Source organism: Anaeromyxobacter sp. Fw109-5, from assembly GCF_000017505.1.
In the GTDB taxonomy this organism is placed as follows: Bacteria; Myxococcota; Myxococcia; order Myxococcales; family Anaeromyxobacteraceae; genus Anaeromyxobacter.
Window position 1 is genome coordinate 1,353,619 of the sequence record NC_009675.1, and the last position, 56,774, is coordinate 1,410,392.

Below are 56,774 nucleotides of genomic sequence, written 5' to 3' on the forward strand. Positions count from 1 at the left end.
CAGCGCCGCCCGCAGCTCGGGGAGGGGCAGCGCGCCGGGCAGATCGCGCTTGTTGTACTGGTGCACGTGCGGGAACTCGGCGAGCGGGATGCCCAGCTCGGCGAGGTTCGCCTCCAGGTTCGCGAAGGACTCCGCGTTGGAGTCCCGGGCGGCCGGCTGCGAGTCCGCGACGAACACCACGCCGTCCGCGCCGTTCAGGACGAGCTTGCGGGTGGCGTCGTAGAACACCTGGCCCGGCACCGTGTAGAGCTGGAGCCGCAGGGTGAGCCCGCGCACGTGCGCGATCTCCAGCGGCAGGAAGTCGAAGAACAGGGTGCGATCGCCCTCGGTCGCGAGCGACACCAGCTGGCCGCGCGTCTCCGGACGCACGCTCGCGTGGATCTGCTGGAGGCTCGTGGTCTTGCCGGAGAGGCCAGGGCCGTAATAGACGATCTTGGCCGAGATCTCCCGGGCGAGCGGGTTCACCGTGGACACGGCGGCATCATAGCCGCGCGCGATCGGGCAGGCGACTTCGCCGAGCGCCGCGCTCGCGCGGGCCGCGCGAACGCGAGCCGTTCACCGTGCGAGGAGCGCGTCCACCACCGCGACGAGGTCCGGGCCCTGCGCGTCGGGCGGGCCCATCGCCGGGTGGAAGCGCCGCTCGAGCCGCGCGCTCCAGCCGCCCACGAGCCCCGCGCGGCGCGCGCCCTCGACGTCCCAGGCGTGCACCGCGACGAGGGCGAGCCGCGCCGGAGGGTGGCCGAGCGACCGCGCCGCGTGCAGGTAGATCTCGCGCGCCGGCTTGTAGCGCCGGATCTCGTCGACGCCCATGACGCGCGCGACCTGCCCGAGGAGGCCGGCGCGCTCCAGCAGCCCGCGGGTCGCCTCCACGCCGCCGTTCGAGAGCGTCGCGATGGGCACGCCGGCGTCGGCGAGCCGGCGGAACGCGGGCGCGACGTCCGGCGCGGGATCGAGGGTCTCGAAGCCGTCGAGCACCGCCTCGACGGCGGGACGCTCGATCGGCCGGCTCCGCTGCGCGAGCAGCACCTCGAGCGCGCCGCCGGCGATCTCGCGGAAGGGGCGGAAGGTCCCGCTCGCGTCCAGGGCGAAGGCGTCGCGCAGGATGCGCGTGAACCAGGTGTCGAGGTCGATGGGCGCGAGCCCGAGGGCGGCGAGCCGCGGGCGCAGGGGATCGAGCGGGAACAGCGTCTCGATGACGTCGAAGATCACGGCGGCGGGGCGGGCCATGGCCGGTCCCTACGCTCCGCCCCCCGCCGGCGCAAGGCGCCCGCGGGGGCCGGCGAACGAGGCCGGCCGGAGCGGATCGCGGCACGTTGACGCCGCGCCGCGGAACGGCGAAAAGGCGGGCCATGCCGTCCACCTCGCTCACCTTCGCGAGCCGCGCCGAGCACCGCGCCTGGCTCGAGGCGCAGTCTGCCCTGCCCGCGGGCTTCTGCATCGGGACCACGAGCTTCGAGTTCGTCCCGCTCGAGGTCTCGAAGCCCGGCCGGATGAAGCTCACGCTCATCGCGCTCGACCGTCCGACCTCGGCCTTCGCCGCGAAGTTCACCCGGAACGCCTTCCCGGGCGCGCCGGTGATCGTCGGCAAGCGGCGCCTCGAAGGGCCGACGCTGGGCGGCATCGTGGTGAACACCAAGATCGCCAACGTCTGCGCGGCGGGTGGGGTCGAGGCGGCGGAGCGCCTCAGCGCCGAGGCGGCGCGGCTCATCGGGATCGCGCCGGAGGAGATCCTCCCTTCGTCCACCGGCGTCATCGGCTGGCGGCTCCCGGTGGAGCGCATGATCGCGGCGCTCCCCGAGGCCGCGTCCTCGCTCCAGTCGCGCACCATCCTGCCCGCCGCCGAGGCGATCACGACGACCGACCTCTACCCCAAGGTGCGCCGCGCGCCGCTGGGGGAGGGGACGCTCGTCGGCATCGCCAAGGGCGCGGGCATGATCGAGCCGAACCTCGCGACCATGCTCGTATACCTCCTCACCGACGCGGACGTGACGCGCGAGGCGCTGCGCGACGCGCTCGACGCGGCCGTGGAGGTGAGCTTCAACTGCATCTCCGTGGACACGGACACGAGCACCTCCGACTCCGTCGTGCTCGTCTCCTCGCGGCGCAGGCCCGCGCCGCCGCCCGGCGCGCTCGCCGCGGCGCTCGCCCAGGTGTGCGGCGACCTCGCCGAGGACGTGGTGCGGAACGGCGAGGGCGTTCACCACGTGATGCGCGCGAGCGTCACCGGCGCCCGCTCGTTCGAGGAAGCGCGCGCCTTCGGCAAGGCGGTCGTGAACTCCCCGCTCCTCAAGGCGGCGGTCAACGGCAACGACCCGAACGTCGGGCGGCTGCTCTGCGCGGTCGGCAAGCTCGCCGGCGCGGAGGGGATCCCCCTCGACCCGGCGCGCGTCACGATGCGGGTCGGCGACGACGTCGTGCTCGAGGGCGGAGAGATGCGGCTCGATCCCGCCAAGGAGCAGCGCCTCGTCGCCCATCTGAAGTCGGCCGAGATGTACGCGAGCGTGCCGTCGGCCGACGGGCTCTTCCGGCCGCCCGTCGACTACCCGCCGCACGAGCGACGGGTGGAGATCGCGATCGATCTCGCGATGGGCGGCGCTGCGTGCGCGGTCCTCGGCGCGGACCTCACGCACGAGTACGTGACGGAGAACGCGGACTACCGGAGCTGAGCCTCGCGACCGGCCGCCGCGAGGCCCCACCGGACGCGCGACGCCCCGTCGATCTCGCGGTCCTCTCCGCCGTTCGGGCCTCCCGCCGCGGCACCGTGCGTGCACGAGGCCCCGCGCGCGAGCGCGCGCGGGAGGCGACGATGAAGGTGACGGAGAGCTCCGAGACGGCCCGGAACGCGCGCCGCATGGGTGAGGGCCGCTTCGGCGAGGCGCTTCGCGGCGCGCGACACGGCCCCGGCCGGCGCTCGCCAGGAGCGGCGGCGGGCCGTGGCGCCGCCGCTTCGCCCGTCCAGGCGCTGGGGAGCCGCCGGGCGATGGCGGACCGGGCCTCCGGCGTCCTGCGCGAGCGGCGCGGCCTCTTCGGCGACGCCGAGCGCCGAGCGCAGCCGCCGGTCCCGGCCCCGCCTGCTTCGCCGCCGTCCACCGCGCGCGTCGACTCCGCCCCGGAGCTGCGCGCCCTGGTCCGCACCCTCCCGCTCGCCATCGAGGCGGCGCGGGTGCGGGAGGGGGCGCCGCTGTCCCTGGCCCTCGGGCGCGCGCTCTCGGTGGATCTGCGCCGCGGCGCGGAGGGGCTCGAGGTGGTGCTCCGTCCCGACGCCGCGCTCGGGCGCGCAGCGGACGCCGAGCTCCCCGCGCTCGTCGCCGCGCTGCGCGAGCGCGGCATCGCCGTGGCGCGCGCCGAGGTCCGAGCCCAGCCGAACGGCAACCCGCCCGCCAGGCGCCCCCCGCGTTGACGCCGTCCCGGGCCTCCGCTACAAAGGCGCGTCGTCACGGCACCGTCGCCAAGTGGTAAGGCCCGGGTCTGCAAAACCCGTATTCGGCGGTTCGAATCCGCCCGGTGCCTCTCTCGTTTTCGGTGATTACACGCGGCCCTGCGGGACGCGGCAGCGGGTCTCGGGCTCCGAGGCCGACGCCGCTCGATGATTCGTCGCGCAGCGCCTCGGCGGCGTCACGCAGGCTGCGACCGCCGGCGATCTCGCACCGGCTCCGCCGACTCCGCCCCTGGACGTAGAGGGAAGGGCGACGCGAAGGGCCCGACCGGGACTCGCGCGCTCGCCCCACGGGGCGCCACCCGAGCGGCGCATCCACCCGCCATCGGCGCCGGAGCGTAATCTTGCTCGCATGAGCCTCGCTGCCACGGCAAGAGTCGCCGCGAAGTGGTCGACGCTGGAGCCGGACGTCACGAAGACGTACTTCGGGTTTCCTCCACTTCGTCGCCATCTCATCAGCCTCGGATTCGGCGATACGGTCGCGGAGCGGCACAAGGACAACCGGAACTGGGCCGAGGACATCTTCGTCGAGACGTACGCGCCGAGCAGGCCGGTGAAGAGCATCCTGAGCCTGTGCTGCGGGTTTGGAGCGGTCGAGCAGTACTTCGTGCGGCGGCTCGGAACCGTGACTCGCGCGGTGGGGATCGACGTCGCCGTGGGCGCTCTCGAGACCGCCCGGGCACGCGCTGCCGCCGCGGGACTCCAGGACGTCATCACGTACGAGCAGGCCGACCTCAACCGTTACGAGTTTGGCGAGCGCCAGTTCGACCTCGTCATCGCGAACGGAGCGCTCCACCACCTGGTGAACCTCGAGCACGTCCTCACCGGCATCCGGCGGGCTCTCGCGCCAGGCGGGATCCTCTACGCGAACGAGACGGTCGGCCCCTCGTACCAGGATCACCCTCCACGTCAGCTCGAGCTCATCAACGCCGTCGCCTACCTCGTGCCGCCCGATCTTCGCGCGCGAAGACCGTTCATGGCGCACGCGACGTACTCCGCGATCGCGGCGCACCTGATGTTGGACCTCGCCCGAGGTCGAGCGCGGGTCGACGAGACGCATTTCGAGGGGTGGAAACGTCGCGTCGCCGCGATCGTGCGGCGCGTGTCTCCGATGGCATCCACCTTCGACTTTGCGCCGTTGCACAGGTCTCAGAAGAAGCGCCTCGTACGGAAGGACCCCTCGGAAGGAGTGCGCTCGGGCGAGATCATCGATGTGATGCGCCACGTCTTCGGGGAGATCCAGGTGCACCCCTATGGAGGCGCGATCCTCACGTACGCGCTCGACGTCGGCTTCTTCACGCGGTTCGACGCGACGAACGCGGCTCACCGCGAGCTGCTGGACCTTCTGTGCCGGATCGAGGCGACGCTGATGTCGATCGATGCGGTCGGGACGGAGCACGCGATCCTCGTCGCGCGCACGTAACCGCCACGCCCGCGGCGGCTCACCCGGCGATGGGCTTCACCGCCACCACGCACACGCCCGGCGAGACGTTGATCCAGCCGGCGGTGATCCGATCGAGCCATCCCGCCGCCCCGTACACGAGCCGGGAGTAGAGCGGATACCCGCTGCTCGGCGCGGTGGTCGCGCCCGACCGGACCTCCGCCACGCGAAAGCCGATCCGCGTCAGGACGCGCGCGAGCGTGTGCACCGTCATCGAGTGGAACTGGTCCTGCAGCACGTGCGACAGCGCGCGATCCCGGCGCGGCCCCGGCGGCGTGATCGCGCGCAGGATCCCCTCGAGGCGACGCTTGTTGGTGGTGCGTATGGCCAGCGCTCCGCCCGGGTGGAGCAGCTCGAAGGCGCGCTGCAGGTGCCGGAACGGGTGCCACACGTAGTAGAGCACGTCGTTGGAGGCGATCGCGTCGAGTGAGCCAGCGGGCAGGTCCAGCGTCTCGAGCTCCCACCCGAGGTGGGTGACGAAGCCCTTGGCGCGGGTCAGCTCGACGGCGGTCCTGAACGCGTCCGCCCCGACGGCGTTCCACCCGCGGGCGCGCGCCATCTCGAGGAACGTCCCGAAGTTCGATCCGTAGTCGAGCAGCGCCCCCTTGCGCGCCGCGTGCGTCGCGAGCGCGTCGAGCAACGCCTCCTGCGAGGCGACCTTGCGGCGAGCGTAGTCCGCGGCGTGACGGGGATCGTTGTAGCTCGTCGTCTCCCAGTTGCGCGCGATCTGCGCCGGCGTCGGGTGCGGCCAGCCGAACCAGCTCCGGCAGCTGCCGCACTCCCACCACTCGACCTCGACGGCGGCGGCTCCGTGCTGGCGATAACGTTGAGTGAACCCGGCGCTCCTCACGGGGCCGCTCGCGTTGCACACGTGGCAGTCGCGCGAGAGGAGGCGGGTGCTCTCGCGCGATCGGCGCGCGCGCGGCGCGCCACGAAGGGCGTCTCGCCCGGCGACGAGAGGGGCCGACACCGGGATGCGATTGTCCACCCAAGTCTCCCGCATGGACGACAGCCGGCGCCAAATCTAACCGAGGGCCCTCGCCCGCGGAACCCGACTCCTACGGAGCCCTGAAGGCGAGGCCTACCCTTCTCGGACCACGCCGCGGCGACGATTGAGAGTCCGTCCCATGAGAAGGCGGCGCGGGACCGTGGTGCCCGGACGAGGCGATCGGCGGACCGCCAGGCTCACCCCCCCCGTTCACCCGCGGCGGAGGCTCGCGCGCGCAGCGACCGGGATCGCGGCCGCTCGGAGGAGGAGGCCTCGGCCGCTCGGTCGCCGTCGTTGCGGCGCCGCTCTCCCGTTCGCCGCCGACGCCCCCCGGTGCGGGGACGAGCGGATCAGCCGGCGTGGGCGGAGGAGCGTCGCGGCGCCGCGGCGGCGGCCTGCGGTCCGATGGTGCCCCACGTCCCGCCGGCGAGGTGAACTCCGGTGATCAGCTGCTCGATCCGGAACCCCAGCCCGAAGTACGAGTTGAGCGAGGCGACGTTGTCCTTGCTGACGTACGCCTTGCAGATCTGGAACCCCTCCCGCATGGCGACGCTGATCGTCGCGTGATTGACCGTGGGGAAGAGCCCGAGTCCCCTGAAGGCGGGAAAGATGAAGATGTTCTCGATCATCACCTGATGCTCGCTCAGGAGATAGCGCCGGCGCCGGAGGTACTTCTCGAGCAGCGGATTGTCCGCGGGCCGGATCAGCCACTGCAGCGAGACGATCTGCCTCGCCCTGTTCCTCCCGACGTGGCAGCTCGAGAACCCGTGGCGATAGAACAGGAGCCGGGCGACGAGCTCCGTGCGCGAGCGAGCGTCTTGCGCGGGGAGGCCCTGCAGGATCTCCTCGAAGTCGCCCTCCGTCGCCAGCGCGAAGTCGATGTCGGTCCGGATCCGTGGGAAGCGAAGACGGTTCATCGGCACCGTCAGGTAATAGACGTGCTCCACGGAGAGGAGCTTCCTCAGGAGGTGCAGCGCGGGCAGCCTGAGCCCCAGGGTGGAGGCCACGAGCCGGTATTCGTCGAGTGAACGGAGCGGCATGGCAGCACGGCAGCGCGACGTCTCAGCGGCGCCTCTCCGCCCACCTGGAGGTTCCTGAGATCGCGACTACCAGGCTATGGCGGGATCGTGCGCGGGTCGCAATCCAGGCTCGCGATCCCGTCCGGAGCCCGGCCGGATCACCCGACGGCCGCCTGTCGCTTGCGCGCGACGAACGCGGCGATCCTGCCGATCGACTCGAGGTTCTCGGGGGTCATCTCCTCGTCGTCGATGCGGATGGCGAACTCCGTCTCGACGAACGCGATCATCTCGAGCATGCCGGTGGAGTCGATGACGCCGCTGGTCACCAGCAGGCTGTCGTCCGCGAGCTCCGACGGGTCGCTCACGTAGAAGTTCTCGACGATGAACTGCCTCACCCGCTCCCTGACCGTCATCTCGACCTCGTGCGTCCCGCGTCCACGGAAGGGCGCCCTGGGCGACGTTCGGGTCGAGGGACGGAACCGCCCGGGCCTCGGACCGAACTGAGCCACAAGTATCCGTCCCCTTGCGAGTAGGAGGTATCCGGAGAGGAGGGTCGGCGCCAGAAGTGGTCCGGAGCGAAGCTCCGGCGGGGAGGTGGTCACCGGGTCGAGCCCGTCCGGTGCCCCTCTCGAAGCCAGGCTCTCGAGCGGGCACGGTAAACTCATGGGGAGAGCCCAGCGGAGGGGGGGCGGGGACGTCCGTCGCCCAGGCAGGCGATCATCGCGGGTGGAGGTCGGATCCAGGTGCTCCCGAGAGCCGAGCGCGAACGAGTCGCGGGGTCAGGCGATGCCAGCGCGCCGCGCCTCCGGATCGCGGCCGCTGGCCGGCCGTTCGAGGATGCGGGGTGCGCCGGCTGCCGCCACCTCGCGCTGCTGCGCGCGCTACGGCGCGCGGGGCTGGTGCTGCAGGGCGGCCTCGGGTGCGCTCCCCGCGTCGCTCCCGATCCGCAGACGCCGCCCGGGCGAGCCGTGCGCGTCGCGGGTGCGGTCGAGGTACTCGTCCGGGCCGAGGCGCTGGCGGTCGAAGGCCGCGCCGTGGCGCTGCTCGCCGTCGTGGATCGCGGCCCGCATCGCGCTCCGGCCGTGGAGCGCGCGCTGGCGGCGGCAGGAGCACGCGTGCTGCGCGTACCCTCGGATGCGAGCGCGGCGGAAGCCGAGCGGGTCGTGTCCGAGGCCCTCGCGCACTCCCCCGCGGCGCTGGTCGCGCTCGCCGAGTGCGCTCGGCGCGAGCCCCGACGGCCCCCGTTCGCGATCCTCTCCGCTCGCTGCAATCGCTGCGGGCGCTGCCTGGATCTGGGCTGCGCCGCGATCTCCGACCCGGGCGGCGAGGCGCTCGAGGTCGATCGCGCGAGCTGCATCGGCTGCGGCCGGTGCGTCGCGCTCTGCCGTGGCGGCGCCATCCGGCGGCCGGGGTGAATCAGCCGCGCGGCGGAAGCAGGGTCGGCTGGTTCCTGCCACCGTCCCCGAGCGGGGTCCGCTCCTGCTCCGGCTCCGGCCGCGGCTCCTCGCCGGTGCGGCGCTTCTCCGGGTCCGGCGGCGCGCCGGGGTGCTTGTCGGTCTCGGGGGCGTTCGGCTCGGGGTCGACGGGCACGGCTCCCTCCTCGAGGCAAACCTGCGGCCGGCCAGGAAGGGAGGCCAGCCCGGCCGGGCGCAGGGGCGCAGGCGGTGCGGCTTGTCGCGCGACGCCCGGCCGGTTAGGCGAGGAGCGTGGCGACCGAGATCTGCCAGTACTGCGGCGTCGACCTCGACGAGCTCGAGCCGCGGCGCGAGACGGGCTGGGTCTACGGGGTGGAGTGCAGCCGCTGCCCGCCGGAGCTCCGGCGCTCGCAGGTGCTCGCGCGACACGAGCGGACGTCCGAGCTCGCCTGCCCGCAGTGCGGCGCGCGGCTCGCGCCGGCGGAGCAGCACCCTGACGTGCTGGTGGTGAAGGAGCTCACCTACGAGGTGTGCGCCGCGTGCGGCGAGCGCTGCGGCGTCGCGTCGGTGCGCAAGGTGCGGGACGTGTCCGGCGGGACGATGTAGCGGGCGTCAGCGCTCGCCGTCGCGGGGGGCCGGCGCGCCGGCGAGCTCGGCGACCGTCCGGGGCCGGCCGCGCGCGCGGACGTGCTCCTCGAGCCAGCGCACCGTGTCGAACAGCGTCTCCTGCGCGTCGCGGGCGGTGAAGCCGAGCTCGGCCTCCGCCTTCGAGGAGGCGCAGTACCAGAAGTGCTCGCCCATCTCGACGGAGCGCGGGTCGAGCGGCGTCTCGCTGCCGCGCCACGCGTGGAGCCTCTCGAGGAGGCGGGCGCCGACGACGTTCACGTCGGTCGGGAGCCGCACGCGCGGCGCCGAGACGCCCGTGAGCCGCTCGAGCCGGCCGAAGAAGTCGCGGAACGTCATGTTCGCGCCGCCGAGCAGGTAGCGCTCCCCTGGCCGGCCGCGCGAGAGCGCCGCCGCGAACGCGCGCGCGGCGTCGCGCACGTCCACGAACGAGAGGCCGCCCGACGGCATCGCGGGGATGCGGCGCTCCAGGAACTTGAAGACGACGTCGGTCGAGGAGAGGCGCGCGTCGCCCGGTCCGAGGAGGAGCGACGGGTTCAGCACCACGACCGGGAGGCCGGCCTCGGCGTGGAACCGCAGGGCCGCCTTCTCCTGGTAGATCTTCGACAGGTAGTACGGCCAGCCCGCGACCAGCGCGATGGGGTGGTGGTCCGCCTCGGTCGCGACGCGCTCCTCGCGCGAGACGGCGACCGTGCCGGAGGACGAGGCGAGCACCACCCGCTTCGTCCCGGCGGCCACGCACGCCTCGAGGAGGCGTCGGGTCCCCTGCACGTGCAGCTCGTAGAGCGCGCGGGGCTCCGCGGGATCGAAGTCCACCTGGCCCGCGAGGTGGTACACCGCGTCGACGCCGCGGACCGCCTCCCGCACCGCGCCCTCGTCGGCGAGCGAGGCCCGCACGACCTCCGCGCCCAGCCGCTCGGCGCCGGGTGCGGCGGAGCGCTGCAGGAGCCGGAGGCGGTGGCCCTCCGCGGCGAGGAGGGGGACGAGCGTCGCGCCGAGGAAGCCGGTCGCGCCGGTGACGAGGACGTTCACGGTTCCTCCTTTCGGCGCTTCGTGCGGGGTCGCGTGGTCGTGGCGGTCCCTCGACTCCGCGTCTCCGCTGGCGCGAAGACGCTACGCTCGGGATGACCGGCCTCGGGAGATCCAGCCCTTTGACTTCGCGCCGCGGCTGACGCCGAGTCGCTACGCTCGCCGGCCTCAGGAGATTGGGTCGAGGTCGAGGTCGGCGTCGGCGTCGAGCTCGAGGTCGCGCGCGCCCCCCTCGACGCCGCGCGGAGCGCCCGAACGGCGTCCTCGATGACCTGCGTCGCGGCCTTGTAGCCCTCGCTGCGCGCCAGGCCGGCGACGCGGCCCCGCAGCTCCGCGACCGGGATGGGGGGGCCGAAGCGCACCTCCAGATCCGCCGCGCGCGGCACGTTGCGGCCGGGGGGGAGGGCGTCGAAGGTGCCGGCGAGGTGCACCGGGAGCACGTCCACGTTGCACTGGAGGGCGAGGTAGCCCGCGGTCGGGAAGAACGGCTGCAGCTCGCCGTCGCGGCTGCGCGTGCCCTCGGGGAAGATGAGCAGGTGGTAGCCGCGGCGCAGCGCCTCGGCGGCCGCCTTGAGGCTCGCCTTCAGGGACCCCTCCCGCTCCATCGGGATGAGGTTCGTGAAGTTCTCGAAGTAGGCGCGCTTCACGCGCGTGTCGAAGAAGTAGTCGCGCGCGGCGAGCGCGGCGAGGCGGCGTCCCTCCTCGCCGAGCGCCACCTTCACGAGCCCCATGTCCAGGTGGCTCGCGTGGTTCGCGACGACGAGCACGTTCCGGTCGTGCGGGACGTTGGCGGCGCCGACCACCTTCGCGTCGTACAGCCCGTGGTACAGCGCCCGCTGCCCCAGCCCGAGCAGCCGCCGCCCGAGCTTCGCGATCGTCGCGGGGACCGGGATCTCCTCGTCGCTTGCGGGCTGCGCGGCCGGCGCTCGCTCCGGCTCCGGCGCGTGGCGGCGCGCCGCCGAGGCGACCACGCGCGCCAGCTCGCCGACGGTCTGCACGTCCTGCAGGTGCTCGGCCGTGGACGCCGGGACGCCGGTCTCCTCGAGGGCGGCGGCGAGCTCGGTGAGCATCAGGCTGTCGAAGCCGAGGTCCGTCGCCAGGCGCGACTCGTGGGTCACCTCCGACCGCGGGCGGCGCGACACCTCGGCGAGGAGGTCGAGCAGCCAGCCGTCGCCCGCGCCGCGCTCCATCGCCGCCTCGCGCGCGCGCCGCCCCTTCTGCGCGGCGGCCTCGAGCCGGAGCAGCTCCTCGCGCACGAGGCCGCGCTTCACCTTGCGCGTCGCGGTCTTCGGCAGCTCGGCGTCCACGACGTGCCAGACCTTGACGCGCTTCGCGAAGGGGAGCGTCGCCGACACCGCCCGGACGTGCGCCTCGAGGCGGGCGCGCACCTCCTCGCGATCGTCCTCCCCGTACTCGGGCACGAGGATCATGGCGACCTTCTCGCCGGTGCCGTCGGGGAGGCCCACGACGCAGAGCTCCTTCACGAGCTCCGGCTCGCGGTACGCCTCCTCGATCTCGTCGGGATAGACGTTCTTCCCGTTGGCGTCGATGATGACGTCCTTCTTGCGGCCGACGAGGGTGAGGTTCCCCTTCTCGTCCAGCTTCCCGAGGTCGCCGGTCCGGAGCCACCCGCCGTCGAGCACCTGCCCGGTCTGCTCCGGGTCCACCCCCGCGTTCGCGCCGCCGCGCCAGTAGCCGAGCATGACGTTGGGCCCGCGGGCGAGCACCTCGCCGACTCCGTCCGCGTCCGGCTCGGCGATGCGAAGCTCCACCCCAGGCAGGGCCGGGCCGACGCTCCCCTCCGGCGACTCCTCGTGCGGCTGCGACACCGCGAGCACGGGGGCCGCCTCGGTGAGGCCGTAGCCCTCGTAGAGATCGAAGCCCAGCTCGCGGAACGCCTTCTGGACCTCCGGATCGAGCGCGGAGCCGCCGGAGACGAGCAGGCGCAGCCGGCCGCCGAAGCGGCGGTGCACCGGCCAGAAGAGGAGCTTGCCGAGGTTCAGCCCCAGCTCGGAGTCGCGCAGCGCCGCGTTCCCCTTCATGAGCGCGCGGAACGCGCCCTCGACGACGCCGGGCTTCGCCGCCAGCTCCTGCGTGATGCGACGGTGGAGCAGCGACCAGAGCGCCGGCACGCCGATCATCGCGGTGACGCGCCCGGAGGAGAGCGCCTCGGAGATGCGGTCCGAGGTGAGCTCGTCGAGGTACTCGATCTCCGCGCCGCGCGAGAGCGGCACGAGCAGCCCGCAGGTGAACTCGAACGTGTGGTGCAGCGGCAGCACCGACAGCATGCCGTCGCCGGGCCCGAGCTCGAACGTGCCGACGAGCTTCGCGACGAGGCTCGCGAAGTTCCGGTGCGAGAGCATGACGCCCTTGGGCGTGCCCGTCGTCCCGCTCGTGAAGATGAGCGAGGCGAGATCGTCCGGGCCGACCTTCGCGGCGGGGGCGCCCGCGGGCGCCGGTCCCCCCGCGAGGGCCTCGGCGAGCAGCGCCGCGCGCGCGCCCGGGACCGCGGCCGCCGCGAGCGCGGCGAGGCCCGGGCTGCGCTCCGCGGCGTCGTCGGAGAGGAGGGCCAGCCGCGCGCCGGCGGTGCGCCAGAGGTTCGCGAGCTCGCGCTCGGTGAGCTGCGGATCGACCGGCACCGCCGCCGCGCCGGCGCGGAGGATCCCGAAGTAGGCGACCGCCCACTCGGGCCGGTTCTCGCTCGCGAGCAGCACGCGATCGCCCCTGGCGACCCCGGCCGCGCGCAGGAACGCGGCGACCGCGCCGGCGCCGCGGCGCAGCTCGCCGTAGGTGAGCCGCGACTTCGCGGCGCCTTGCATCCGGAGCGCGACGCGGTCTTCCCAGCGCTCGCAGGCGGCGTCGAGGAGCTCGAGCAGATCGCGGTGGGCCTTCGGGGCGTGGACGCGCCTGTCGGACTCCTCCTCGAGTCCGGGGAACACCCACTCCTCCATGCCCTTCATGTGGACGTCGAGCCAGTACCGGCGCCAGTCGAGCGCCTCGGGGTCCCAGGGGATGCGCGCGCGGTCGGCGTCGCCGAGGCGCGCGTACAGCGCCCGGATGGCGGCGCAGCGGAACACGTACCGGTTGTCGCAGACGAACGGCAGGTAGAGCTCCCAGAGGTCCTTCGTCTGCTCGAGCCGGGCCTCGAGCTCGTCGAGGCTGTCGGAGAGCCCCTCGGCCAGGGCGGAGAGCCTCGGCGCGCCCCAGCGCGGCGAGGTCTCGCGCAGGAGCCGCTTCGCGCCGCGCGCGAGCGCGGAGAGGGCGGGGGTGCTCGCCGCCTCGTAGTGCGCGCGAGAGACGGAGTAGGGCTCGAGCCTGGAGAGGAGCCGGTTCCAGGTGCGGTTGCCCTCCTCTCGCTCGCGGAAGAAGCGACGCCGGTAGAGCGCGGTGAGCTCGACCGCCCGCCGCGCCCAGAGCGGGTTCACGTCGCCCGAGGCGAGGTGGTACACGCGGCCCGGGGGGCGCTCCGCGGCGGGGCGGGCCCGCACGGCGTCGCGCCGCTCCACGAGCTCGGCGGTCGCCGCGATCATCGCCGCCGCCACGAGATCGACCGGCACGACGTCGAGGATCGCCTTCTCGGCCGCGGGGAAGCTGCGGTGCCCCTTGAGCGCCATGAAGGCGAGCGGTGCGCTCGTCGTGAAGCCCTCGTTCCAGCCGGGGAACGGGAAGCGCAGCGCGCTCTCCACGATCGACGGGCGGACGATCGACCAGACCACGTCGCTGCCGGCGATGACCTGCTCGCCGAGCGACTTCGTGTACGTGTACGTGTTGGGCCAGCCCCAGTGGCGGGCGCGCGTCATCCCCGCCTCGACGAGCTGACCGGAGAGCCACAGCCGCCGCTCGCGGCCGATGGCGAGCCGGAGCGCCTTCTCGTCGCCCGCGCGGCCCTCGGCGCGGAGCCGCTCGACCGCGCGATCCCGGAACTGGGACTGGAGCACGCGATCGTCGGCGCGGGCCCGGAGCTCCTCGACGCGGCGGGTGGCGTCGGCGAGCTCGCTCTCGACGCCGAAGTCGGCCGCGTCGAGCGTGCCCGCCTTCGGGCGACCCTCCACGCCCTCGCGGCGCGGGAAGTAGCCGACCAGCTCCTCGTCCTCGTGCACGACGCCGTCGCGGTTGCCCGCGACGAAGCAGGTGGACACGTGCAGGAGCGCCGCGCCGGTGCAGCGGCAGAGCTCCACCGCGCCCCGCGGCCCGTGCACGTTCACCGCGAGCGCGAGCTCGAGCGAAGGGTCGAAGTCCACGAGGCCGGCGCTGTTGACGATCGCGTCGAGCCCTTCGAGGCGCGCGAGATCCGCCTCGGAGAGGCCGAGGAGCGGGTCCGTCACGTCGCCGGCGAGGGGGACGCACTTCTCGCGGAGGAACGCGTCGAACCCCGCGCCGTGACGTGCGCGGAGCGTGTCGAACGGCCGGCTCGGCGCCACCTTGTCGAAGAAGCGGGCCTCGGCGGTGCCGCCGGTGCCCGGACGGACCACCACGAACACCCGCCCGACGTCGGGGTAGCGGTCGAGCAGCATCGAGAGCGCGACCTTCCCGACGAAGCCGGTCGTGCCCGTGAGGAGGAGCTTGCGCCCCGCGAGCGCGCGGCCGACCTCGAGGGGAGGGGCGCCCGGCGAGGCGCGCCCGGGGGCGGGCGCGGGCGCGTGGCGGGCGGGGCTGTCGCGGCGCTCGGTCATCCGAGGTTCTGCGTCATGACGATGGGCGGGTGGTGGAGCAGCGCGATCTGCGCGCTGCGGCCGTGGATGGCGCGGGCCATGTCGATCGCCTCGGAGAGCGACTCCGCGTGATCCCAGCCCATCATCCGCGGGACGTGCGCGTTGTCCGCGCCGGCGGCGATCACCTTGCCGACGTGCTGGCGGCCGTTCTCGCCCCAGTACCACATGAAGAACGGGTGCGCGCCGTGGTACGCGTGGCCGGTCCGGTACATGTGCACGTACGTCGGGTTCTCGGCGAGCTCGCGCTCGTAGCGGGCCTCGAGCACCTGCGCGTCACGGGTCTCCGGCAGCAGCCGATGGAAGAACTCGATGTAGCTCGGGTGGTGCTCGGGATCGAACACGTCGGAGCACGGGTGCGTCACGATGAGCGTGCCGCCCTTCTTCACGAGCGGCTTGCCCCGGTAGAAGTTGAAGAAGTACCCGCAGGCCATCACCTGGACGAGCAGCGGGTTCAGGATGGAGTTCACGTTGTACGGCGAGACGTACGGGATCCCGTAGATGAGCACGTCGGCCTGGAAGTCCACGTCGACCGCGTACTGGGCCCAGCTCTTCTCGAGGATCTTCGCGTGCGTGGGCTCGGTCCTCCCCGCGTGCACCGCGATGACGTCGTACGGCGCCGGCACCGCCTGGAAGAGCTTGCGCTTCGCGACGGGCGGCAGCCGCTTGAGGGCCGCGCGCATCCCCGCGAGCTTGAGCCGATCGAGCTCGGTGTAGTCCTCCTCCCGCTTCATGAGGAACTCGAGCGGCCCGTCGAACATCCGGTTGTTGATGGTCGTCTCGATGTGGAAGACGTTCAGGTTCGCGTCGACGTAGCGGCCGATCCGGTCCACCGAGCGGTGCATCTCCGACCGCTCGGGATCCATGTACGAGTGGCTCTTGCGGATGTGGTGCGGCGTGTGGTGCGCCTTCACCCCCTCGTAGTTCGTGAGCCCGGTCGAGACCGACTTGTGGCCGCCGTCCATGGGGACGAGGTTCAGGTTCACGTAGATGAGGAGATCGGACTCCGCGGCGCGGCGGTTCACGATGACCTTCTCGCCGTGGGCGGTGGTGCCGAGGACCACGCAGCCCTCCGGGTCCTCCGCGTCGTGGTTGTAGTAGCGGTCGGGGTAGTAGGCGTCGAAGATGCGATCGCCCACCATGCGCCGCATCTCGTCCTCCGTCATGCGGCGGTGGAGCGCGATGGCGATGACGAGGTGCACGTCGTCGACGCCCGACTCCTCGAGCAGGGGCAGGATGACCTCGAGCACCTGCTGGCGCACGTCCGGCGTCCGCATGGGGGGCAGCGGCAGCGAGATGTCGTCGATGGCGACGGTGACGCGCATGCCGGGCTTCAGGAGGGCGTGGAGCGGGTCGCAGCCCTCCGGACGGTTGATGGCGCTGCGGATCGCCGCCTTCACGTTGGGCAGCCCCTCGAGCGGAGGCTTGGGATAGATGACGCGCGTGCCGACGGGGAGGTCCTCGAGCAGCAGGTCCTCCCCCGAGAAGAGCACCCGCGGCGGCGAGTCCGCGTCGATGGTGACGATCTGCTCGGTGGTCTCGTAGAAGCGCGCGAGGCTCTTCGGGTCACGCATGCTCACGTCTCCGTGGTCCTGAGGACGGGCCACTCGTACGCCCGGGCCACGCGGGCGAGCCGCGCGTCCGGGTTCACCGCGGCCGGATGGCCCACCACCGCGAGCATGGGGTAGTCGGAGAACGAGTCCGAGTAGGCGAAGCTCTTCTCGAGCGCGAGCCCCTCGCGCACGCAGTAGTCGCGGATCGCCAGCGCCTTGTGCGCCCCCTCGATGATGGGGGGGATCACCCGGCCCGTCGCGACGCCCTGCACGAAGCGCATGCGGTTCGCGATGAGGTCGTCGGCGCCGAGGTGCTCGGCCAGCCGCCGCACCGTGAAGTCGAGCGCGCCAGTCACCAGCACGACGCGGCACCCGGCGCGGCGGGTCTCGTCGACGAGGCGCGGCGTGCCCGGGTAGATGGCCGGCCTCAGCACGTCCTCGAAGAGCTCCTCCGCGAGGGTCTCGAGGCGGTCCTCGCTCTGTCCGGTGTAGTACCGGTAGAAGAGCTCGTTGAAGACCTTCCGGTTGACCTTGTCCGCGGCGGCGAAGAGCGGGACCGACAGCACCGTGCGCGCGGTCTGAAAGGCCGTGCCGAGGATCGACCCCTGGTTCATCGCGTAGAACGCGAACGCGTGCACGATGTTCGTGCGCACGAGCGTTCCGTCCACGTCGAAGAACGCGGCCCGCCCCGGTTCCGCCATAGGTCCCGCCTCTGTAGACCGCCACGGTGCGCCTTGGCAAGGCCGACGAGGGGTGGACCGATCGTTCCCCCGCGTCGCGGGTCTCCCCTCAGAGCCAGCCGCGCGCGCGATACCAGGCGACGGCGCGCGCGATCGACTCGGCGAGCGGCGTGGGCGCCTCGAAGCCGAGCCGCTCGCGCGCCTTGCCGGGATCGCACACCCACCCCGGCGCGAGCACCTGCGCCGCGAGCTTGCGGTTGAGCGGGAGGCGGCGCCCCGTGAGGTGGGTGACGAGCTCCGCGACGGCGGCGGCGCCACGGACGGCGAGCGGCGGCAAGTGCACCGCCCGGACCCGCGCGCCGAGCGCGCGGGCGGCCTCCAGCTGGATCGAGAGCGCGTCGGTGGTCTCCGGCGAGGCGAGGAAGAAGGCCTGGCCCACCGCCTCGGGTCGCTGCGCGAGCGCGACGAGCCCGCGCGCGCAGTCGTCCACGTCGATCCAGGAGAGCGGGCGTGGAGCGCCGCGGAACCCGATCGCCACGCCGGCGCGCGCGAGCCGGAAGAAGAACAGGTTCTCGCGGTCGCCCGGGCCCATGATGCGCGGCGGTCGCGCGACGCTCACGGGGAGTCGATCGGCGAACGAGAAGGCGATCCGCTCCGCCTCCGCCTTCGACGCGCCGTACGGCTCGATCGGCTCGAGCGGCTCGTCCTCCCGGCGCGGCGTCCGCGACGGGCCGGCCGCGGCGATCGAGCCAGCGAGCACGAACCGGCCGAGGCCGGGGGCCTCGGCGAGGCAAGCGTCGAGGGCGAGGCGGGTCGAGCCGGCATTCACTCGCAGGAACTCGGCCGGGTCGGTCGCGCGCCGGACGCCCGCCAGGTGGAACACGACCGCGCAACCTCGCACCGCCGCGCGGAGCGAGGCGGCGCTGGTCACGTCGCCGGAGACCACGTCGACGTGGGGCAGCGCCTCGAGCGCGGGCGCGGGGCCGCGGACCAGCGCCCGCACGCGGTCGCCGCGCGCGGACAGGTGGCGCACCAGCGCGGTCCCGAGGAACCCTGCCGCTCCGGTGACGAGGGCGCGCATGGCGGCGGACGGAAGCATGCAGGCAGGCCTCCGTCAACCCCTCCCACCGCAGGGCGCCCCCGGCGCGTGCGACCGTGCGGTGGGATCCCTTGTCCCTCTCGCATGGGAGTCCTTACCGTTTTTTACGAGGACGGGCCGGGTAGGCCCGTAGGGACGGGCCGGACGGCCCGGGGACCGAAGGGGGGAACGGGATGCGGATGGCGAAGGCACTGATGGTGGCGGCGACGCTGCTCGGCTTCGGCGCGGCGAGCGCGGACGAGGTCGTGGCCGTCGAGCGGGAGCACCGCAGCACCGCGGGCATCATCCTGAAGGACACGGTGGCCGGCGGGCTCGTCGGCTCGGCCGTCGCGGGCGGCGTGATCCTCTACAACATGGGGATCGACGGGAACGACGACTACAACTGGGAGCGGACGCTGGCGTGGGGCGCGGTCGCCGGCCTCGGCGCGGGCCTCCTGTTCGGCGTGATCGACGCCGCCTCGGGGCCGGACCACTACGCGGCCGCGCGCGCGCCGGTGCGCGACGGCTACTCGCTCACGATGAACCGGAAGGATCAGAGCAACAAGACGATGATGCCGCTCCTGTCGCGCCGGTTCTAGCGGCGGCGCGGGCGGCGGAAAGGGCGGGGTCGGCCAGGTGCCGGCTCCGCCCTTTTGCTATCTTCCCCCTCGATGACCGCGCTGCGCTCCGTCTGCCCCTTCGACTGTCCCGACGCCTGCGGCCTGCTCGTGGAGGTCGAGGATGGCCGGGCGGTGAAGGTGCGCGGGGACCCCGAGCACCCGTACAGCCAGGGCACCCTCTGCCCGAAGATGAACGCCTACGAGCGGAGCGTGGGATCGCCCGACCGGCTGCTCCACCCGCTCGTGCGGACCGGCGCGAAGGGGGCGGGCGCGTGGCGGCGCGCGAGCTGGGAGGAGGCGATCGCGCTCGTCGCCGACCGCTGGAGGCGGATCGTCCGCGAGGACGGGGCCGAGGCGATCCTGCCGTACTCGTACGCGGGGACGATGGGCGTGGTGCAGCGCAACGCGGGCCACGCCTTCTTCCACCGGCTCGGCGCGTCGCGGCTGGACCGGACGATCTGCTCACCGGCGAAGGGCGCGGGGTGGAGCCAGGTGATGGGGGCCACGCCGGGGCCGGATCCCGACGAGGCGCTCGACTCCGATCTCGTCGTCCTGTGGGGCATCCACGCCGTCGCGACCAACCTGCACTTCGTCCAGCGCGTGAAGGAGGCGCGGCGGCGAGGAGCGAAGGTGCTGCTCCTCGAGGTCTGGCCCAACGAGACGGCCGCGGTCGCGGACCGGACGATCCTGGTCCGGCCGGGGAGCGATGGCGCGCTCGCGCTCGGGCTCGTGCACGTGCTCGCGCGCGACGGGCTCGCCGACGAGGCGTTCCTCGCGGCCGAGACGATCGGGTGGCCGGAGCTGCGGGCGCGGGCGCTCGCCGAGTATCCGCCCGAGGTGGTGAGCCGGCTGACCGGCGTCGCGCCCGCCGACATCGAGGACCTCGCCCGCACGCTCGCGCGGGCGCGCGCCCCCTTCCTCCGGCTCGGCAGCGGGATGTCCCGCTACGCCAACGGCGCCATGACGGTCCGCTGCATCGTCGCGCTGGCGGCGGCGCTGGGCGCGTTCGGCAGGAAGGGCGGGGGCTGCTTCTGCGACGCGAGCTCCGCCCAGGCGTTCGACCTCTCCCCCATCACGCGCGAGGACCTGCAGCCCCGGCCGGCGCGCCTCGTGAACATGAACCAGCTCGGCCGCGCGCTGGCCGAGCTGCGGGATCCGCCCCTCCGCTCCATGATGGTCTACGCGGCGAACCCCGCGGCGGTGGCGCCGGACCAGAACGCGGTGCTCGCCGGCCTCGCCCGGGAGGACCTCTTCCTCGTGGTTCACGAGCGGTTCATGACCGACACCGCGCGTCTGGCGGACGTCGTGCTGCCCGCGACCTACTCGCTCGAGCACGCCGACCTGTACCGCTCCTACGGGCAGTACTGCGTGCAGCGGGTCCGGCCGGTGGTGCCGCCGCCCGGCGAGGCGAAGCCGAACTGGGAGGTGTTCCGCCTGCTCGCGGCGGCGATGGGCTTCGAGGAGCCGGTCTTCCGCCTGACCGAGGACGCGCTCATCGACGCCGTGGTCGAGCGGCTCGCGCCGGGGTGGCGCGACGGGGTGGAGCTGGGGCGGCTCTCCGCGGGGGAAGCGGTGAGGCTCCGGCCGCCCGCAGGTCCGCGCTGGCGCACGCGCTCGGGGAAGATCGAGCTCAGGAACGACGCCCTCGCCGAGCCGCTGCCGCGCCACCTGCCCACGCACGCGGAGCGCGGACCGCCGCTGCGGCTCGTGACCGCGCCCGCGCTCCACACGCTCAACTCCACCTTCATGGAGCGGCCGGAGCTCAGGGAGCGGAACGGGGGCATGTGCCTCCGCCTGTCTCCCGCCGAGGCGACGGCGCGCGGCCTCGCCGACGGCGCGCGCGTGGTCGCCTGGAACGAGCTCGGCGAGGCGACGTTCGCGCTGCGCGTGACGCCGGGCTTGCCGGACGGGGTCGCGGTCGCCGAGGGCGTCTGGTGGCTCGCGCACGCGCCGGGTGCGCGCAACGTGAACGCGCTCACCGCGCAGCGGCTCACCGACTCGGCGGGCGGATCGACGTTCTACGACAACCGGATCGACGTCCGGCCGGAGTAGAGCGGCCCGGACGTCCCCCGGAATCCGGCGCGTGCCGCACCCGTTCGACGCGGGTGTGTGCCCTGATCCCCGTCAGCCGTCCACCCCTCTGCGGTTTTTTACCGCGCCCATCGCCCCACGCGGGACTGAGTGGGTTTTCCAGAGGTTCTCGGTGGTTGCGCTGCCGAGGCCCCGCCCGAGGGGGGGCTGAACGAGCCACTACACTGCGCGGCGCTGGTCCTGTATTCTTGCGCGCGATCAACCCACAGGGGACGTGCAAATGAACGAGTATCGCTACGACCACCAGACGGTCCAGGGGTTCGTCCTCTCGGCCCTTTTCTGGGGCGTCGTGGGCATCGTGATCGGGCTGCTCATCTCGGTCCAGATGTGGCTGCCGGCGGCGAACTTCCCGCCCTACCTCACCTTCGGCCGGCTCCGCCCCGTGCACACGAACGGCCTCGCCTTCGGGCTCGGCGTCGGGGCGATCTTCGGGCTGAGCTACTGGATCGTGATGCGGCTGTGCCGGCGGCCGCTCCTGTTCCCGCGGCTCGCGCGGGTCCAGCTCTGGCTGTTCAACGCCGGCATCGCCCTCGCGGCGGTGACGCTCATGGCGGGCCACACCCAGTCGCTCGAGTACGCCGAGCTCGAGTGGCCGCTCGACCTCGCCATCGTCGTCCTGTGGGTGATGTTCGCGGTGAACGTCTTCGGGACGGTCCTGAAGCGGCGCGAGCAGCAGATGTACGTGTCGCTCTGGTACGTCATCGCGACCGTCATCGCCGTCGCCGTCCTCTACATCGTGAACAACCTCGCGCTGCCGGTGAGCCTCACGAAGAGCTACCCGGTGTTCGCGGGGGTGAACTCGGCGAACGTGCAGTGGTGGTACGGGCACAACGCGGTCGGGTTCGTGTTCACGACCCCGATCCTGGCGATGTTCTACTACTTCCTCCCCAAGGCGACCGGCCTGCCGATCTGGAGCCACCGCCTGTCGATCGTCGCCTTCTGGTCGCTCGTCTTCGCGTACCTGTGGACCGGCGCCCACCACCTCGTCTACACGCCGCTGCCGGACTGGATCCAGACGCTCGCCATCGTGTTCACGCTGTTCCTCATCGCGCCGAGCTGGGGCTCGGTGGTGAACGGCTACTACACGGTGGGCCAGGACTGGTCGAAGATGCGGACGAACTACCTGACCAAGTTCTTCGTCCTCGGGATCACGTTCTACGGCCTGCAGACGGTGCAGGGTCCGACGCAGGCGCTCCGCGTCGTCTCGCAGCTCATCCACTTCACCGACTGGACCCCGGGCCACGTGCACATGGGGACGATGGGCTGGGTGACGCTCGTCATCGCAGGCTCGGTCTACTACGTCATCCCCAAGATCTACGGGATCGAGCTCCACTCCGTGAGGCTCGCGAACGTGCACTTCTGGCTGGCGCTCGTCGGGCAGCTGATCTTCTCGATCACGATGTGGATCACCGGCATCCGGCAGGGCTGGATGTGGAAGGCCACCGACGCCGAGGGCAAGCTCGTCTACCGCAACTTCGTGGACACGGTGGCCGGGAACTATCCCTACTGGCACACGCGCACGCTCGGCGGGATCATCTTCACCGTCGGCATGGGCGTGTTCGTCTACAACGTCCTCATGACCATCCGTAAGGGCAGGGCCCTCGAGCGGCAGGCCGCGCCCGCGGCGCCGGCGGCCAGCGTCACGGCGGCGTAGGAGCGACCATGGCCGGAAAGATCTACTCGAAGCCGATCGTCTTCTCGGTCGCCGTCACGCTGACGGTGCTCGCGGGCTCGATCGCGATGATGGCGTATCCGATGTTCCGCTCCGACATGCACCCCAAGGTGGAGGGGCTCGTGCCGCTCACCGCGCTCGAGCTCGCCGGGCGCCACGTGTACCAGCGCGAGGGCTGCGTGAACTGCCACACGCAGACCGTCCGCCCGCTGCAGAGCGAGGTGGTCCGCTACAAGGGCAACCGCGCGGCGGAGCCGTCGGGCCGGTACTCGCTCGCCGGCGAGTTCGCCTACGACCACCCGTTCCTGTGGGGCTCGAAGCGCACCGGCCCGGACCTCGCCTTCGAGGGATGGCTGAAGAGCGCCGCCTGGCAGTACGCGCACTTCGAGAACCCGCAGGCGGTGGTGCCGAGGTCGAACATGCCGGCCTACGCGTTCCTGAAGGCCCGGTCCGTGGACGCCGAGGAGATGCGCGGCCACATGCGCGCGCTCCGCGGCCTCGGCGTGCCGTACACCGAGGCCGATCTCGCCGGCGCGGAGGAGCAGCTCCGGGGCAAGACGGAGATGGACGCCATCGTCGCGTACATGCTGTCGCTGGGGAAGGCGGTGGACCGCGGCGGGAAGGGCGGCGCCGAGATCGATCTCGAGGAGCAGAACCCCGTCGCGACCGACGTCGCCGCGATCGCCAAGGGCCGCCAGCTCTTCGACGCGCAGGGCTGCGGCGCCTGCCACGGCGACGAGGCGCAGGGCCAGGAGGGCGTCGCGCCGAGCCTCATCGACGACGAGTTCCTCGGCGCGAAGGGCGATCTGCCCGACGCGGCGTACTTCGGGATGATCAAGGGCGGCAGCGACGTGAAGCAGCAGCTCGGGCGGCCCGGGCTCGCGGACGGCGGCATGCAGCCGTTCGGGAGCGACCTGTCGGACGAGGACATCTGGTCGATCGTCGCCTGGCTCCGGAACCAGAAGGGCCACGAGGCCTCCGAGGGGCACCACGACGAGGCGGCGGAGCACGGGAACCGGTAGGGAGGGCGCCATGGCCGAACGGCAGCACATCGATGCGCAGCTCGAGGACGACCTCCACGCGTTCGAGTCTCCGGAGGAGACCGCGCACAAGCTCCCCGTGGGCTGGCTCGTCCTCTTCTTCGGGCTCATCGCCTGGGGCGTCTGGTACCTCTGGGCGTTCACCCCGAGTCTCGGGGGCTGGTCGCAGGCGAAGGAGCTCGAGGGCGGCGCCACGCCGATGAGCGTGAACGTGCTCGTCACGATCGCTTTCACCGCCATCCCGGCGACCGCGGCCGTCCTCCTCATCCTCGCGCAGCGGCGGAAGGGCAAGAAGCAGGCGCCATGAGCCCCCAGACCGCCTACTTCGTCTTCGGGCTCACGCTCACCCTCACGCTCGCCGCGATCGCGGTCTACTACTACGCGCGCAAGCGAAAGCACACGGTGGAGCGCGCCAAGTATCGGATGCTGGAGGATGACGACGAGCGGTAGCTTCCAGCGCTGGCGGAGGCTGGCCGGGGCAGCCCAGGGTCTCCTCTGGCTCGGGCTGCCCTTCGTGTACGTCGGGGGCGAGAGCGCGCTCCGCCTCGACGTGCCGGCCGGGCGGCTGCACGCGCTCGGCGCGTCGTTCGCGATCGACGAGGCGTTCGTGGTGCTCGCCGCGACGCTCCTCCTCACGGCGGCGTTCCTGCTCGTGACGCTGCTCTACGGACGCGTGTGGTGCGGGTGGTCTTGCCCGCAGACGGTGCTCGGGGATCTCACGCGGCTGGTGGAGCGCGCGCGCGGGAGGCGCGGGCGCTGGCGGCGGCCGGCGGGCTTCGCGGTGGTCGCGCTCGTCTCCGCCGTCGCGGCGGCCAGCCTGCTCTGGTACTTCGTCTCGCCGTACGAGTTCTTCCGTCGGCTCGCGGCGGGGACGCTCGGGCCGGTGCTCGGGGGGGGCTGGCTCGCGCTCGCGGCCGTGCTGTTCGCCGACCTGGCCTTCGTGCGCGAGACGTTCTGCGCCACGGTCTGCCCGTACGCGAAGCTGCAGGGGGTGCTCTTCGACCGGCACACGCTGGTCGTCGCGTACGATCGGCGCCGTGCGGCCGACTGCGTGGACTGCGGCGCCTGCGTGCGCGTGTGCCCCACGGGCATCGACATCCGGGCGGGCCCGCAGATGGAGTGCATCGCCTGCGCGGCCTGCGTGGACGCGTGCGCGCCCATCATGGCGAAGCTGCAGCGGGGACCGAACCTCGTCGGCTACTTCTTCGGCGAGCCCGGCACGCCGCGACGCCTCGCGCGCCCGGGCGTGCTCGCGCTCGCCGGCGCGACGGCCGCCGCGCTCGCGGTCCTGGTCGCGGTCGTGGCGGGGCGCGCCGTGGTGGACGTGAACGCGCTCGCCGAGCCGGCGTTCGCGCCGCGCCGCGCCTCCGACGGGCGAGTGGTGAACGCGTACAGCGTCGCGCTCGAGAACCACGGCCGCGCGCCGGTCACGGTGGGCCTCGCGCTGCGCGCCGGCGCGGCGCTCGTCGCCGTCCGGCCCGAGGTGGTGGAGCTCGGCGCGGGCGAGCGGCGTCAGGTCCGGCTCGTCGCCACGGCGCAGGGGCTCGACGCGCCGGGGCGGGTCGCTGGCGAGCTCGTGGCGGAGGTGCGCCGCGGCGACGACGTCCTCGAGCGCCGCGCGCAGGAGCTCTCGATGGTGGTCCCGGAGGACAGGTGAAGAGGCACGCGACGAAGGTGGCGTTCGCGGCGGTGGTCGCCGCCGGGCTGGGCGCGGTCGTCGGGACGATCTGGATCGGCTCCCAGGTGAAGGAGCAGACGATCGTCGCCGATCCGTACGAGGAGGGGCTCCGCTACGACGCCGAGCGGCACGCGCGCGCCGCCCTCGGCTGGGACGTGCGGCTGCCCCCGCCGCCCGCCGAGCCAGGGGACGTGGCGCTCGCGTTCGCGATCGCCGACGCGCAGGGCGGCCCCGTCGACGGCGCGGCCGTCGCGGTGAGCGTCGGCCGCCCGGACACGAGCCGGGGCGTCACCACCGTCGCCGCGCGGCCGGACGGCCGGGGGCGCTACGCCGCCGAGGTGGAGCTGCCCGCCGCGGGGCCGTGGCTCCTCCGGTTCGACGTACGTCGCGGCGAGGACCGCGTGCGCATCGAGAAGGTCGTGCAGGTGGCCGCGGCGAGCGCGGGCGCCGCGTCCGCGCGGGAGGCCGCCGCGCCGTGCGATCTCGGCCGGGGACCGTGCACGCGCCCGCTCGACGGCGGCGGTGAGCTGGTCGTGGAGCTCCTCCCGAGGCCGCTGCGCACGATGCGCGAGCTCGCCGTCACGGCGGAGCTGCGCGGCGCCGCGGCGCCGGAGGGCGCGGAGGTGAAGGTCTCCTTCGCCATGAAGGGGATGGACATGGGGGACAACACCGCCGCGCTCGCGCCGGTCGGCCCGAGCCGCTGGGCCGGGAAGGCGGTGCTGGTGCGCTGCCCGAGCGGCCGGAAGGACTGGACCGCGGCCGTGACCGTGGCGGCGCCGGGCGCCGCGCCGCGCACGGCGCGCTTCGAGCTCGCGGTGGCCGAGTGACGGACGCGGTCGCGATGGCCTTCGTGACGGGCCTGCTCGGAGGGTTCGGGCACTGCATCGGCATGTGCGGCCCGCTCGTCGGCTCGTTCGCGCTCGCGACCGGCGCCCTCGGCCCGCGCCGCTCGCTCGCGGGGCAGCTCGCCTATCACGGCGGGAGGATCACGACCTACGCCATGCTCGGCGCGGTGATGGGGCTCACCGGCTCCTTCGTGAACGTGGCCGGACGGCTCGCTGGCCTGCAGGACGTCGTCGCGGTGATCGCCGGCGCGCTCATGATCCTGCTCGGCCTGGGCGCCGCGGGCGTCTCGGGGGCGCTGACGCGGCTCGAGGCGCGCGCGTCCGCCCGCGTGGTGCGCTTCGTCCGAGGCGTCCTCTCCGGCGGCGGCCCCGGGCGGCTGTACCCGACCGGCCTCGCCCTCGGCCTGCTCCCCTGCGGCCTCTCCTGGACGATGTTCCTCGGCGCCGCCGGCACGGGGAGCCTGCCGGAGGGGCTCCTCCTCGCGCTCGCCTTCGGGCTCGGGACGGTCCCCGCGCTCCTCGTCGCCGGCGCGGCCGGGACGCTCGTCGGCGCCCGGGCCCGCGGCCTGCTCTACCGCGCGGGCGGGCTCCTCGTGGCCGTCCTCGGCGGCGTGTTCGTCGCGCGCGGGCTCCACCTCTGATCATGCCCGTCTGCGATCACTGCCTGCTCGAGTTCCCCGCGCGCGAGGCGGTCGAGGCGGAGATCGGCGGCGAGCCGCGCCTGTTCTGCTGCGCCGGCTGCCGCGGCGTGTTCGAGCTCGTGCACGGGGAGGGGCTCGGCGCCTACTACGAGACGCGGCGCTGGGACGGCCCGGGCGCGCCGGTGAAGCCCGACGCCTTCGGGCCTGACCTGTCCGCGTTCCGCGAGGCGGTGCGCCACGGCGAGGGGGGCGACGAGGTCGAGGTCTACGTCGACGGCATCCGCTGCGCCTCCTGCGTGTGGCTCAACGAGCGGCTCCTCTCGCGCACGCCCGGCGTCACCTTCGCGCGCGTGAACTACGCGACGCACCGGGCCCGGGTGCGCTGGGATCCCGCCCGCGCGGACCTCGAGACGGTGCTCGGCCGCATCCGCTCCGCGGGCTACGCGCCGAAGCCGTGGTCCGACAGCGAGCAGGCCGCGGCGCGCCGGGCGGAGGAGAAGGACCTCCTCGTCCGGCTGGGGACCGCTGGGTTCCTGGCCTCGCAGCTCATGATCTACCAGGCGGCGCTCTACGCCGGGTACTTCCAGGGGATCGACGCGGGGACGCGCCGGCTCATGGAGTGGATCTCGCTCGGCCTCACGCTGCCGGTCTTCTTCTACGCGGGGGCGTCCTTCCTCCGCGCGACGGCGAGCGGGCTGCGGCACCTGCGCTTCAACATGGACTCGCTCGTCGTGTTCGGGTCCGGCGCGGCGCTCGCCTACTCCGTCTACCAGATGTCCCGAGGCGGCGAGGTGTACTTCGACACCGCGGCCATGATCCCGACGCTCGTCCTCGTCGGGCGCTTCGTCGAGGCGGGCGCGAAGGGGCGGGCCTCGGAGGCGGTGGCGCGGCTCGCCCGCCTCGCGCCGCGCGAGGCGCGCAGGCTCGAGCGTCGCGGCGACGGGCGCGAGGAGCCGCGCAGCGTGCCGGTCGCGGAGCTGCGAGCCGGAGATCGCGTCTCGATCGTGCCGGGCGAGCGCGTCCCCGTCGACGGCTCGGTCCTCGACGGCACCTCCGACGTGGACGAGTCGCTCGTCACGGGGGAGTCGCGGCCGGTCGCGAAGGGGGCGGGCGCGTCGGTCATCGGGGGGACCGTGAACGGCACCGGCTCGCTCGTCGTGGAGGTGACGCGGACCGGGAAGGACACCGTCCTCGCGGGCATCGTCCGCGCCGTCGAGGAGGCCCAGACCGCGAAGCCGCGCATCCAGGCGGTCGCGGACCGGGTGGTGGGAGTCTTCGTGCCGGCCATGCTCGTCCTGGCGGCGGCGACGCTCGCCTACTGGCTGGCGCGCGGCGCGCCCCTGGACCGGGCGATCATGACCGGCATCTCGGTGGTGGTGATCGCCTGCCCCTGCGCGCTCGGGCTCGCCACGCCGATCGCGGTGATCGTCTCCACCGGGCTCGCGACGCAGCGGGGACTCCTCGTGAAGGGCGGCGACGTGGTCGAGCGCGCCGGGCGCGCCACGGACGTGCTGCTCGACAAGACCGGCACCGTCACGCGAGGGCGGCCGGTCCTGCGAGAGGTGGCCGTGCTCGACGCGGCGCTCGCGTCGGAGGACGCGCTGGCGCTCGCGGCGGCGGTGGAGTCGCGGAGCGAGCACCACGTGGGCCGCGCCATCGCCGAGGCCGCCCGGGCGCTGCCCGAGGCGGCCGCCGTGGAGGTGGAGGGGTTCCGGGCGGTGCCGGGGAGGGGAGTGGTCGCGACGGTCCGAGCGACCCCGACCCCGACCCCGACCGCGACCCCGACCGCGACGCCGACCCCGACCCCGACCCCGACCCCGACCCCGACCCCGACCCCGACCCCGACCCCGACCTCGACCTCGACCCCGACCCCGACCCCGACCCCGACCCCGACCGCGACGCCGACCCCGACCCCGACCCCGACCCCGACCCCGACCCCGACCCCGACCCCGACCCCGACCCCGACCCCGACCTCGACCTCGACCTCGACCTCGACCCCGACCCCGACCCCGACCCCGACCTCGACCCCGACCTCGACCCCGACCTCGACCTCGACCTCGACCTCGACCTCGACCTCGACCGCGACCTCGACCTCGACCCCGACCTCGACCTCGACCTCGACCTCGACCGCGACCTCGACCTCGACCTCGCGAGCGGTTCTCATCGGCAACCGCGCCCTCCTCGCGGATCACGGGATCGCCCTGCCGCCGGACGCCGACGCCGCCGGCCGCGCGATCGAGGCGCGCGGCGAGACGGTCGCGTTCCTCGCGATCGACGGCGCGCCCGCCGCGCTCTTCGCGATCGCGGACGTGGTGCGCGACGAGGCGCCGGAGGCGATCGCGCGCCTGCGCGCGCTCGGGCTCCGCGTCGCCATCGTGAGCGGCGACACGCGGGTGACGACCGAGGCCGTGGCGGAGGGGCTCGGCGTCGAGTCCGTCGCAGAGGCCAGCCCCGTGGAGAAGCGCGCGGTCGTGGCGCGGCTCCAGGCGGAGGGTCGCCGCGTGCTCTTCGCCGGCGATGGGATCAACGACGCCCCGGCGCTCACGCAGGCCGACGTGGGCGCGGCGATGGGGCGCGGGACCGACGTGACGATGGAGAGCGCCGACGCGGTGCTGGTCCGCGACGACCTCCGGCTCGTCCCCGATCTCGTCCGGCTCTCGCGCCGGACCTACGCCGTCATCCGGCAGAACGTCTTCTGGGCGTTCTTCTACAACGTGGTGGCGATCCCGCTCGCGATGGCCGGCGTCCTCCACCCCATCGTGGCGGCCGGCGCGATGGCGGCGAGCTCCTTGTTCGTGGTGCTGAACTCGGTGCGCCTGCGCGGGGCGCTGGGCTAGAGGATCGGCGTGTCGATCGGCTTCCTCATCGTCCTCTCGCTCGCCCTCGGCCTCGCCGCGTGGCTCTTCTTCATGTGGACGGTGAAGAGCGGCCAGTACGACGATCCGGAGGGCCCGAAGTACCGGATGCTGGACGACGACGAGGGCGAGGCGCCCCCCGCCGGCAAGCGCGCTCCGGACCGCAAGCCGCCGCGCCCGCGGTGAACGATCTCGGCGGGCACGGACGCGCGCGCTCGCTGCAGGTCCGCCGCCGGCGAGTCGGGTACGATCTCGGGGAGACGTCGTGGGCGACGGCTCGGGCGGCTTCAATCGTGGCCGGCTGCGACGCTCGAGCGAGCGGCGCCGGCCTTCGGCGCGAGCTCCACGAACACGGGCCTGTGGTCGGAGCCCCCGGAGTCGTCGAGGGTTCCTGCCCGCACCGCGACGAAGTGGTCCGAGAAGAACAGATGATCGATCCGGACGAGGGGTACGGTGGGGACCGGGCCGAACGGTGATCGGACGAGCGCGGGATACGTGAAGCCGAACCCGAGTCCACGCTGCGCGTGTGCGTTCGCGAGCGCGCTCGACACCCGCTCGTACAGCTGCGACCGATCGGGCGCGTTGAAGTCTCCCCCCAGGATCACCGGCCCGTCCTCTCGCAGCACGTCCTCGTCCACGAGCGCGGAGATCTGCGTGTAGCGGTGGCGCCATCCGCCGCTCCGCGGCGGGTGGACGTTGAAGACGGTGACGCGAGCCCCCGGCGCGCACAGCACCACCTTCTGGACGTTCCCCTTGCGCGCGAGGCTGGCGGCCGGCTCGATCGCGTACCGGCTCACGATCGCCTGCTCGAGGTCGGGGTCGTAGACGAGGTGGAGCGGCGCGCCGGCGTAGAGCCCGCTCGCCGCTTCGGTGAACCGGCTCAGGACGTCCCCCCGGATCTCCTGGAGGAGGAGGACGTCCGGCCGGTACCGCAGGACCACGCTCGCGATCCTCGTCGCGTCCAGGTTCGTCGCCCACGTGTTGTAGCTCATGACCCTCAGCGCGATCGCCCCGTGGGCCGGCGCGGAGGGACGTGGACGGAACAGGTGAGCTTGAAGCGACACGATCGTCGCAGCGGAGGCGCCCAGGACGGCGGCGAGCGCCCACCGGCGTCTCAGGCACGCCCACGCTGCACCGGGCACGAGCCCGAGGAGCAGCCAGGGCATGAGGTAGCCGGTGTAACGCGTGACGTGGAGCTCGTCGCCTGCCCACGGACGCAGGACGACTCCGGCGAGGACGGTCGAGCCGAACAGCCACCAGGTCGCGGCGAGCACGCGGGGCATCGCGACGAGATTATCCACGGCGTGGAGCGGCAGGCCCCAAGCGCTCAGGAGCGGGGCATGGCTCCCGGCGCATGTACGGGCCCGGCGGCGCTGCGACTCGCCCCCTCCTCGGGATACCACCGGACACCCGGAGGGCGGCTGTCCCGACCCGCACCCAGGGCGCCGCGCCCAGCGGGGCGCGCGCGCACGGATTTCTGGCGGCGAGCCGCTCGAAACCTTGGGGCACCTCGCGCTGAGCGGTTGTGAGATCGCCGTTCGCCTCGCAGGATGCTGAGGTCGCGGAGAAGCGCCGATGAGCCCTTACGTTCGTGCCGCCCTGGTGGGTGCGCTCCTGGCGGGCGCCCCCGCGTTCGCGGAGAACGGGCCGTCCCTGGAGGGTTTCTCGGGGCAGCTCATGACGCCCTCGGCGTGGGTGCAGACCGACGGCACCGCGCAGCTCCTGTTCACGAACGCGCCACGACTCGAGCCGAGCACGACACGCACGTTCGTCGCGAGCTTCGGCTTCCTTCGGTACCTCGAGCTCGCGGGTCGGGTCACCGACGTGTCTTCGCCCAAGGGGCCGCGGGATCTCTCGTTCAACGCGAAGCTGCAGCTGCCCCTCGAGCTGCTCTCGCCCGGGCTGCCGCTGGCGCTCGCGATCGGGACGCAGGACGAGGGCGGCGCGTCGTCGTACTTCCAGACTCGCTACGCCGTCGCGAGCGCCCGCGTCGGGCCCGCGACGTTGTCTGCGGGGTGGGGTACCGGTCCGGATCGAATGGAGGGCGCCTTCGCCGGGGGTGCGCTGCGGTTGCTCCCTGGAGTCGAGGCGCTCGCGGAGTGGGACACGGAGAACGTGAACGCCGGCCTTCGGGTGTCGGTCTCGCTCCGGCGGATCGGGGTTCCCATCCGAGTCGGTGGCATCGGCATGTCCGCGCTCGACAGGGAGCCGCGCACGTTCGAGTGGGGCGCGACGCTGGAGCTGCCGCTCTGGCTCAACGCCGGCCCGGACGGGCGCACGCCGGTGCCGGCGGCCGCCCCGCGAGGAAACGGGGCCGCGCCCGCGAGCGACGCCAAGCTTTCGGCTTCGCCCGGGGCCCGAGACACGGCTCGACCCTCCTCGGTGGGACTCTCCGCAGAGCCCTCGACGGCGCTCCAGGTATCACCTTCCGTGAATGCAGCGCCAGGGGCGGTGGACGCGACCGGGGCGCTTCGCGAGCTCGAGGGCAGGCTGGTCGACCTCGGGTTCGAGGAGGTGCGCGTCGGGCTGGATGGCGAGGCGGTCGTCGTCGAGTACGAGAACACCGTCTTCAACCACGCGGAGGCGGATGGCCTGGAGGTCGTCGCGCGGGAGATCGCGCAGGCCGGACTCGGGGACCGTGACGTGGCCATCGTCCTCAAGCAGAACGGCCTCCGTCTCGCCGAGCTCCGAGCGCCCTCGGGGGAGCCGCGCACGTCCGCGCGGTGGACGCTCGCCCCGTCCGGGCGCCACGCCGCCTGGATCTCCGGCCGGCCGCGCAATCGAAAGACGCTCCACACCGCTCTCGTGCTCGCCCCCGCCCTGCGGACGTTCGTCGCGACCCCGGCCGGCGTGCTCGACTACTCGGTGTCGTTCCGGCCGGACGTGATCGTCCCGTTCTGGCCGGGCGCGACGGGGTTCGTGCGCTTCGACGTCCCTTTCGCCTGGTCCGACGACCTGCGGGAAGGCGGTGCCTTGCGGAGCTACCACGACGATCCGCACGTGGAGTACGCCATGCTGCACCAGGCGTTCCCGATGGCTCGCGGGCTTTGGGGCATGGTGGGGGGCGGCCTCTTCCGGTCGATCGACGCCGGCGGGGTCGCGGAGCTGCTGTGGGCGCCGGGCGACGGCGCGCTCGCGCTCGGCGCCCAGGGCTCGTGGAGCGTGGACGACGCGGGCGACGAGCGGAAGGGGCTCACGGGCTCCGCGCGCCTGGCGGTGGCGCCGCTCGATCTGGTCGCGACCGCGCGCGGCGGCCGCTTCGTCAACGGGGACCTCGGAGGCACGGTGCAGCTCGCGCGCTGGTTCGGAGACACGCAGCTCGGGGTGTTCTTCACGAGCAGCGACGTGTCGATGGCGGGCGCGTTCCTGAGCATTCCGCTGACGCCCAGGCGAGACATGCGGCCCCGCTGGGCGCAGGTACGCGGGCGGCGCTTCGGATACGAGCTCGGGACGGTCGTCGGCGAGGAGCACAACGTCATCAGGACGGACCTCGGGATCCCGCCGCTGGCGCCCTGGAACCTGGAGGCCTCCTACCTCGACGACGCGCGCGTCACGCGCGCGGGGCTCTCGGGCGCGCTGCGCTCGCTGCGCTGAGGAGCGGCGCCTCCTGCCCCCCCGGCCCGAGCCCGTCCCAGCGGCCGGGTCGGCGGCGGCCGGGCGCTTCAAGCCTTGACCAGCCGGCGCGGCCCGCCCGCGGCGGGAAAGCGGATCGACGCGATGAGGTTCCGCGTGTCGACGACGAGCTTGACGCCGGCGTAGAGGGCGGGATCCCTGAAGGCGTCGTGGGCCGTCGCGACGACGACCACGTCGTACCCCGCGAACACCTCGGGGGAGCAGGGCACCGAGGCGAGGCCCACGTCGTGCTTGCGCACCTTCCGCGCGACCGGAAAGTAGGGATCGCAGTAGTCGACTCGCGCGCCGCGCTCCTGCAGGAGCGTGATGATCTCGTACGAGGGCGACTCCCGGTCGTCGTCGATGTTGGCCTTGTAGGACAGCCCGAGCACGAGGGTCCGCGATCCCTTGATCGCCTTGCCGTCCTCGTTCAGCGCCTCGGCCACCTTGTCGGTCACGTACCGCGGCATGCGGGAGTTGATCTCGCCCGCGAGCTCGATGAACCGCGCCCACTCGCCGTGCTCGGCGGCCTTCCACGAGAGGTAGAAGGGATCGAGCGGGATGCAGTGCCCCCCGAGGCCCGGCCCTGGGTAGAAGGCCATGAACCCGAACGGCTTGGTCTCGGCGGCGCGGATGACCTCCCACACGTCGATGCCCATGCTGCCGAAGATCAGCTTCAGCTCGTTCACGAGCGCGACGTTCACGGAGCGAAACACGTTCTCCATGAGCTTCGACGCCTCGGCGACGCGCGAGCTGGACACCGGGACGACACGATCGAGGGCGGCCGAATACAGCGCCGCCGCCGCCTCGGTCGAGGCCGGGTTCACCCCGCCGATCAGCTTCGGGATGGACTTCGTCGTGAAGTCCCTGCGGCCCGGGTCCTCGCGCTCGGGAGAGAACGCGAGCAGGAAGTCGCCCGGAGAGCGGAGCCCGCTCGCCTCGAGCAGGGGGAGCACCTCCTCGTCCGTGGTCCCGGGGTAAGTCGTGGACTCCAGGACGACGAGCTGACCGGGGCGTAGCCGCGCCGCCACCTGGCGCGCCGTCTCGTGGATGAACGAGTTGTCGGGGTCCCGGTGAGCGCCGAGGGGGGTCGGGACGCAGATCAGGATGGCGTCGCAGTCACGGAGGTCGTCGAACTCCGCGGACGGGGTGTACTGTCCGCTCGCCACGGCGGCGGCGACCCGCTCGGGCCCGATGTGCTGGATGTACGACTCGCCTCGCGCGAGGGCGGCCACCTTCGCAGGATCGATGTCGAAGCCGGTGACCGGGAACCCCGCCTCGCGAAACACGAGCGCGAGCGGCAGCCCGACGTAGCCCTGTCCGATGACCCCGACGCGAGCGGTCCGTGCGCGGATCCGCTCCAAGAGTGTCGTCTGCATCGCGTTTCCTCTGAGCGTCCCAGGTGGCGGTCTCTCCGCTGCGCAAGGTTATTTGCGCGGTGCGCGTTCGAGAAGCTCGCCCGGACGATGTTTTCTCGCCGAGCCCACTCCGGACACGGCGCGCCTGCGCGGAACCACGATGGAGCGCCCGCCGCCGGAGGAAGCGCCCCCGCGAAGTGCCGCACCCAACTCTCCTGCCCGAGCGCGGAGCTCCCGGGTGAGCGAGCGCCCCTGCGGCGCCTCGCCCTCGGCGCCGGCCGACGCCTCGCGCGTCACTCCCGGCCGAGCGCCTCCAGGACCTCGGCGTACCGGCGGAGCGCCGCCTCCGCCCCGTACCGTTCCTCGAAGGCGAGGCGCGCCCGGCGGCACATGCCCCGACGCTCCTCCTCGTTCGCGAGCAGCTCCTCGACGCCCTCCGCCAGCGCCTTCGCGTCGCCCGGCGGGACCACGACGCCGCAGCCGGACGACAGGATGGCCTCGGCGGTGTCGCAGTCGACGTCGACGCTCCCGAGGATCGGCCGGCCCGCCGCCATGTACCCGACGACCTTGCTGGGAACGCTCGTCTCGCCACGGCCGGGCGCGAGCGTGACGAGCGACACGTCGGCGGAGGCCTGGACGTCGCAGAGCTCCTCGCGCGGCTGGAAGGGGAGGAACCGCACGTTCGCGAGGCGCGCCGCGCGCGCGGCGTCCTCCAGTTCCTCCTTCACCTGCCCCTCGCCCACGAAGAGGAACAGCACGTCTCGCCGCGCGCGCAGACGCTCGGCAGCCTCGATCACGACGCGTGCACCCGACACCAGCCCGATGGTCCCCGCGTAGAGGACGACCTTCACCTCCGGGCCGATCCCCTGTCGCCTCCGCCATGGGCCGTCGCGATCGCGCGGCGTGATCTCGTTCGTCTCGAGCCACACGGGGATGGTGACGACCTTCTCCGGAGGGACGCCCTTCGCCTCGAGCTTCCTGCGAAACCCCTCGGACAGCACCAGGATGCGATCCGACAGCCGATACTGCGCTCGCTCGACGCGCCTCGCGGCAGCGATGGCGAGGGGGTTCGTGAGCTTTCCGCTCCCGATCACCACGTCCGGGTAGATGTCGTAGATGACGCTCAGGAGGCGTGCCCGATGCGCCTTCGCGATCGCGGCGGAGAGCAGCGGCCCCACGAAGGGCGGTCCGTAGTTCACGACCACGTCCGGCCGAGGGGCGCCCAGCGTGGCGGTGGCCGTGCCGAGCGCCTGGGACACGAGCACGGCTGCGCGCACGGCGATGTGGCGGCTCGGCGAGAGGGCGTGCCATCCCCGGAGCACGCGGATGCCCTCGTGGTCGTGTCTCTCGAACACCCGACGTGACCAGCCGCGCGGTAATCGTCCGGTCGGGTGATGTGGATGACCACAGGCCACCGTGACGTCGTGCCCCCGGCCCGCGAGGAACGCCGCGAGCTGCTGCACCATCACCGCGGTGGGGTGGATCTCGGGCGGGAACACCTGCGTCGTGATGAGGACGTTCATGGGCCTTTCACGCGAGCGCCGTGCCCGGGAGCCGCCTGTTCGTCGGGCCGAAGACGCAGACGTCCGTCTGGCGTTCTACCGCGCAGGCCTCGACGTTGGCGTCGTCCGGGAAGGGGCTCGGGAGTCACGCGTGCGGCGGGCTGCGCCCGCTCGACGGGCCGGCGAGCTCGCCGCGGGTTGCCGCGCGCCGGACACTCCGTAGCGTTCGAGCAGCCCCGCTTCACCGTGCCCGGCCACGAGGCCGGCCGTTCCCGGGGCGGGCGGTGAGCCCGATGGAGCGCGCTCTGACGCGAAAGGACGGCGAGGTGTCCATCCGGCCGATGTCCGCCGCCGACGTCGACCGCGTGACCGACATCCACGTCGGCGCGTTCGCGGGCTTCTTCCTCACCTACCTCGGCCGGCGGTTCGTGCGCCTCTTCTACTCGCAGACGGTGGCGCTCGGAGAGATCGCGCTCGTCGCGGAGAGTGAGGGGGCGATCGTCGGCCTCGTCATGGGCAGCGCCAGCCCAGGTCGCTTCTTCACGCGTTTGCTGCAGAGGAGGGCGTTCGGGTTCGCGGTGGCTGCGGTCCCGGCGGTGGCGCGCCGGCCCAGCACCCTGTTGCGCGTGACGCGCGCGCTCCTGAAGCCCAGGGAGGCGGGGAGGCCGGCGGGCACGGCCACGCTGCTGAGCGTCGCCGTGGCCCCCGAGGCTCAGGGGCTCGGCGCCGGCAAGAAGCTCGTCGTCGCCTTCCTCGAGGAGGCGCGGCGGCGCGGTGCGACGCGCGTCGACCTCACCACCGACAAGGCCTGCAACGACCGCACGAACGCGTTCTACCGCTCGTTGGGGTTCCAGATCGGGCGGGAGATCACGACCCCCGAGAAGAGGATCCTCAACGAGTACGAGCTGCGACTGTCCGATGGTTGACGCGCCGCTGCTCGCGCGACGGCCGGCGGCGGACCTCCTGCCGACCGGGATTCGACGGCGACGGCGTGGCTCCTCGAACGTACCGGCCGACAACGGTTCACTCCGCTCGCTCGAGTCGTGCGCCTGGCGCCCCGCCGGTGACTGCCCGCCCTTCCACGGACGTGGTTTCATCTCCCGCGCGTGGCGGTGCAGGGTCGTCGGAGGGGACGAGCCGTGAATCCCGAGACGTTCGCGGAGTGGCACCGGCGGCAGGGTCGCCGCGTCGTGCGGACGTCGAGCAGCTGGTGGTACGAGGCGAGCCCGCGCGTCTACCAGTCGTTCCCGCTCCACGCGATCGTGCGTCCGCCGGACGACGAGCTGCTCGAGTTCCTCCGTCGCGAGGGTGCCCTCGCGCTGCGCTACTCGACGCCGCTCGACGCGCCCGTGGGACGCGTCAGCTACCACGTCGTCTGCGACGACCCCGACTACGGGCTCCACAAGCTCGACGGGCGCGCGCGCAACGCCGTCCGCACCGGGCTCAAGCGGTGCCGGGTCGAGCGCGTCTCGCTGGAGCGGGTCGCCGACGAGGGCTGGGCGCTCGAGGTGGACACCTGCCGCCGTCAGGGCCGAGACGTGCCGCTCTCGAACCAGGAGTGGCGCCGCCGCTATCTCTCGGCGGCGGAGCTGCCCGGCTTCGAGGCGTGGGGCGCGCTCGTGGACGGTCGACTGGGCGCGGCGCTCCTGTGCGTCCAGATCGGAGATTGGTGCGAGGTCCTCGCGCAGCAGTGCCTGGCAGAGTTCCTGGGGGCGCGCATCAACAACGCCCTCACGTTCGTCTTCACCGAGAGCACGGTGCGGCGCTCCGACGTGCGGTCGATCTTCTACACGCTGCAGTCGCTCGACGCTCCTGCGAGCGTGGACGACTTCAAGTTCCACATGGGCTACGTCGCGAGGCCGGTGCGCCAGAGGGTCGTGTTCCACCCGCGCGCGGAGCATCTCGTCGGCCCGTGGTCACACCGCCTCGTCACCGCCGCGCTTCGACTTCGGCCGAAGAGTCACCTCCTGGCGAAGGCGGAGGGCATGCTCCGATTCCGGCTGCAGGGCGAGCGTCGCGCCGAGGATCAGGAGTGGCCGAGGTGTCTGCAGGCGCCGCAGCGTGAACCGGCGCGGGAGCTCGGATCGCGCAGCAGCAGCGTGTGAGGCGTTCGCCTCGGCCTCGAGGCTGCCCCTCGGGGCGTTCGCGCGGTCGCGGTTGCTGGGTGCGGTCGGTCCCCGTGCGCTGATTCCCGACTCGACTCGCCGTTCAGCAAGCTCCTTCCGTAGTCCCTGATGGGTCGCCCCGTTAGCGGGTGATTCGCTGCGCGTGAGATCCGGGGCAGCAGGCGAGCGCGTGTAGCGCTGAGTCCCACCCACCGTCGAACCCTGCGTCCCTCTTGGGAAAGCGCGCCGCCAGGCAGGCTCTGCCATGCCCTCACGACCGCACCGTTAGTTCATCTGGATCGCCCAAGTATACGGATGTAGGCGTTTTTATCACCGTGGTTCCACCGCGACCTGGGGGTTCCGTCGAACCCGGGAGCGTGGTTCAGTCTCCACGCTGTCCCCTGATCGAGTGTCCCCGGCATCAGGGGGCGGCCAACCGGGTGTTCACACGCCCCCCAGCCAGAGAGGCAACCGGATGAAGAATCGTCGCGCCGTACTCCTCGCTCTGTCGATTCTAGTCGTGACGGGGGCCGCCGCGTGTGGCGGCACCGACGCAGGCGATCCGCTCGCGATCTATCCCCCGTCGACCGAGGTGGACCCGTCGCAGACCGCGAGGTTCGACGCGACAGGCGCGACGGCGGGCTCGAACCTCACCGGCTGGACGGTCGTCGAGAGCGGCGGCGGGTGGATCGATTCGACGGGTCGTTACGTCGCCCCGGGCATCGAGGGGACCTATCACGTCGCCGCCACGAGCAGCACGAGCAGCGCCCAGCAGGTCGCCACCGTCCGCGTCGTGAAGAAGGGGATCCGGGTGAACGTGAGCCCGGCCGCGGCCACCGTCGCGGTGGGGGCGACGCTCACGCTCACCGGGAAGGTCACGGGTACGTCGGGCGATGCGGTCACCTGGTCCGTGGTGGAGCCGGGAGGAGGGACCGTCGTCGGCGGCGTGTACGTGGCTCCTGCGACTCCCGGCACGTATCACGTCTCCGCGACGAGCGTGGTCGATACGGCCCGCAGCGACTTCGCGACCGTGACGGTCCTCCCGGCGCCGCCTCCTCCTCCGCCGGTCGAGGTGAGGGTGACCGTCACCCCCACCAGCGTGTCCGTGGAGACGGGCGCGACCGCGCAGTTCGGCGTGGACGTCGCTGGCTCCGGTGACGCCTCCGTGACCTGGTCCGTGCTCGAGGGGGCCGCCGGCGGCGTCGTCAGCGCGACCGGTCAGTACAGCGCCCCCTCCGCGCCGGGCACGTATCACGTCGTCGCTACCAGCAACGCCGATCCGGCGAAGACCGCCACGGCGACCGTCCTCGTCAGCGCGCCGGCGGAGCCGCCGCCCACCACCAACCCACCCACCGACACGACGCCGCCGCCGGCCATCGACACGGGATGGAGCGTGACGAGGTCGCCCCCCGCGATGACGAACCCGACGACGATCACCCTGCCGGGGAGCTATCTCAGCACGGTGTACAGCTCGTTCTGCAGTGGCCCCGGCTACGTCGTCAATCTCGACGATGGCCAGGACTACATCATCCGCGCGGACGCCCCCTTGCAGTTCCCCGTCCGGATCAGCGGCGGCAACAACGTCCGCATCGTCGGTCTGCAGATCGACCTCTCGTCTGCGGCGAGCTACTGCAACGACAGCGGGGAGACCCCGAACTACGTCCCGGGCTCACACGGCCTGCGCGTGGACAACGTCGGGACGACGTTCTTCGAGGGGCTCTACATGGACGCCGGGAACCACATCCTCGACATGATCGTCGTCCGCAACAAGATCGGCGGCTACGACGCGCTCAGCAAGGGGTACACCGAGGCGCAGGCCCGCGGCGCCCACGACATCGTCCTCCAGAACTCGGTGGTCCGCGGCTACCAGAGCGACGCGGACCCCAATGGTGAGCACGCCGACCTGATCCAGACGCAAGGCCTGTACGAGATCTACCGCGACATCACCCTCGAGAACGTGTCGGTGGACAGCCTGTCCGAAGGAGCCATCTTCCTCGCGCGTGCGGGCTACCATCTCGCGAACACGATCACGATGCGGAACTTCGACTACCGTCTCGACGCGCGCTGGACGCCGGTCACCACGGGCGGGCCGGTCATGCACAACGCGAAGGCGTACAGCTACGAGAACGTCTTCCTCTCGGTGGACGTGGTGCGCCAGTACGATCTGAACACCGGGTGCGGGGGGGGATGCGTGCAGCCCGGCAACGGCAGCGTGGGCGTCTTCTCCCCCGCGACCCCGAGCGCGCTCGGGTTCGCCGACAGGTTCGCGAGCCCCGGAGCCGGGGGCGCGTCGAACGCATGGGTCGGGCTCAACTACGTCTCGCCTCACGACTAGCTGCGCGCGGTGGCGACCCTGGTGACGGGGGTCCGGTGACCGACGCTCACCGCCCCACGGAGACGAGCAGGTGAAGGACGACGCGGGGCGCTCCGGCGCCCCGCGTCGCTTTCGGGGCGGGGTCGGGGCCCGAGCGCCACCGCGATCACGGCTCCGCGTCGACGACCTCGCTGCGCGCCGAGATCGCGCTCGCCATGCCGAGCGCGTAGCCGCTCGCCGCGACGTACACGATCGAGAACTGCATCGCCGGCTCGACGGCGAACGTCGCCAGGAACGACACGCCGAGACCGACGAGCGCGACGCGTACCGGGGACGGCGCCGCGCTACGAACCACCCGCTTGATGGCGGGGAGGTGGCTCGCCTGGAACGCGAGGAGCAGGAGCGCCGGCAGCGCGCCGGCGTCCACCGCGATGTCGAGCCACAGGTTGTGCGCGTAGTTCAGCCCTCCCAGATCGGCCATCCGGCCGCCGAAGGGATGCCGGGGCAAGGAAGCCAGGACCGCGAGCCACGCGCCGTAGCGCTCCGTCTCGACACCGCGCTCCATGAAGCGCTCGGCGAGCCCGTACTCCGGCGCGAGCGCTCGCAGGATCTCGCCCGCCTTCACCGCGAGCGCTACGAGGACCGCCAGGATCGCGGCCGCGGCGACGCGTCGTGGCACCGACGCGCGCTTCACGTACGCCATGAGCACGCCCGTGGCGGCGACCGAGCCGACGAAGGCGAAGATCGGCGTCCGGTTCTGGAGCGCGATGTTCGTGAAGAACCCGAGCACGGCGAGCAGGACGACGAGGCCCCGCCAGGACGCCGAGACGATCGCGTGAGCACCCGAGGGCGCTCGAGCGAAAGCGGCCGGCAGCAGGCACATCGCCAGCGAGGCCAGCGCGCCCAGACCGGTGCCGCCGATGGAAGCGATCGGGCTCCAGGCGCTCGGGGCCTCGCGATCCGCGAGCTCGGCGAGGGCGAAGAGGCCGCGCGACTGGGCGCCCTGGACGCTCAGGAACGCGAAGGTCGTGAACCCGCCCACGAGCGCCAGGAGCTTCCAGGCCTGGATCGACGGAGCCTCACGGCCCGCCGAGTACCCCGCCACGTAGAGCCCGACGATGACGACGAAGAACTTGGCAGGGTCGACGAACCCCCCGTACAGCCCGAACGAGCTCGCGATGATGAAGAAGCTGGCGCAGAAGAGGACGAGGACCCCGAGCCGCGTGGCGAACGCGACGTCGACGACGGGCCTCGCGGACCAGCGCAGGCCCTCCCAGGCGAGCAGCGCGAAGACGGCCGCGATCGACCACTTCTCGCGGTTCAGCGTCGCCGCGAAGAGCAGCGCGAGCTCGAGCGGGACGATCGCGTCTCGAAGAGTCCAGCTCATTCCCAGGGCCGAGCGGGTTCGGGCGGTCGCGACGGTCACCTACGTCCCTCGGCCGGCGCCGGCGCGCTGAACGCGATGCCCAGCTTCGACCCCGGGTACCAGTGGCGGAGGGGCTCGGACCAGAACATCACGTACCTGCGGCCCGTCTCCTGCGCGAGCTGCATGAGCGCATGCGTGTGCCAGACGCTCAGCACCACCGCCCCCGGGGCGAGCTTCTCGCGCAGCAGGCCGAACTCGGCAGCCTCGAGGGCAGGGTCGGCGCTGGTGTCGTGGACGTAGAGGTCGACCGAGGAGGGCTCGAGCTCCGACAGCACGTCCAGGACGTTCCCCACGCGCATCCTGGCGGCGGCCGCGTAGCGATCGCGGAGCAGCCAGCCTGAGCTCGGATCCAGATCGATCGAGACGAGGCTTCCAGGATGGCCGTCGCCGCGGTTCCGGTCGAGCGCCGAGGCGAGGATGCAGGTGCCCAGCCCGCTCGCCGTCCCCGCCTCCACGACGAGCCTCGGCGCGAGCGCGCGAACGAGCGTGTAATACAGCAGCCGCCGGCCCGGCTTGACGCTCGAGTCGGTGGACGCGCGGTTCGGGCTCGAAGGGCCGAGCCGGGCGACGTGCTCGCGGAGACGGACGAGCGCTTCCTCCTCGAACTCCCGGCCGAACGCGTTCGCCGAGTCCCACCCGACGCCCGACACCAGCGCCACGATGTGCGCCGCGTACTGCTTGTTGTCCTCCGTCACGTCGTATTGGAAGTTGCCGGTCTCACGGGACGTGAGCAGCCACCTGGGGATCCTCGACAGCTGGGGCAGGAAGTACGAGGTGGCGTAGTACGCCCGATACGGAATCAGGAACAATCGCCCGACGGGAGAAGTGGCGGCGTAACGATTCACGCGGCTCGTCATTGAACGCTCCAGCGGGAGTCTGCGCGCGACCTCCGGTCCGGCGAACGTGAATCTAGCAAGGCGGTGCCCCCCGGTGGCCGTCGGGACAGGGACGCGCCCCGTCGGTGATCCCCGGGCGCGGCGATCCCACCGCCGCACGACGCCACGCCACGCGGCGGCCCGGCCGACCGCCCCTGTCAGGGCGAGGCGTCGCGTCGGCGCCCGCCGGCTCGGAGGCGGGAGCCTGCGACGAGCGCGGTGACGTCGCCCGCGGCGCCACCGCGCCGGCGACTTCCGGAGCTCGGGGTCGAGGTCGTCTTCAGCGACCTGCGCGCTCTCGTGCCTTCTCGGGAGAGGTGCCGCCGCCTGCCCGTGGCTATGCTGCGCACATGCCAATGGAACCGGACGGGGCGCGGGCGGCGTTGCCGGCGTGGCTCCCGCGATCGTTCCGGACGTCGCTCGAGGCGCGGCCGACGCTCGCCCGCGTCCTCGGGAACGTCGGCTGGCTCGTCGGCGAGCGCTTCGCCACCCTCGCGGCGAGCTTCGTCATCACGGTCTGGTTCGTGCGTTACCTCGGGCCGGAGCGGTACGGGCTCTTCAGCTACGCCGTGAGCCTGGCGGCGGTGTTCGGGATCGCCGCCGATCTGGGGCTCGACACGATCATCGTGCGCGAGCTGACCCGCGCGCCCGACGCGGACGGCGAGATCCTCGGGACGACGCTCTTCATGCGGAGCGCGGGCGCGCTCCTCGCCTGGGCCGGGGCGGTCGTCACCGTGTTCCTGCTCCGCGACGACTGGGTCACGCGGGCCATGGTGACGGTCCTCGCCCTCGGCTGCTTCGGCGTGGCGGCGAACGTGTTCGAGCTCTGGTTCCAGTCCCGCATCGCGGCCCGCAAGGTCGTCGTCGCGCGCACCGCGATCTTCCTCGTCTCGGCGCTGGTGCGGTGCGCGCTCATCGTCCTCGCCGCGTCGCTCCTGCCGTTCGCCGCGCTCCAGGCCGCCACGGTCCTCATCACGGCGAGCGCGCTGTTCTGGCTCTACCGGCGGGCGCGGCGCGTCGCGAAGGTGCGCCTGGCCATCAGCGGCGCCCTGGCGAGGAGGATGGTGGCGGACGCGTGGCCGCTGTTCGTCTGGCACCTCTCGATCATCCTGTACATGAAGATCGATCAGGTGATGCTCACGGCGATGTCGGGAGAGCGCGAGAACGGCATCTACGCCGTGGCCGTCACGCTCTCGGAGGTCTGGTACTTCCTCCCCGTCGCGGTCGCCGCGACCTTGTTTCCGCTCATCGTGAAGGCACACGACGAGCTCGACGCGACCGAATTCGAGGCGCGCATGCAGGCCTTCTACGACGGCATGGCGGCGCTGGGGTACGCGATCGCCGTCCCCATCATGCTGCTGGCTGGGCCGATCGTGCGGCTCCTCTACGGGCAGGAGTACGAGCGCTCCGCCTCCGTGCTGGTCGTCCACGCGGCCTCGTTCGTCTTCGTCTGCCTCGGCGTCGCGCGCAGCAGGTTCCTCCTCGCCGCGAACCTGACGCGGTTCACGATGTTCACCGGCGTCTTCGCCGCGCTCCTCAACATCGGGCTCAACCTGGTGCTCATCCCCCCGCTCGGCGCGTACGGGGCGGCGTGGTCGACGCTCGTCTCCTACGCGGTCGCGAACTACCTCACGGGCTTCCTGTACGGGGGGGTGCGCCGGCAGTCGTGGCTCGTCACGCGCGCGCTGGTGGTGCCGCTCCGCCCGCGTGCGCTCGTGAGCATGCTGACCGGCTGGCAGCCCAGGACGGCCCCGCAGATCGTCCTCGGCGTCACGGAGCAACGCCCGCCCAAGCCGTGAGCGCGCGGGTCAGCGGCGGATGCCGATCTCCTGGAACGGGATGGGCTGCCAGCCGGGGATGGACCAGGCCGGCGAGGTGGGCTGCAGGCCCTTGCGCGGGTCCCGGGGATCGACCCAGCGCGGATCGACCCCGTTGACGCCTCCCTGGTAGTAGTTCCCGACGTTGCCGGAGTAGTCGGCGAAGTGAGGGACGATGAGGTCCGCCCAGCCGTCGACGCCCTCCCAGGCGCGACCGCCCGCGTTGTTCAGGCCGATGAGGTTCCGCCGGAACATCGCGCCCGTGGGGTTCGGGCCGGGGAGGTTGGCGGCGACGTACGCGCCCTTGCTCGGCAGCGGGTACTGGTTCCCGCAGCTCTCGATGATGTTGTCCTGGACGATGACCCTGGCGCCGGCGCGCGCCCCGCCGCCGTGGTGGATCCCGTAGTGCGTCACGTTGCGGATGACGTTCCCTTGCACGGTGGCGTCGCTCCACGAGTCGTCCAGGAAGATCCCCGCGTTGTCTGCGACGCCGACGCCATGGACCGCCCACCAGTTCTGGATGTCGTGGATGTAGTTGTGCTGGATGACGTTCCCCGTCCCGTGCCCGAGCCGCTGGTTGGCGTACACCGCGCCGGACTCGTTGGAGTACCAGTTCATGCCGTAGATCTCGTTCTTCTCGACGACGTGGTTGCTCCCGTGGAGCCACACGGCCTGGTCCTGGCCGTCGTGGATCGCGTTGTTCGCCACCCGGTTGCCGTCGCCGAACAGGTACACCGCCGGCCAGTACTGGTTCACCGCCAGCCGCGTGGTGTGGTGGATGTCCGCGTTCCGGACGTAGTTGCCCGAGCCGTCCAGGTACACGCCGTGATCGCCGGGGTGAGCGATCTCGCCGCCGAGCACGCCGTTGTTGCTCGTGCCGGCGCCGATCCGGACCGCCGTCCTTCCGGCGTTCCGCAGCGCGCAGCCCTTCACGACGTCGTACGCGCCGCGCGTCACGCGGACGAGGTCGCTGCGCCCCGCCTCGAGCACGAGCCCGTCGAGCGTCACGTGCGACGCCCCGTCGAAGGTCACGAGCGGCGTCGTCATCACCGAGACGACCGCCTCACGCGCGGTGAGCGCCGCGGGTGGCCAGTAGTAGAGCTCCCCGCTGGTCGTGTCGAGCCAGTACTCGCCCGGGCTGTCCAGCTCCTCGAGCACGTTCTGCACGAAGAACGGGTTGTTCGCCGCGAACGGATAGTAGAACCCCTGCCCGTCGTCGCGGCGGATGGTCAGCGTGCCGCCCGACTTGCGGACGATGCGTGCCGTCAGGCCCGAGTAGCCGTTCGGGACGCCCGTGCAATACGCCTCCCCGCGCGCGATGGCTGCGTCGAGGCTGCCCGGGAGGCTGCCACCCGACCACGTCACGGTGTCGATGCTGCCGCCCGAGGACACGAGCTGTCCGCCCTTGATCCCTCTCCCGCTCGCGCCGGCGTTCGGGAACCGCGCGACCGTCTGCGGGAGGCCGTCGAGGAACAGCTCCGCCGCGAACGTCGCGTCCGGGCTGTTCTGCCCCCACGCCCCGCCGCGCGTCGCGTACGCCCCGAAGTCGCGGATGCCCAGCGCGGCCAGCGAGACCTTGAAGACGTGGCCTCGCCCCGCCGCGCCGATGCGCGCCCAGCGCGCGTCGCTCGAGAGCACCACGCTCCACGATGACGGCGGGAGCACCTTCCCGCCCAGCAGCCTCACCGTCTCCCCGGGGTACGCCCGGTACGTGATCGGGCTCTCCGCGGTGCCCGAGTCCGCCGGGCCCAGCGAGAACGTGGACGAGCGCTCGTAGACCCCGCCCCGCAGCCACACCGTCACCCCGCCCTCCGGCAGCCCCGAGGATCTCAGGGATCGCACCGCCGCCCGCGCGCGCTCGAGCGTCGCGAACGGCTGCTCCGCCGTCCCCGGGCTCGAGTCGCTCCCGCCCGGCGCCACGTACAGGTTGGCCCGGCTCGCCGCCGGGGAGAGCGCTGGCGCCGCGCCCGCGGCGGCGGCGACGTGGAGGACCGCCGCGAACGCGAGGGCGGCGGCGCGATGGGCGCCGCGACCCGCTGGAACGCTCCTGGGCGACCTCACGTCTGCGGAGGATGCGCTCTCACGGCGCGGGTGGGCGCGCCTCGGATGGGTTGGCCTGACGCAGGGACGCGCGTCCCGAAAGGCCCCATCCCTCACCTCGGAACGTGGACGAGGTGGGGTTGTCCTTCGAAACCGCTCGACCCATCCTCGTGCGGAAGGGGCCGTCCGCCATGCCTCGAGCGGAAGTTCCACTGTTCAGCATCCTCACCGTCACGCTGAACGGCGGGGACGGGCTGTGCCGAACGGTCGCGTCCGTCGACGAGCAGGAGCACGGCGATTACGAGCACCTCGTGAAGGACGGCGGCTCGCTCGACGGGAGCCTCGAGCGGGTCCCCGGCAGCTCGCGCCGGCGGGTGGTGACGGCGCCGGACTCCGGCATCTACGACGCGATGAACCAGGCGCTCGCGATGAGCCGCGGCCGGTTCGTCCTGTTCCTGAACGCCGGCGACGTGCTCGCGACCCCGACGGCGCTGCGAGCCGCGGCCGAGGCCCTCCGCGCCGCGCCCGAGACCGAGCTGCTCTACTGCGACTACTTCAGCGAGGAGCGGGGGGCGGTGGTCGCCAGCCCGCCGGCCTTGAGCGAGTTCTTCCTCTACCGGACGATGCTCTGCCACCAGTCGTACCTGTGCCGGTCCGACGTGTATCGCCGCCTCGGCGGGTTCGACACGTCCTTCCGCATCGCGGCGGACTACGAGTTCCTCGCCCGAGCGGTGCTGCGCGGCGGCGTCCGCTCGCGCTACGCCCCGCTGCTCCTGGCGCGTTACCAGGGCGGGGGGTTCTCGACTCGCCGGGACAGCGTCCTCCGGCTGCGGCAGGAGGTGCGAGCGGTGCGCGCGCGCCACCTCCCACGCTCCAAGCGCCTCGTGTTCGGCGCGATGTATGCGCTGACGCTCCCTTCGCTCCGGGGGCGTCTCGCGTCGCACCCCGGCCTCGGCCGCGTCTATACGGGGATCGTGAACGGCTACTACAAGGTGGCGGCGCTCGCGACGAAGCGAGACCGGCTAGGGGACGCGCGGTGATCTTCCACATCGTCATCCCCGTCTTCAACAGGCTCTCGCTGACGCGCGAGTGTCTCGGATCGCTCTGCGCCCAGACCGATCGGGGCTTCCGCGTGGTCGTCGTCGACGATCGCTCGACGGACGGGACGCCGTCCGCCGTCGTCGACGAGTTCGGATCCCGGCTCGACCTCCGGATCGTCCATGGAGACGGAAACCTCTGGTGGGGTGGAGGGATCCGGGCGGGCGTCGAGGAGGTGCTCCGCGATGCCCGCGACGGCGACTACGTCGTCACGCTGAACAACGACGTGACCGTCCCCCCGCGCTTCCTCGAGACCGCGAGGCGCGCCGCCGAGGCTCGTCCCGGGGCCATGTTCGCCGGCATCTCGATCGACCGCTCGAACCCCACGCGCGTCGCCCAGACGGGCTGGCGGATGATCAGCTGGCCCCTCGCCTACACCCAGCGGGTGTGGTGGCCCTCGACCGTCGACGAGCTCGAGAGACGTCCCGAGTTCGCCGAGGTCGACTTCGTGCCGGGCACGGCGACCTTCACCCCGGTCTCCGTCGTGCGGCGCGTCGGCACGATCGACTCGAAGGCGCTCCCGCACTACCACGGGGACAGCGAGTACGCGTATCGCGTGAAGAGGAGCGGTCACGCGGTCCTGCTGTGCCGCGACCTGCTCGTCTACCACGACCTGGACTCGACGGAGACCCTGGGAAACCGGCGCGCCCACCCGACGCTTCGGGCCGTCGTCGCCTCGTTCTTCACGAGGAGATCGGGGAACAGCCTCAGGTACAAATGGCACTTCGCGCGCGCCTGCTGTCCAGGCTGGGCGCTCGTGCCGTTCATGGTGTCCGACACGTTGAAGGTCCTCGTCAGGGCCGGCGGGACGTACGTCGTGGGAGAGCGGGTCGACCGCCTACGGGCCCTCGCCAATCCGGAGTGACCCCGACGCCCCGTCGCGAGGGGCCGCGCGGGGCGCCGGTGACATGGGCCGTGGCGATCGGGACGCGTGCGACGCATCGTGCGAGCGAATGAACCTGGCCCCCATCGCGATCTTCACCTACAAGCGCCCCGAGCACACGCGTCGGCTGCTGTCGTGCCTGCTCGCGAACCCCGAGGCGGCGCACTCCCCGGTCCACGTCTACTCCGACGGTCCGAAGACCGCCGCGGATGCGCCGGCGGTCGAGGCGACCCGCGAGGTCGTCCGGTCGTTCGACATCCCCCACCTCGAGCTCACGGAGCGGCCCAGGAACCTCGGGCTGGCGCGCAACGTCATCGACGGGGTGAGCGCGCTGTGCGCAGCGCACGGGCGGGTCATCGTGCTCGAAGACGATCTCTACCTCTCCCCCACGTTCCTCGCGTTCATGAACCAGGCGCTGGAGCGATACCGCGACACGCGCGAGGTCATGCACGTCTCCGGGTTCATGTATCCGGTGCGTCTGCCCAGGGGAACGCAGGCGGTCTTCCTCCCTTTCCTCAGCTCGTCCGGGTGGGCCACGTGGGAGCGCGCCTGGCGTCACTTCGATCCGGAGGCGAGCGGGTACGCGCGGCTCGCGGCCGATCCCCGGCTGCGGCGCGCCTTCGACGTCGACGGGAGCTTCTACTTCTTTCACATGCTGGAGCTCTATCGGCAGGGGCGCGCCGACTCGTGGGCCATTCGCTGGTACCTGTCGATCTTCATGCGCCAGGGGCTGGCCGTTTACCCGGCGGCGTCGCTCGTCGAGAACCGCGGGTTCGACGCGGACGCGACGCACTCCACCGGGATCGTTCCTCCGCACATGCGCGCGAAGGCGCAGCCGTTCCGGGCGGGCGCGTTGCCCGACCCCATGATCGACGCCGAGGTGCTGCGCGCCGTGACGCGGCTCCTCGGCAAGGAAGGGACGTTCCACTACAAGGTGGTGAACAAGCTCCGGCGGATGTGGCGCGAGCTCACCGAGCGGCCGGTGGCGAGCTCCCCGGGCTGAGGCCGGAGCTCGCGGGGAACGGAGCGCGCTCGTCGCGAGGAGGGTGACGGAGGAGGTCCTGGTAAAGCGCGAGGTACCTCCGCGCCCACGACGCCACGTCCAGCCTGCCCTCGACCGCGCTCCGGCCCGTGCGTCCCATCTCCTCCGCGCGGCCGGGATCGTGGAGGAGGCTGCGCAGCGCCTCGCCCAGCGCGCGGACGTCGAACGGGGGCAGCAGCCACCCGGTGGCGCCGTCGCGCACGAGGTCCGGCATCCCCCCGATCCGGAAGCCGACCACGGGCCGCGCGCACGCCAGCGCCTCCAGCGCCGTGTTCGGGAAGGTCTCCTGCATCGAGGGCACCGCGACGACGTCCGCCGCGGCGATCGCCTCCGCCATCGCCTCGTCGCCCCGGAGCTCGCCGAGCGCGTGCGCCGGGAGCCCCTCGAGCGCGGGGTGACGGTGCAGCGTGGGGCTGCCCGCGACGAGCAGATGAGGGCGCGCTCCGTCCGCGAGCCGCACGGCGGCGAGCGCGGGCGCCAGGAGCTGGAAGCCCTTGTTCGGATCGCGGTCGGCCCACATCGCCGCGAAGAGCACCGTCGGCGCGTCGGCCGTCAGGCCGAGCCGAAGCTTCGCCCGACGCCGGTCCCTGGGCCGGTACACCGAGGTGTCGACTCCATTCGGGATGACCTCGACGCGGCCGTCCCCGAACAGGCTGCTCCGGGCTGCCCGCTCCGCCATCCACCTGCTGGGCGCGACCAGCGTGATGGAGAGCTCGCGCCAGGATCTTCGCTTTCGCGCCCAGACGGCGCGCGAGAGGTCCAGCTCCCGCTCCGAGCCGAGCACGGGGCACGCCCCGCACCGCGCCGTGAACCGCTCGCAGTCCTGGGGCACGTGGCAGCCGCCCGTGAAGGGCCACGAATCGTGCAGGGTCCAGACGATGCGTCCGGGGAGCTGCCCGAGCGCCTCGAGCCGCATGAACGCGTACCCGATCCAGTGGACGTTGACGATCGACGGGCGGAGTGAACGGACGGCCGCCGCGACGCGGTCGGGCACCATGCCCACGTCGAAGGTCGCCCGCGTGCGCCTCCGGTACAGGCGCCAGGGCAGCGAGTCGAGCCGGTCGCGCAGGCGTGGGAAGCGCGGATCGACGAGGCTGTCGTGCTGGATCACGGTCGGGTCGTCGGTCCGGCGCTTGCGGACGAAGAGCAGCGAGTCCACTCCTTCGCCGCGAAGCGCCAGGCTGAGCCGCAGGGCCGATCGCGCCGCACCGCCGCCCGCATCGGCGGTATTGAGATGAACGACCCGCATGATCCCAGCAAGGATAGTGCGCACGTCGCCGGGGCTGGACGCAGGCCGCCCTGCCGATCGGGGGCGGACCCGTCGGGCGTTCCCGCCGCGCGGGCGTTCCGGTTGAACTCTCCGGCCGGCCTCTCGATCATTGCCTGATGGCTGCGGATGCCAGGAGCGTGCTGGAGCGGCTGCGCGGGCTCGCCGGCCCGCTCCGCCGGCTCGCGCTCGTCGCGCCTTCACGGGACGAGCGCGCGCTCTTCCCGTCCGCGGAGGTGCTGACGGCCGCCGAGTGGGATCTCGGGTCGCCGCGCCCGGATCTCCGCTTCGACCTCGTGGTCGCGCCTCGCGTCCTCCACGACCCGCGCGCCCAGGCCGCGCGTCTCCGCAACCTGCTCCGCTCGTGCCGCGCGCTCCTCACGATCGAGCGGCCCCCGTCGAGCGGGGGCGTCTCCCCGGGCGCGGGCGGGACCGTCCCCGCGGCCCTGGCCGATCGGGTGATCGCTCGCGGGCCCCTGGACCGGGGGGCTCACGGTGCGGGCGACACCGTGGTCCTGGTGCGCGGCGAGCTCGACGCGCCGCTCATCCGGATGGACGACTATCCGACGGGCGTGCGACCGATCCTGCCCGATCTCGCGCCGCTCCACGCGATCGTGCGCTCCTTCGACGACCGCGGGTTGCCGGTCGCGCTGGGGATCGTGCCCGCCTTGCTCGACCCCTCCATGGTCGGGTTCCTGAGGAGCCTGCGTCACCTCGTGCCGGCCCTCCACGGGTTCGACCACGGGTACTTCCGGTACGCGCCACGCCTCCGGCGGTCGGGCGATCCGTACAACGAGCGCGGCACCGTCGGGCAGTTCGACGAGTTCCGATGGCAGCGCGCCCGCACCGTCGAGCGCAAGCTGGGCGAGGCGAAGCGCCGGCTCGAGGACGAGCTCGCGCGCCCGGTGACGATCTATGTGCCGCCCTGCAATCGCGTGGACGGGCGCACCGCCCGCGTCCTGCGGCGCGTCGGCTTCGAGCTCTGCCTCTGCGACGGCGCGGTGCCAGCGGACATCATTCCGTGGCGCCGCTCCGACTTCTACGGACGGTCGAGCGAGTTCGGACCGGAGACCGACGCCGAGGTCATCACGCTGCACGCGACGTGGGAGTGGGATGTCCGCCGGACAGGAGACACCCGTTCGCTGTCCCTCATGCTCGAGCTCCTGGTCGGGTCGCTCGCCGCCAAGCGCGCCGCCATCGAGCGGCTGGCGAGCGAGGTGTCCGCCTCGCGGGCGGGCTGAGGCCCTCGAGGCGCCGGCGGGCTCCGCTCGGGGGCCGCGCCCGCGGCGGCGATGTCGCATCGCCGTGCCGCTGCTTAGGATACCGGCTCCTGAAGAGGGAGCGTCCGCGTGAGGACCGACTACCGCACGGCCAAGCGCGCCCTCGACGTCGGGTTCGCCGGGATCGCGCTCGCGGTGCTCTCGCCCCTGATGGCCGCCATCGCAGCGGCGGTGAAGCTGGACTCGGCGGGCCCGGTCCTCTTCCGGCAACGGCGGGTCGGGCTCCGCGGCGTCCCCTTCACGATCCTGAAGTTCCGCTCGATGTTCGAGGGCGCGAGCGGCCCCTCCGTCACGGCGGCTGCGGACGCGCGGGTGACGCGAGTCGGCCGGTTCCTGCGCCGCCACAAGCTCGACGAGCTGCCCCAGCTCTGGAACGTCCTCGTCGGCGACATGAGCCTGGTCGGCCCGCGCCCGGAGGTGGAGCGATACGTGCGCCTCTTCCCGGACGCCTACGCGCGGATCCTGACGGTGCGTCCCGGCCTCACCGACTTCGCGTCGCTCGCGTACCGGAACGAGGAGGCCACGTTGAGCCGCTGGCCCGACGCGGAGGCGGCCTACACCCAGATCGTGCTCCCCGCGAAGATCGCGCTCTACCACCGCTACCTGGACGAGATGTCCCTCAGGACCGACGCCGCGCTGGTCCTGCGGACGCTCGCCGCGCTCGTGCGATGACCTCCGGACCGTTCATCCCCTTCGCGCTGCCCGATCTCACGAGCGCCGAGAGCGACGCCGTCCTCGAGGTCCTGCGGCGCGGCTGGATCACGACCGGGCCGCGCGCGAAGGAGTTCGAGCGCCGCTTCGCGGGCGCGGTGGGCGCTCCCCACTGCGTCGCGGTGAGCTCGTGTACCGCGGCGCTGCACCTCGCCCTCGAGGCCGTGGGCGTGCGGCCGGGCGACGAGGTGATCGTCCCGACCATGACGTTCGCGGCGAGCGCGGAGGTCGTGCGCTACCTCGGCGCGGTCCCCGTGCTCGTGGACGTGAACGCCTCGGACCACAACGTCGCCGTGCCGGCGATCGAGCGGGCGATCACTCCGCGCACGCGCGCGATCGTCCCCGTGCACTTCGGAGGCGTCCCCGCGGACATGGACGAGATCGTCGCCCTCGCGCGGCCGCGCGGCATCGTCGTGGTCGCGGACGCGGCGCACGCCTTCCCCAGCGAATACCGCGGGCGCAACGTCGGGGCGCTGGCCGACGTGACCTGCTTCTCGTTCTACGCCACGAAGACCCTCACCACCGGTGAGGGGGGCGCCGCGGTGACCTCGCGCGCGGAATGGGCCGACCGCATGCGGATCATGTCCCTCCACGGCATCTCGCGCGATGCGTGGAAGCGCTACATGGAGGGAGGAAGCTGGTACTACGAGATCGTCGCGCCCGGGTTCAAGTACAACCTCGGCGACATCGCGGCGGCGCTGGGGCTCGCTCAGCTCGCGCGCGCGGAGGCGATGCGGGCACGGCGCGAGGCGATCGCGAGACGGTACGACGCCGCGTTCGCCGGACGCGAGGCGCTGGAGCTGCTCGCGCCCGCGCCCGACCGGACGAACGCTCACCACCTGTACGTGATCAAGCTGGCTCCGCACCTCCTCGACATCGATCGGAACCGGTTCATCGAGGAGCTGACGGCGCGTGGCGTCGGGGTCTCGGTCCACTTCATCCCGTTGCACGAGCACCCCTACTACCGCGAGACCTTCGGGTACCGCCCCGAGAGCCTGCCGGTGGCGCACGACGCCTACCTCCGCTCGATCTCGCTGCCCATCTACTCCGCGATGACGGACGAGCAGGTCGAGCGGGTGGTCGAGGCGGTCCTGGAGATCGCGGACGGACACCTGCGGGCGAGCGCCACCGCGCGCTAGAGCTGGCGGCGGCGCCTGCCCCGAGGCCGTTCGACGCCGCTGCGTCGTCCGCCGAGTCTCCGGGTCAGCCCGTCTCCAGGGAGAGGCCGCGAGGCCCCGACGACGCCCCCTGCCGCCCGATCGTGCCGAAGGTCCGGCCGGCGAGGTGGTAGCCGGTGATCAACCGCTCGATGCGGAACCCGAGCCCGAGGTACGAGTTCAGCGACGCGACGTTCTCCTTCCCCACGTAGGCCTTGCAGATCTGGAAGCCCTCCCGGCTCGCGACGCCGAGCGTCGCCGCGTTGACCGTCGGGAAGAGCCCGAGCCCTCTGAACGCCGGGAAGATGAAGATGTTCTCGATCATGACCTGATCGTCGGCGAGGAGGTACCGGCGCCGCGCGAGGTGCTTCTCGAGCAGGGGATTGTCCACCGGCCGGATCAGCCACTGCAGCGAGACGATCTGCCGGGCCTTGTTTCGCCCCACGTAGCAGCTCGTGAAGCCGTGCTGGAAGAAGAGGAGCCGCGCGACGAGCTCCGTGCGGGACAGCGGATCGAGCGCCGCGATGCCCGGCAGGATCTCGTCGAAGTCGCCGTCCGTCGCCAGCGAGAACTCGACGTCGGCGCGGAGCCGCGGGAAGCGGAGCCGCTGGATCGGCGCCGTCAGGTAGTAGACGTGCTCCACGGAGCAGAGCTTCCTCAGGACGCGCACCGCCGGCAGCCGGAGACCCAGGCAGGAGGCGACGAGCCTAATCTCTCGCAGTGAACGAAGAGGCATGGGCTGTCCGGATCAGCCGACGGCTGCGCGCCGCTTGTTCGCGACGAACGCCGCGACCCGGCGGATGGACTCCAGGTTCTCGGGGGTCATCTCCTCGTCCTCGATGCGGACGCCGAACTCCGTCTCCACGAACGCGATCAGCTCGAGCATGCCGGTCGAGTCGATGACGCCGGCCGTGACGAGCAGGCTGTCGTCCGCGAGGTCGGCCGGGTCGCTCACGTAGAAGTTCTCGACGATGAACTGCCTCACTCGGTCCTCGATCCTCATCACATCCCCCTGGCGCCCCGAGCGTCGGGTCCGCCGGCCCGTGCAGGCACCCGGTCGACGACGGTGGCGAAATCCATGGCCGCGGCCCTCGCCGGAGCTCGTCGGACGAGCCGCTCGTGCAACAGTCCCGTCGACAGCACGCCGACGAGGGCCATGTTGTCCGCGTTGGAGAACTGCGCTCCCCCGCCGGACGCCTCGCACTTGCGCCACAGGCGCTCGACGCCGCGCGGATCGAACACGCCCGCGTCGGCGACGGCGCGCGGGCTGGTCAGCTCGCCGACCCAGTCCGGCGCGCCGGGGCCGACGAAGCACAGCGCGTCGGGGGCGCGGAAGGGCTGCTTGGACCGGCGGACGATCTCGTCCGGGACGAGGCCTCGCGCCGCGCGCTTGAGGACGTGCTTCTCGTCGAGCCCGCGGAGCTTGAGCGTGGCGGGCAGGCCGTTCGCGAGCTCCACCACGTTGGGGTCGAGGAACGGGAACCGGCCCTCGACCGAGTGAGCCATCAACATCCGGTCTCCCTGCGAGGACAGGAGGTAGCCGGACAGCAGGGTCCGCACCTCGAGGAACTGGTCCTGGGCGAGGTGTGGCCAGCGAGGAAACTCCGCGGGGAGCGAGGCCAGCAGCCGATCGACCACGTCGACGCGCTGCGCCTCGCGCCGGACGTCCGCGCAGAAGAGCCGCTGCAGCGCGGCGGCCGAGCGCCACCGCGTCTGGTGCGCGAACCCCGCGGAGTCCCACCGCTCCCGCCCGGCGCCGAAGAACTCGCGCGCCAGCGCCTGCTGAGCCACGGGCGAGCGCGCGAGGTACGGATACAGGCGCTCGAGGAGTCGCGGGCGGAGCCTCGACGCCGGCTGTCGTCCCCAGAAGCGCCGGACCTTCCCTTCCTTGAAGAGGTCGTAGCCGGCGAACACCTCGTCGGCGCCCTCGCCCGTCAGGACGACCTTGATGCCCGCGTCGCGCACCAGCTTCGAGAGCAGGAAGAGCGGCGCCGGGGCGGTCCGCAGCAGCGGGCGCTCCGCGTGAGCGACCACGTCCGGGAAGACGGCGGCGATGTCCTCCCGACGCACGAGCACCTCCCGGTGCTCGGTCTCGAGGCGCGCCGCGACCGCCCGCTGGAACGGCGTCTCGTCGTACTCGGCGTCCTCGAAGCGCAGCGAGAAGGTGCAGAACTTCTCCCCCTTCACGCGGCGTCCCAGCGCGGCGACCAGCGAGCTGTCCAGCCCGCCGGAGAGGTAGCTCCCCACCGGCACGTCCGCGCGCAGCATGCGCAGCCGGACCGACTCCTCGAGCGCCGCCCGCACGCGCTCCGCGGCCTGGTCGGGGGACTCCCCCGAACCCTCCGGCTCGGTGTACCGGGGCGTCCAGAAGGCGCGATCGTCCGTGCCGGCCCGGGAGATCGTCCGCACGTGACCGGGCTCGAGCTCGGTGACGCCCTGGAACACCGACTGCGGCGCCACGGCGGTCCAGAAGGTGAACGTCTCGGCGAGGCCCGCGGGATCGAGCGCCCGGGGGATGTCGGGGTCGCCGGCGAAGAGCGCCTTGACCTCGCTCGCGAACCACAGCCGGCCGCCGTGCTCGCACAGGTACATCGGCCGGACGCCGAGCCGATCGCGCGCGAGGACGAGCGCCTCACGCGCGGAGCTCCACAGCGCGATGGCGAACTGTCCGTTGAATCGCTCGAACGCCCGCTCCGCCCACGCCTCGTAGGCGTGCACGATGACCTCGGTGTCGCTGCGGGTCCTGAACCGGTGACCCAGCGCGACCAGCTCGGCGCGCAGCTCGAGGTAGTTGAAGATCTCCCCGTTGAACACCACCCACAGCGAGCCATCCTCGTTCGAGAGCGGCTGCTGCCCCGTGGCGAGATCGATGA

General features: G+C 72.6%; 48 protein-coding genes and 1 tRNA gene (2 of these 49 only partly in view). 28 read left to right on the top strand and 21 right to left on the bottom strand.

What is annotated here, in order from left to right:
• Positions 1–474, bottom strand: partial view of an ATP/GTP-binding protein gene (locus ANAE109_RS06100; RefSeq protein ID WP_011985515.1) — the beginning only. The gene continues 534 nt to the left of window position 1, outside the view; only the first 474 of its 1,008 coding nucleotides appear in the window; the start codon lies at positions 472–474; its stop codon lies off the left edge, out of view.
• Positions 475–555: 81 nt separating this feature from the next.
• Positions 556–1,227 (bottom strand): HAD family hydrolase, encoded by a 672-nt coding sequence (locus ANAE109_RS06105; protein WP_011985516.1) that lies wholly within the window; start codon positions 1,225–1,227, stop codon positions 556–558.
• A 122-nt stretch (positions 1,228–1,349) separates the two neighbouring features.
• On the opposite strand from ANAE109_RS06105, the gene ANAE109_RS06110 reads away from it, so the two are divergent.
• From ANAE109_RS06110 to ANAE109_RS06125, 4 genes are all read left to right on the top strand, one after another.
• Positions 1,350–2,666, top strand: coding sequence for a bifunctional ornithine acetyltransferase/N-acetylglutamate synthase (locus ANAE109_RS06110; RefSeq protein ID WP_011985517.1), 1,317 nt, complete (start codon positions 1,350–1,352; stop codon positions 2,664–2,666).
• Positions 2,667–2,812: 146 nt separating this feature from the next.
• The gene (locus tag ANAE109_RS23290; RefSeq protein WP_143827909.1) at positions 2,813–3,400 is read left to right on the top strand and encodes a hypothetical protein; all 588 of its coding nucleotides are present in this window, start codon (positions 2,813–2,815) and stop codon (positions 3,398–3,400) included.
• A 38-nt stretch (positions 3,401–3,438) separates the two neighbouring features.
• Positions 3,439–3,510: transfer RNA gene (locus ANAE109_RS06120), tRNA-Cys, on the top strand.
• A 278-nt stretch (positions 3,511–3,788) separates the two neighbouring features.
• A complete protein-coding gene (locus ANAE109_RS06125) occupies positions 3,789–4,859 on the top strand; it encodes a class I SAM-dependent methyltransferase (protein WP_011985519.1) in 1,071 nt (356 codons plus the stop codon).
• 19 nt (positions 4,860–4,878) lie between these two features.
• Here the strand turns inward: ANAE109_RS06125 and ANAE109_RS06130 are convergent, their stop codons facing one another.
• From ANAE109_RS06130 to ANAE109_RS06140, 3 genes are all read right to left on the bottom strand, one after another.
• Positions 4,879–5,865, bottom strand: a complete 987-nt coding sequence (locus tag ANAE109_RS06130; protein ID WP_011985520.1) for a bifunctional 2-polyprenyl-6-hydroxyphenol methylase/3-demethylubiquinol 3-O-methyltransferase UbiG — start codon at positions 5,863–5,865, stop codon at positions 4,879–4,881.
• 350 nt (positions 5,866–6,215) lie between these two features.
• A complete protein-coding gene (locus ANAE109_RS06135) occupies positions 6,216–6,905 on the bottom strand; it encodes a hypothetical protein (protein ID WP_011985521.1) in 690 nt (229 codons plus the stop codon).
• A 137-nt stretch (positions 6,906–7,042) separates the two neighbouring features.
• Positions 7,043–7,297, bottom strand: coding sequence for an acyl carrier protein (locus tag ANAE109_RS06140; RefSeq protein WP_011985522.1), 255 nt, complete (start codon positions 7,295–7,297; stop codon positions 7,043–7,045).
• A 330-nt stretch (positions 7,298–7,627) separates the two neighbouring features.
• Between ANAE109_RS06140 and ANAE109_RS23995 the strand changes: the two genes are divergently transcribed.
• Entirely contained in the window at positions 7,628–8,299 is a 672-nt protein-coding gene (locus ANAE109_RS23995; protein WP_011985523.1) for a 4Fe-4S binding protein, read from the top strand.
• Position 8,300: 1 nt separating this feature from the next.
• On the opposite strand, the gene ANAE109_RS25220 is transcribed toward ANAE109_RS23995, so the two are convergent.
• Complete coding sequence (locus ANAE109_RS25220; protein WP_158305870.1) at positions 8,301–8,474, bottom strand: hypothetical protein; 174 nt, start codon at positions 8,472–8,474, stop codon at positions 8,301–8,303.
• Positions 8,475–8,590: 116 nt separating this feature from the next.
• Between ANAE109_RS25220 and ANAE109_RS06155 the strand changes: the two genes are divergently transcribed.
• Positions 8,591–8,905, top strand: coding sequence for a hypothetical protein (locus ANAE109_RS06155; protein ID WP_011985524.1), 315 nt, complete (start codon positions 8,591–8,593; stop codon positions 8,903–8,905).
• A gap of 6 nt (positions 8,906–8,911) precedes the next feature.
• Here ANAE109_RS06155 and ANAE109_RS06160 read toward each other — a convergent pair whose 3' ends face one another.
• The 5 genes from ANAE109_RS06160 to ANAE109_RS06180 all read right to left on the bottom strand — a co-directional run bounded on the left by ANAE109_RS06160 (position 8,912) and on the right by ANAE109_RS06180 (position 17,975).
• A complete protein-coding gene (locus ANAE109_RS06160; protein ID WP_011985525.1) occupies positions 8,912–9,955 on the bottom strand; it encodes an NAD-dependent epimerase/dehydratase family protein in 1,044 nt (347 codons plus the stop codon).
• Positions 9,952–14,625, bottom strand: coding sequence for an AMP-binding protein (locus ANAE109_RS06165; RefSeq protein WP_011985526.1), 4,674 nt, complete (start codon positions 14,623–14,625; stop codon positions 9,952–9,954). Before ANAE109_RS06165 ends, ANAE109_RS06160 begins: the two co-directional genes overlap by 4 nt.
• Positions 14,622–16,235, bottom strand: coding sequence for a lactate racemase domain-containing protein (locus ANAE109_RS06170; protein ID WP_011985527.1), 1,614 nt, complete (start codon positions 16,233–16,235; stop codon positions 14,622–14,624). Before ANAE109_RS06170 ends, ANAE109_RS06165 begins: the two co-directional genes overlap by 4 nt.
• A gap of 2 nt (positions 16,236–16,237) precedes the next feature.
• On the bottom strand, positions 16,238–16,915 hold the full coding sequence (locus ANAE109_RS06175) for an HAD family phosphatase (RefSeq protein WP_011985528.1): 678 nt from the start codon (positions 16,913–16,915) through the stop codon (positions 16,238–16,240).
• Positions 16,916–17,003: 88 nt separating this feature from the next.
• Entirely contained in the window at positions 17,004–17,975 is a 972-nt protein-coding gene (locus ANAE109_RS06180; protein ID WP_041448907.1) for an NAD(P)-dependent oxidoreductase, read from the bottom strand.
• A gap of 197 nt (positions 17,976–18,172) precedes the next feature.
• Between ANAE109_RS06180 and ANAE109_RS06185 the strand changes: the two genes are divergently transcribed.
• The 11 genes from ANAE109_RS06185 to ccoS all read left to right on the top strand — a co-directional run bounded on the left by ANAE109_RS06185 (position 18,173) and on the right by ccoS (position 29,600).
• Complete coding sequence (locus ANAE109_RS06185; RefSeq protein ID WP_234945253.1) at positions 18,173–18,571, top strand: hypothetical protein; 399 nt, start codon at positions 18,173–18,175, stop codon at positions 18,569–18,571.
• A 72-nt stretch (positions 18,572–18,643) separates the two neighbouring features.
• On the top strand, positions 18,644–20,644 hold the full coding sequence (locus ANAE109_RS06190) for a molybdopterin oxidoreductase family protein (RefSeq protein WP_011985531.1): 2,001 nt from the start codon (positions 18,644–18,646) through the stop codon (positions 20,642–20,644).
• Positions 20,645–20,903: 259 nt separating this feature from the next.
• A complete protein-coding gene (locus ANAE109_RS06195; RefSeq protein ID WP_011985532.1) occupies positions 20,904–22,337 on the top strand; it encodes a cbb3-type cytochrome c oxidase subunit I in 1,434 nt (477 codons plus the stop codon).
• Positions 22,338–22,345: 8 nt separating this feature from the next.
• Positions 22,346–23,377, top strand: a complete 1,032-nt coding sequence (locus tag ANAE109_RS06200) for a cbb3-type cytochrome c oxidase subunit II (RefSeq protein ID WP_011985533.1) — start codon at positions 22,346–22,348, stop codon at positions 23,375–23,377.
• A gap of 10 nt (positions 23,378–23,387) precedes the next feature.
• On the top strand, positions 23,388–23,702 hold the full coding sequence (locus ANAE109_RS06205; RefSeq protein WP_011985534.1) for a cbb3-type cytochrome c oxidase N-terminal domain-containing protein: 315 nt from the start codon (positions 23,388–23,390) through the stop codon (positions 23,700–23,702).
• Positions 23,699–23,845 (top strand): hypothetical protein, encoded by a 147-nt coding sequence (locus tag ANAE109_RS24550; RefSeq protein WP_011985535.1) that lies wholly within the window; start codon positions 23,699–23,701, stop codon positions 23,843–23,845. The genes ANAE109_RS06205 and ANAE109_RS24550 overlap by 4 nt, the downstream gene beginning before the upstream one ends.
• On the top strand, positions 23,829–25,052 hold the full coding sequence (locus ANAE109_RS06210) for a 4Fe-4S dicluster domain-containing protein (protein WP_011985536.1): 1,224 nt from the start codon (positions 23,829–23,831) through the stop codon (positions 25,050–25,052). The genes ANAE109_RS24550 and ANAE109_RS06210 overlap by 17 nt, the downstream gene beginning before the upstream one ends.
• Positions 25,049–25,900, top strand: a complete 852-nt coding sequence (locus ANAE109_RS06215) for a FixH family protein (RefSeq protein WP_011985537.1) — start codon at positions 25,049–25,051, stop codon at positions 25,898–25,900. The genes ANAE109_RS06210 and ANAE109_RS06215 overlap by 4 nt, the downstream gene beginning before the upstream one ends.
• The gene (locus ANAE109_RS06220; RefSeq protein ID WP_011985538.1) at positions 25,897–26,559 is read left to right on the top strand and encodes a sulfite exporter TauE/SafE family protein; all 663 of its coding nucleotides are present in this window, start codon (positions 25,897–25,899) and stop codon (positions 26,557–26,559) included. The genes ANAE109_RS06215 and ANAE109_RS06220 overlap by 4 nt, the downstream gene beginning before the upstream one ends.
• 2 nt (positions 26,560–26,561) lie before the next feature.
• Complete coding sequence (locus ANAE109_RS25720; protein ID WP_011985539.1) at positions 26,562–29,396, top strand: heavy metal translocating P-type ATPase; 2,835 nt, start codon at positions 26,562–26,564, stop codon at positions 29,394–29,396.
• Between the two features lie 9 nt (positions 29,397–29,405).
• On the top strand, positions 29,406–29,600 hold the full coding sequence (ccoS, locus tag ANAE109_RS06230) for a cbb3-type cytochrome oxidase assembly protein CcoS (RefSeq protein WP_011985540.1): 195 nt from the start codon (positions 29,406–29,408) through the stop codon (positions 29,598–29,600).
• Between the two features lie 101 nt (positions 29,601–29,701).
• On the opposite strand, the gene ANAE109_RS23295 is transcribed toward ccoS, so the two are convergent.
• On the bottom strand, positions 29,702–30,697 hold the full coding sequence (locus ANAE109_RS23295) for an endonuclease/exonuclease/phosphatase family protein (RefSeq protein ID WP_049768527.1): 996 nt from the start codon (positions 30,695–30,697) through the stop codon (positions 29,702–29,704).
• A gap of 292 nt (positions 30,698–30,989) precedes the next feature.
• Here ANAE109_RS23295 and ANAE109_RS06240 point away from each other — a divergent pair, with 292 nt between their 5' ends.
• Complete coding sequence (locus tag ANAE109_RS06240; protein WP_011985542.1) at positions 30,990–33,008, top strand: YjbH domain-containing protein; 2,019 nt, start codon at positions 30,990–30,992, stop codon at positions 33,006–33,008.
• A 68-nt stretch (positions 33,009–33,076) separates the two neighbouring features.
• Here ANAE109_RS06240 and ANAE109_RS06245 read toward each other — a convergent pair whose 3' ends face one another.
• Positions 33,077–34,405 carry a nucleotide sugar dehydrogenase gene (locus ANAE109_RS06245; protein WP_011985543.1) on the bottom strand — a complete coding sequence of 443 codons (1,329 nt, stop codon included), beginning with the start codon at positions 34,403–34,405 and terminating at the stop codon, positions 33,077–33,079.
• A 272-nt stretch (positions 34,406–34,677) separates the two neighbouring features.
• A complete protein-coding gene (locus tag ANAE109_RS06250) occupies positions 34,678–35,907 on the bottom strand; it encodes a glycosyltransferase family 4 protein (RefSeq protein ID WP_011985544.1) in 1,230 nt (409 codons plus the stop codon).
• Between the two features lie 305 nt (positions 35,908–36,212).
• On the opposite strand from ANAE109_RS06250, the gene ANAE109_RS23300 reads away from it, so the two are divergent.
• The 3 genes from ANAE109_RS23300 (at position 36,213) to ANAE109_RS23305 (ending at position 40,326) form a co-directional block, all read left to right on the top strand.
• Positions 36,213–36,812, top strand: a complete 600-nt coding sequence (locus tag ANAE109_RS23300; protein WP_158305871.1) for a GNAT family N-acetyltransferase — start codon at positions 36,213–36,215, stop codon at positions 36,810–36,812.
• 213 nt (positions 36,813–37,025) lie between these two features.
• On the top strand, positions 37,026–37,991 hold the full coding sequence (locus tag ANAE109_RS06260; protein WP_011985546.1) for a hypothetical protein: 966 nt from the start codon (positions 37,026–37,028) through the stop codon (positions 37,989–37,991).
• 475 nt (positions 37,992–38,466) lie between these two features.
• Positions 38,467–40,326, top strand: coding sequence for an Ig-like domain-containing protein (locus ANAE109_RS23305; RefSeq protein WP_011985547.1), 1,860 nt, complete (start codon positions 38,467–38,469; stop codon positions 40,324–40,326).
• Between the two features lie 145 nt (positions 40,327–40,471).
• Here ANAE109_RS23305 and ANAE109_RS06270 read toward each other — a convergent pair whose 3' ends face one another.
• Both ANAE109_RS06270 and ANAE109_RS06275 read right to left on the bottom strand, forming a co-directional pair.
• Entirely contained in the window at positions 40,472–41,692 is a 1,221-nt protein-coding gene (locus ANAE109_RS06270) for a hypothetical protein (RefSeq protein ID WP_011985548.1), read from the bottom strand.
• Between the two features lie 35 nt (positions 41,693–41,727).
• Entirely contained in the window at positions 41,728–42,576 is an 849-nt protein-coding gene (locus ANAE109_RS06275; RefSeq protein ID WP_200860886.1) for a class I SAM-dependent methyltransferase, read from the bottom strand.
• Positions 42,577–42,956: 380 nt separating this feature from the next.
• Between ANAE109_RS06275 and ANAE109_RS06280 the strand changes: the two genes are divergently transcribed.
• Positions 42,957–44,405, top strand: a complete 1,449-nt coding sequence (locus tag ANAE109_RS06280) for a flippase (RefSeq protein ID WP_011985550.1) — start codon at positions 42,957–42,959, stop codon at positions 44,403–44,405.
• 9 nt (positions 44,406–44,414) lie between these two features.
• Here the strand turns inward: ANAE109_RS06280 and ANAE109_RS06285 are convergent, their stop codons facing one another.
• Complete coding sequence (locus ANAE109_RS06285; RefSeq protein ID WP_011985551.1) at positions 44,415–46,484, bottom strand: right-handed parallel beta-helix repeat-containing protein; 2,070 nt, start codon at positions 46,482–46,484, stop codon at positions 44,415–44,417.
• Positions 46,485–46,654: 170 nt separating this feature from the next.
• Here ANAE109_RS06285 and ANAE109_RS06290 point away from each other — a divergent pair, with 170 nt between their 5' ends.
• The 3 genes from ANAE109_RS06290 (at position 46,655) to ANAE109_RS06300 (ending at position 49,447) form a co-directional block, all read left to right on the top strand.
• The gene (locus ANAE109_RS06290) at positions 46,655–47,503 is read left to right on the top strand and encodes a glycosyltransferase family 2 protein (protein ID WP_011985552.1); all 849 of its coding nucleotides are present in this window, start codon (positions 46,655–46,657) and stop codon (positions 47,501–47,503) included.
• Entirely contained in the window at positions 47,500–48,426 is a 927-nt protein-coding gene (locus ANAE109_RS23310) for a glycosyltransferase family 2 protein (protein WP_011985553.1), read from the top strand. Before ANAE109_RS06290 ends, ANAE109_RS23310 begins: the two co-directional genes overlap by 4 nt.
• Before the next feature lie 88 nt (positions 48,427–48,514).
• A complete protein-coding gene (locus ANAE109_RS06300) occupies positions 48,515–49,447 on the top strand; it encodes a hypothetical protein (protein WP_143827910.1) in 933 nt (310 codons plus the stop codon).
• Here ANAE109_RS06300 and ANAE109_RS06305 read toward each other — a convergent pair.
• Positions 49,413–50,735 (bottom strand): glycosyltransferase, encoded by a 1,323-nt coding sequence (locus tag ANAE109_RS06305; protein WP_011985555.1) that lies wholly within the window; start codon positions 50,733–50,735, stop codon positions 49,413–49,415. The genes ANAE109_RS06300 and ANAE109_RS06305 overlap by 35 nt on opposite strands.
• Before the next feature lie 137 nt (positions 50,736–50,872).
• On the opposite strand from ANAE109_RS06305, the gene ANAE109_RS06310 reads away from it, so the two are divergent.
• The 3 genes from ANAE109_RS06310 to ANAE109_RS06320 all read left to right on the top strand — a co-directional run bounded on the left by ANAE109_RS06310 (position 50,873) and on the right by ANAE109_RS06320 (position 53,883).
• Positions 50,873–51,994: a DUF2334 domain-containing protein gene (locus ANAE109_RS06310; protein ID WP_011985556.1), complete on the top strand. Its 1,122-nt coding sequence runs from the start codon at positions 50,873–50,875 to the stop codon at positions 51,992–51,994.
• A 108-nt stretch (positions 51,995–52,102) separates the two neighbouring features.
• Positions 52,103–52,705 carry a sugar transferase gene (locus tag ANAE109_RS06315; protein WP_011985557.1) on the top strand — a complete coding sequence of 201 codons (603 nt, stop codon included), beginning with the start codon at positions 52,103–52,105 and terminating at the stop codon, positions 52,703–52,705.
• Positions 52,702–53,883: a DegT/DnrJ/EryC1/StrS aminotransferase family protein gene (locus ANAE109_RS06320; RefSeq protein ID WP_011985558.1), complete on the top strand. Its 1,182-nt coding sequence runs from the start codon at positions 52,702–52,704 to the stop codon at positions 53,881–53,883. The genes ANAE109_RS06315 and ANAE109_RS06320 overlap by 4 nt, the downstream gene beginning before the upstream one ends.
• A 64-nt stretch (positions 53,884–53,947) precedes the next feature.
• Here the strand turns inward: ANAE109_RS06320 and ANAE109_RS06325 are convergent, their stop codons facing one another.
• The 3 genes in view from ANAE109_RS06325 to asnB are tightly spaced (at most 17 nt apart) and all read right to left on the bottom strand, a layout consistent with a single transcriptional unit that may run on beyond the window.
• The gene (locus ANAE109_RS06325; RefSeq protein WP_011985559.1) at positions 53,948–54,637 is read right to left on the bottom strand and encodes a hypothetical protein; all 690 of its coding nucleotides are present in this window, start codon (positions 54,635–54,637) and stop codon (positions 53,948–53,950) included.
• 12 nt (positions 54,638–54,649) lie between these two features.
• On the bottom strand, positions 54,650–54,886 hold the full coding sequence (locus tag ANAE109_RS06330; protein WP_234945254.1) for an acyl carrier protein: 237 nt from the start codon (positions 54,884–54,886) through the stop codon (positions 54,650–54,652).
• Between the two features lie 17 nt (positions 54,887–54,903).
• Positions 54,904–56,774, bottom strand: the 3' portion of a protein-coding gene (asnB, locus tag ANAE109_RS06335) for an asparagine synthase (glutamine-hydrolyzing) (protein ID WP_011985561.1). Its footprint extends 160 nt past the window's final position; the window shows 1,871 of its 2,031 coding nt (coding positions 161–2,031); the start codon falls outside the window, past its right edge — the gene reads right to left on this strand; its stop codon occupies positions 54,904–54,906.

Coding starts and splice junctions, on each gene's coding strand:
- ANAE109_RS06105 (WP_011985516.1), bottom strand. CDS start 1,227: ATGGCCCGCCCCGCCGCCGTGATCTTCGACGTCATCGAGACGCTGTTC.
- ANAE109_RS06110 (WP_011985517.1), top strand. CDS start 1,350: ATGCCGTCCACCTCGCTCACCTTCGCGAGCCGCGCCGAGCACCGCGCC.
- ANAE109_RS06125 (WP_011985519.1), top strand. CDS start 3,789: ATGAGCCTCGCTGCCACGGCAAGAGTCGCCGCGAAGTGGTCGACGCTG.
- ANAE109_RS06135 (WP_011985521.1), bottom strand. CDS start 6,905: ATGCCGCTCCGTTCACTCGACGAATACCGGCTCGTGGCCTCCACCCTG.
- ANAE109_RS06140 (WP_011985522.1), bottom strand. CDS start 7,297: ATGACGGTCAGGGAGCGGGTGAGGCAGTTCATCGTCGAGAACTTCTAC.
- ANAE109_RS06165 (WP_011985526.1), bottom strand. CDS start 14,625: ATGACCGAGCGCCGCGACAGCCCCGCCCGCCACGCGCCCGCGCCCGCC.
- ANAE109_RS06170 (WP_011985527.1), bottom strand. CDS start 16,235: ATGCGTGACCCGAAGAGCCTCGCGCGCTTCTACGAGACCACCGAGCAG.
- ANAE109_RS06175 (WP_011985528.1), bottom strand. CDS start 16,915: ATGGCGGAACCGGGGCGGGCCGCGTTCTTCGACGTGGACGGAACGCTC.
- ANAE109_RS06180 (WP_041448907.1), bottom strand. CDS start 17,975: ATGCGCGCCCTCGTCACCGGAGCGGCAGGGTTCCTCGGGACCGCGCTG.
- ANAE109_RS06185 (WP_234945253.1), top strand. CDS start 18,173: ATGGCGAAGGCACTGATGGTGGCGGCGACGCTGCTCGGCTTCGGCGCG.
- ANAE109_RS06190 (WP_011985531.1), top strand. CDS start 18,644: ATGACCGCGCTGCGCTCCGTCTGCCCCTTCGACTGTCCCGACGCCTGC.
- ANAE109_RS06195 (WP_011985532.1), top strand. CDS start 20,904: ATGAACGAGTATCGCTACGACCACCAGACGGTCCAGGGGTTCGTCCTC.
- ANAE109_RS06200 (WP_011985533.1), top strand. CDS start 22,346: ATGGCCGGAAAGATCTACTCGAAGCCGATCGTCTTCTCGGTCGCCGTC.
- ANAE109_RS06205 (WP_011985534.1), top strand. CDS start 23,388: ATGGCCGAACGGCAGCACATCGATGCGCAGCTCGAGGACGACCTCCAC.
- ANAE109_RS24550 (WP_011985535.1), top strand. CDS start 23,699: ATGAGCCCCCAGACCGCCTACTTCGTCTTCGGGCTCACGCTCACCCTC.
- ANAE109_RS06210 (WP_011985536.1), top strand. CDS start 23,829: ATGACGACGAGCGGTAGCTTCCAGCGCTGGCGGAGGCTGGCCGGGGCA.
- ANAE109_RS25720 (WP_011985539.1), top strand. CDS start 26,562: ATGCCCGTCTGCGATCACTGCCTGCTCGAGTTCCCCGCGCGCGAGGCG.
- ANAE109_RS23295 (WP_049768527.1), bottom strand. CDS start 30,697: ATGCCCCGCGTGCTCGCCGCGACCTGGTGGCTGTTCGGCTCGACCGTC.
- ANAE109_RS06240 (WP_011985542.1), top strand. CDS start 30,990: ATGAGCCCTTACGTTCGTGCCGCCCTGGTGGGTGCGCTCCTGGCGGGC.
- ANAE109_RS06245 (WP_011985543.1), bottom strand. CDS start 34,405: ATGCAGACGACACTCTTGGAGCGGATCCGCGCACGGACCGCTCGCGTC.
- ANAE109_RS06250 (WP_011985544.1), bottom strand. CDS start 35,907: ATGAACGTCCTCATCACGACGCAGGTGTTCCCGCCCGAGATCCACCCC.
- ANAE109_RS23305 (WP_011985547.1), top strand. CDS start 38,467: ATGAAGAATCGTCGCGCCGTACTCCTCGCTCTGTCGATTCTAGTCGTG.
- ANAE109_RS06270 (WP_011985548.1), bottom strand. CDS start 41,692: ATGAGCTGGACTCTTCGAGACGCGATCGTCCCGCTCGAGCTCGCGCTG.
- ANAE109_RS06280 (WP_011985550.1), top strand. CDS start 42,957: ATGCCAATGGAACCGGACGGGGCGCGGGCGGCGTTGCCGGCGTGGCTC.
- ANAE109_RS06290 (WP_011985552.1), top strand. CDS start 46,655: ATGCCTCGAGCGGAAGTTCCACTGTTCAGCATCCTCACCGTCACGCTG.
- ANAE109_RS06300 (WP_143827910.1), top strand. CDS start 48,515: ATGAACCTGGCCCCCATCGCGATCTTCACCTACAAGCGCCCCGAGCAC.
- ANAE109_RS06305 (WP_011985555.1), bottom strand. CDS start 50,735: ATGCGGGTCGTTCATCTCAATACCGCCGATGCGGGCGGCGGTGCGGCG.
- ANAE109_RS06310 (WP_011985556.1), top strand. CDS start 50,873: ATGGCTGCGGATGCCAGGAGCGTGCTGGAGCGGCTGCGCGGGCTCGCC.
- ANAE109_RS06320 (WP_011985558.1), top strand. CDS start 52,702: ATGACCTCCGGACCGTTCATCCCCTTCGCGCTGCCCGATCTCACGAGC.
- ANAE109_RS06325 (WP_011985559.1), bottom strand. CDS start 54,637: ATGCCTCTTCGTTCACTGCGAGAGATTAGGCTCGTCGCCTCCTGCCTG.